This is a genomic window from Zhongshania guokunii (genome assembly GCF_040892635.1).
GTDB classification, from domain to species: Bacteria; Pseudomonadota; Gammaproteobacteria; order Pseudomonadales; family Spongiibacteraceae; genus Spongiibacter; species Spongiibacter guokunii.
This window is the reverse complement of record NZ_JBFRYA010000005.1, coordinates 1-57,671: the sequence shown is the minus strand read 5'-3', so window position 1 is coordinate 57,671 and position 57,671 is coordinate 1. Positions and strand designations below refer to the sequence as shown.

Annotated in this window: 50 protein-coding genes and 1 tRNA gene (1 of these 51 running past the window's edge); 12 read left to right on the top strand and 39 right to left on the bottom strand. The window is 51.3% G+C overall.

Features of this window, described 5'->3' with window-relative positions; translation table 11 throughout:
* Together ahpF and ahpC are read right to left on the bottom strand one after the other, a co-directional pair.
* Positions 1-361, bottom strand: the 5' end (the start) of a protein-coding gene (gene ahpF, locus AB4876_RS07030) for an alkyl hydroperoxide reductase subunit F (protein WP_368380947.1). It extends 1,235 nt beyond the left edge of the window; the window shows 361 of its 1,596 coding nt (coding positions 1-361); its start codon is at positions 359-361; its stop codon lies beyond the left edge, outside the window.
* Between the two features lie 79 nt (positions 362-440).
* Positions 441-1,010, bottom strand: a complete 570-nt coding sequence (gene ahpC, locus AB4876_RS07025) for an alkyl hydroperoxide reductase subunit C (RefSeq protein ID WP_008252550.1) — start codon at positions 1,008-1,010, stop codon at positions 441-443.
* Between the two features lie 148 nt (positions 1,011-1,158).
* Here ahpC and oxyR point away from each other — a divergent pair, with 148 nt between their 5' ends.
* Entirely contained in the window at positions 1,159-2,049 is an 891-nt protein-coding gene (oxyR, locus tag AB4876_RS07020; protein WP_368380946.1) for a DNA-binding transcriptional regulator OxyR, read from the top strand.
* 59 nt (positions 2,050-2,108) lie between these two features.
* Here the strand turns inward: oxyR and AB4876_RS07015 are convergent, their stop codons facing one another.
* The 3 genes from AB4876_RS07015 to AB4876_RS07005 all read right to left on the bottom strand — a co-directional run bounded on the left by AB4876_RS07015 (position 2,109) and on the right by AB4876_RS07005 (position 3,787).
* Positions 2,109-2,624: a DUF1993 domain-containing protein gene (locus AB4876_RS07015; protein WP_368380945.1), complete on the bottom strand. Its 516-nt coding sequence runs from the start codon at positions 2,622-2,624 to the stop codon at positions 2,109-2,111.
* A 115-nt stretch (positions 2,625-2,739) separates the two neighbouring features.
* Entirely contained in the window at positions 2,740-3,489 is a 750-nt protein-coding gene (locus tag AB4876_RS07010) for a pteridine reductase (RefSeq protein ID WP_368380944.1), read from the bottom strand.
* A 43-nt stretch (positions 3,490-3,532) separates the two neighbouring features.
* Positions 3,533-3,787: a hypothetical protein gene (locus tag AB4876_RS07005; RefSeq protein ID WP_368380943.1), complete on the bottom strand. Its 255-nt coding sequence runs from the start codon at positions 3,785-3,787 to the stop codon at positions 3,533-3,535.
* A gap of 227 nt (positions 3,788-4,014) precedes the next feature.
* On the opposite strand from AB4876_RS07005, the gene AB4876_RS07000 reads away from it, so the two are divergent.
* The 3 genes from AB4876_RS07000 to AB4876_RS06990 all read left to right on the top strand — a co-directional run bounded on the left by AB4876_RS07000 (position 4,015) and on the right by AB4876_RS06990 (position 8,947).
* Positions 4,015-5,610 carry an ABC-F family ATPase gene (locus tag AB4876_RS07000; protein WP_368380942.1) on the top strand — a complete coding sequence of 532 codons (1,596 nt, stop codon included), beginning with the start codon at positions 4,015-4,017 and terminating at the stop codon, positions 5,608-5,610.
* A 236-nt stretch (positions 5,611-5,846) separates the two neighbouring features.
* A complete protein-coding gene (locus AB4876_RS06995; RefSeq protein WP_368380941.1) occupies positions 5,847-7,895 on the top strand; it encodes an oxidoreductase in 2,049 nt (682 codons plus the stop codon).
* Between the two features lie 242 nt (positions 7,896-8,137).
* The gene (locus tag AB4876_RS06990; protein WP_368380939.1) at positions 8,138-8,947 is read left to right on the top strand and encodes an HDOD domain-containing protein; all 810 of its coding nucleotides are present in this window, start codon (positions 8,138-8,140) and stop codon (positions 8,945-8,947) included.
* Between the two features lie 55 nt (positions 8,948-9,002).
* Here AB4876_RS06990 and AB4876_RS06985 read toward each other — a convergent pair whose 3' ends face one another.
* The 4 genes from AB4876_RS06985 to AB4876_RS06970 form a co-directional block, all read right to left on the bottom strand.
* Positions 9,003-9,407: a DUF4332 domain-containing protein gene (locus tag AB4876_RS06985; RefSeq protein ID WP_368380937.1), complete on the bottom strand. Its 405-nt coding sequence runs from the start codon at positions 9,405-9,407 to the stop codon at positions 9,003-9,005.
* A 260-nt stretch (positions 9,408-9,667) separates the two neighbouring features.
* Positions 9,668-10,564, bottom strand: coding sequence for an FAD:protein FMN transferase (locus AB4876_RS06980; RefSeq protein ID WP_368380936.1), 897 nt, complete (start codon positions 10,562-10,564; stop codon positions 9,668-9,670).
* 409 nt (positions 10,565-10,973) lie between these two features.
* Positions 10,974-11,050 (bottom strand) — tRNA-Arg (locus AB4876_RS06975).
* A gap of 136 nt (positions 11,051-11,186) precedes the next feature.
* Positions 11,187-11,846, bottom strand: a complete 660-nt coding sequence (locus AB4876_RS06970) for an alpha/beta hydrolase (RefSeq protein WP_368380935.1) — start codon at positions 11,844-11,846, stop codon at positions 11,187-11,189.
* A 240-nt stretch (positions 11,847-12,086) separates the two neighbouring features.
* Between AB4876_RS06970 and ybiA the strand changes: the two genes are divergently transcribed.
* Complete coding sequence (gene ybiA, locus AB4876_RS06965) at positions 12,087-12,554, top strand: riboflavin biosynthesis intermediates N-glycosidase (RefSeq protein ID WP_368380933.1); 468 nt, start codon at positions 12,087-12,089, stop codon at positions 12,552-12,554.
* 56 nt (positions 12,555-12,610) lie between these two features.
* On the opposite strand, the gene AB4876_RS06960 is transcribed toward ybiA, so the two are convergent.
* Positions 12,611-13,669, bottom strand: a complete 1,059-nt coding sequence (locus tag AB4876_RS06960; protein WP_368380932.1) for an alpha/beta fold hydrolase — start codon at positions 13,667-13,669, stop codon at positions 12,611-12,613.
* A gap of 431 nt (positions 13,670-14,100) precedes the next feature.
* Here AB4876_RS06960 and AB4876_RS06955 point away from each other — a divergent pair, with 431 nt between their 5' ends.
* The 3 genes from AB4876_RS06955 (at position 14,101) to AB4876_RS06945 (ending at position 17,684) form a co-directional block, all read left to right on the top strand.
* Positions 14,101-15,630, top strand: a complete 1,530-nt coding sequence (locus AB4876_RS06955) for a WG repeat-containing protein (RefSeq protein WP_368380931.1) — start codon at positions 14,101-14,103, stop codon at positions 15,628-15,630.
* Positions 15,631-15,755: 125 nt separating this feature from the next.
* Positions 15,756-16,724 (top strand): tetratricopeptide repeat protein, encoded by a 969-nt coding sequence (locus tag AB4876_RS06950; RefSeq protein ID WP_368380930.1) that lies wholly within the window; start codon positions 15,756-15,758, stop codon positions 16,722-16,724.
* A gap of 63 nt (positions 16,725-16,787) precedes the next feature.
* A complete protein-coding gene (locus AB4876_RS06945) occupies positions 16,788-17,684 on the top strand; it encodes an MBL fold metallo-hydrolase (protein ID WP_368380929.1) in 897 nt (298 codons plus the stop codon).
* Between the two features lie 43 nt (positions 17,685-17,727).
* On the opposite strand, the gene AB4876_RS06940 is transcribed toward AB4876_RS06945, so the two are convergent.
* The gene (locus AB4876_RS06940; protein ID WP_368380928.1) at positions 17,728-18,714 is read right to left on the bottom strand and encodes a hypothetical protein; all 987 of its coding nucleotides are present in this window, start codon (positions 18,712-18,714) and stop codon (positions 17,728-17,730) included.
* A gap of 139 nt (positions 18,715-18,853) precedes the next feature.
* Complete coding sequence (locus AB4876_RS06935; RefSeq protein ID WP_368380927.1) at positions 18,854-19,867, bottom strand: AraC family transcriptional regulator; 1,014 nt, start codon at positions 19,865-19,867, stop codon at positions 18,854-18,856.
* Between the two features lie 214 nt (positions 19,868-20,081).
* Between AB4876_RS06935 and AB4876_RS06930 the strand changes: the two genes are divergently transcribed.
* Positions 20,082-21,107 carry a helix-turn-helix transcriptional regulator gene (locus AB4876_RS06930; protein ID WP_368380926.1) on the top strand — a complete coding sequence of 342 codons (1,026 nt, stop codon included), beginning with the start codon at positions 20,082-20,084 and terminating at the stop codon, positions 21,105-21,107.
* Positions 21,108-21,219: 112 nt separating this feature from the next.
* Here AB4876_RS06930 and AB4876_RS06925 read toward each other — a convergent pair whose 3' ends face one another.
* The 5 genes from AB4876_RS06925 to AB4876_RS06905 form a co-directional block, all read right to left on the bottom strand.
* Positions 21,220-22,452, bottom strand: a complete 1,233-nt coding sequence (locus AB4876_RS06925) for an iron-containing alcohol dehydrogenase (RefSeq protein WP_368380925.1) — start codon at positions 22,450-22,452, stop codon at positions 21,220-21,222.
* 81 nt (positions 22,453-22,533) lie between these two features.
* A complete protein-coding gene (locus AB4876_RS06920) occupies positions 22,534-24,087 on the bottom strand; it encodes a long-chain-fatty-acid--CoA ligase (RefSeq protein WP_368380924.1) in 1,554 nt (517 codons plus the stop codon).
* A gap of 76 nt (positions 24,088-24,163) precedes the next feature.
* A complete protein-coding gene (locus AB4876_RS06915) occupies positions 24,164-25,300 on the bottom strand; it encodes an acyl-CoA dehydrogenase family protein (RefSeq protein ID WP_368380923.1) in 1,137 nt (378 codons plus the stop codon).
* A gap of 9 nt (positions 25,301-25,309) precedes the next feature.
* Complete coding sequence (locus AB4876_RS06910) at positions 25,310-26,482, bottom strand: acyl-CoA dehydrogenase family protein (RefSeq protein WP_368380922.1); 1,173 nt, start codon at positions 26,480-26,482, stop codon at positions 25,310-25,312.
* Positions 26,483-26,686: 204 nt separating this feature from the next.
* On the bottom strand, positions 26,687-27,859 hold the full coding sequence (locus tag AB4876_RS06905) for an acyl-CoA dehydrogenase family protein (RefSeq protein WP_368380921.1): 1,173 nt from the start codon (positions 27,857-27,859) through the stop codon (positions 26,687-26,689).
* Positions 27,860-28,150: 291 nt separating this feature from the next.
* On the opposite strand from AB4876_RS06905, the gene AB4876_RS06900 reads away from it, so the two are divergent.
* A complete protein-coding gene (locus AB4876_RS06900) occupies positions 28,151-29,509 on the top strand; it encodes a cytochrome P450 (RefSeq protein WP_368380920.1) in 1,359 nt (452 codons plus the stop codon).
* Positions 29,510-30,019: 510 nt separating this feature from the next.
* Here the strand turns inward: AB4876_RS06900 and AB4876_RS06895 are convergent.
* The 6 genes from AB4876_RS06895 to AB4876_RS06870 form a co-directional block, all read right to left on the bottom strand.
* On the bottom strand, positions 30,020-32,392 hold the full coding sequence (locus AB4876_RS06895) for a TonB-dependent receptor (protein ID WP_368380919.1): 2,373 nt from the start codon (positions 32,390-32,392) through the stop codon (positions 30,020-30,022).
* Positions 32,393-32,527: 135 nt separating this feature from the next.
* Positions 32,528-33,199, bottom strand: coding sequence for a YoaK family protein (locus tag AB4876_RS06890; RefSeq protein WP_368380918.1), 672 nt, complete (start codon positions 33,197-33,199; stop codon positions 32,528-32,530).
* Positions 33,200-33,234: 35 nt separating this feature from the next.
* Positions 33,235-33,783 (bottom strand): glycoside hydrolase family 108 protein, encoded by a 549-nt coding sequence (locus AB4876_RS06885; protein WP_368380917.1) that lies wholly within the window; start codon positions 33,781-33,783, stop codon positions 33,235-33,237.
* A 45-nt stretch (positions 33,784-33,828) separates the two neighbouring features.
* Positions 33,829-34,143, bottom strand: coding sequence for a tetratricopeptide repeat protein (locus AB4876_RS06880; protein WP_368380916.1), 315 nt, complete (start codon positions 34,141-34,143; stop codon positions 33,829-33,831).
* Positions 34,144-34,186: 43 nt separating this feature from the next.
* Positions 34,187-35,413, bottom strand: coding sequence for a heme biosynthesis protein HemY (locus AB4876_RS06875; protein WP_368380915.1), 1,227 nt, complete (start codon positions 35,411-35,413; stop codon positions 34,187-34,189).
* Positions 35,410-36,405, bottom strand: coding sequence for a uroporphyrinogen-III C-methyltransferase (locus AB4876_RS06870; protein ID WP_368380914.1), 996 nt, complete (start codon positions 36,403-36,405; stop codon positions 35,410-35,412). Before AB4876_RS06870 ends, AB4876_RS06875 begins: the two co-directional genes overlap by 4 nt.
* Between AB4876_RS06870 and AB4876_RS06865 the strand changes: the two genes are divergently transcribed.
* Positions 36,398-36,601, top strand: a complete 204-nt coding sequence (locus AB4876_RS06865; protein ID WP_368380913.1) for a hypothetical protein — start codon at positions 36,398-36,400, stop codon at positions 36,599-36,601. The genes AB4876_RS06870 and AB4876_RS06865 overlap by 8 nt on opposite strands.
* A 27-nt stretch (positions 36,602-36,628) precedes the next feature.
* Here the strand turns inward: AB4876_RS06865 and AB4876_RS06860 are convergent, their stop codons facing one another.
* The 5 genes from AB4876_RS06860 to AB4876_RS06840 form a co-directional block, all read right to left on the bottom strand.
* Positions 36,629-37,420 (bottom strand): uroporphyrinogen-III synthase, encoded by a 792-nt coding sequence (locus AB4876_RS06860; protein ID WP_368380912.1) that lies wholly within the window; start codon positions 37,418-37,420, stop codon positions 36,629-36,631.
* The gene (gene hemC / locus AB4876_RS06855; RefSeq protein ID WP_368380911.1) at positions 37,398-38,348 is read right to left on the bottom strand and encodes a hydroxymethylbilane synthase; all 951 of its coding nucleotides are present in this window, start codon (positions 38,346-38,348) and stop codon (positions 37,398-37,400) included. Before hemC ends, AB4876_RS06860 begins: the two co-directional genes overlap by 23 nt.
* A gap of 189 nt (positions 38,349-38,537) precedes the next feature.
* The gene (locus AB4876_RS06850; RefSeq protein WP_368380910.1) at positions 38,538-39,284 is read right to left on the bottom strand and encodes a LytR/AlgR family response regulator transcription factor; all 747 of its coding nucleotides are present in this window, start codon (positions 39,282-39,284) and stop codon (positions 38,538-38,540) included.
* Positions 39,281-40,360: a sensor histidine kinase gene (locus AB4876_RS06845; protein ID WP_368380909.1), complete on the bottom strand. Its 1,080-nt coding sequence runs from the start codon at positions 40,358-40,360 to the stop codon at positions 39,281-39,283. Before AB4876_RS06845 ends, AB4876_RS06850 begins: the two co-directional genes overlap by 4 nt.
* Before the next feature lie 92 nt (positions 40,361-40,452).
* Entirely contained in the window at positions 40,453-42,087 is a 1,635-nt protein-coding gene (locus AB4876_RS06840; RefSeq protein ID WP_368380908.1) for a beta-helix domain-containing protein, read from the bottom strand.
* Positions 42,088-42,282: 195 nt separating this feature from the next.
* On the opposite strand from AB4876_RS06840, the gene argH reads away from it, so the two are divergent.
* Positions 42,283-43,683, top strand: a complete 1,401-nt coding sequence (argH, locus tag AB4876_RS06835; protein WP_368380907.1) for an argininosuccinate lyase — start codon at positions 42,283-42,285, stop codon at positions 43,681-43,683.
* A 992-nt stretch (positions 43,684-44,675) separates the two neighbouring features.
* Here argH and AB4876_RS06830 read toward each other — a convergent pair.
* The 11 genes from AB4876_RS06830 to rfbA form a co-directional block, all read right to left on the bottom strand.
* On the bottom strand, positions 44,676-44,972 hold the full coding sequence (locus AB4876_RS06830) for a GIY-YIG nuclease family protein (RefSeq protein ID WP_368381122.1): 297 nt from the start codon (positions 44,970-44,972) through the stop codon (positions 44,676-44,678).
* A gap of 637 nt (positions 44,973-45,609) precedes the next feature.
* Positions 45,610-46,947 (bottom strand): UDP-glucose dehydrogenase family protein, encoded by a 1,338-nt coding sequence (locus AB4876_RS06825; RefSeq protein ID WP_368380906.1) that lies wholly within the window; start codon positions 46,945-46,947, stop codon positions 45,610-45,612.
* A gap of 596 nt (positions 46,948-47,543) precedes the next feature.
* The gene (locus tag AB4876_RS06820) at positions 47,544-48,968 is read right to left on the bottom strand and encodes a mannose-1-phosphate guanylyltransferase/mannose-6-phosphate isomerase (protein WP_368380905.1); all 1,425 of its coding nucleotides are present in this window, start codon (positions 48,966-48,968) and stop codon (positions 47,544-47,546) included.
* A gap of 147 nt (positions 48,969-49,115) precedes the next feature.
* On the bottom strand, positions 49,116-50,297 hold the full coding sequence (locus tag AB4876_RS06815; protein WP_368380904.1) for a DUF1501 domain-containing protein: 1,182 nt from the start codon (positions 50,295-50,297) through the stop codon (positions 49,116-49,118).
* Positions 50,282-51,757 (bottom strand): DUF1800 domain-containing protein, encoded by a 1,476-nt coding sequence (locus AB4876_RS06810; RefSeq protein WP_368380903.1) that lies wholly within the window; start codon positions 51,755-51,757, stop codon positions 50,282-50,284. Before AB4876_RS06810 ends, AB4876_RS06815 begins: the two co-directional genes overlap by 16 nt.
* Positions 51,758-51,953: 196 nt before the next feature.
* Positions 51,954-52,148, bottom strand: a complete 195-nt coding sequence (locus AB4876_RS06805; protein ID WP_368380902.1) for a UDP binding domain-containing protein — start codon at positions 52,146-52,148, stop codon at positions 51,954-51,956.
* On the bottom strand, positions 52,135-53,370 hold the full coding sequence (locus tag AB4876_RS06800) for a glycosyltransferase WbuB (protein WP_368380901.1): 1,236 nt from the start codon (positions 53,368-53,370) through the stop codon (positions 52,135-52,137). The genes AB4876_RS06805 and AB4876_RS06800 overlap by 14 nt, the downstream gene beginning before the upstream one ends.
* A 6-nt stretch (positions 53,371-53,376) precedes the next feature.
* Positions 53,377-54,792 (bottom strand): mannose-1-phosphate guanylyltransferase/mannose-6-phosphate isomerase, encoded by a 1,416-nt coding sequence (locus AB4876_RS06795; protein WP_368380899.1) that lies wholly within the window; start codon positions 54,790-54,792, stop codon positions 53,377-53,379.
* Positions 54,793-54,845: 53 nt separating this feature from the next.
* Positions 54,846-55,760, bottom strand: a complete 915-nt coding sequence (gene rfbD, locus AB4876_RS06790) for a dTDP-4-dehydrorhamnose reductase (RefSeq protein ID WP_368380898.1) — start codon at positions 55,758-55,760, stop codon at positions 54,846-54,848.
* Entirely contained in the window at positions 55,757-56,296 is a 540-nt protein-coding gene (gene rfbC / locus AB4876_RS06785; RefSeq protein WP_368380897.1) for a dTDP-4-dehydrorhamnose 3,5-epimerase, read from the bottom strand. The genes rfbD and rfbC overlap by 4 nt, the downstream gene beginning before the upstream one ends.
* Before the next feature lie 18 nt (positions 56,297-56,314).
* Positions 56,315-57,199 (bottom strand): glucose-1-phosphate thymidylyltransferase RfbA, encoded by an 885-nt coding sequence (rfbA, locus tag AB4876_RS06780; protein ID WP_368380896.1) that lies wholly within the window; start codon positions 57,197-57,199, stop codon positions 56,315-56,317.
* Positions 57,200-57,671 lie beyond the last annotated feature (472 nt).

Here is a 57,671-nt window from a genome sequence, read left to right as displayed (position 1 = left end):
AACGGTATTCGCCGTCAAGATTGCGCACTTGTTCAATCAGCTCTTTATCTATCTTCATGGGGTGGCCGCCGCTGTGCAGCACCGCCAACACCAATGAGGTAAATTCATGACCAAGCGGCACGCCAGCAAACCGCATTTCGGTGCCACTGGCCACGGAACGCACGCCCATAGCGGGGCGACGCGCTTCCTTATCTTCACCCTGAGCCAGCGACACCAGCGGCGATAGCGCAGACACCTCGTTCATCAGGGTTTCAAGTTCCCGGGATTTATCTTGGCCATCGAGATACGCGACCAGCTCTACCGGTGTTTTTAGATTTTGGAGGTACGCCTCCAACTGGGTTTTCATTTTCGCGTCTAACATGGTGACTCCCGTGAACTTTAGAATTCGTTTTAAATTAAAAATTTAAATAAGGCCCCGCTAACGGGGCCAACATGGGGTATTAAATTTTGCCAACTAGGTCCAAAGAAGGAGACAGTGTCGCTTCGCCTGGCTGCCATGCGGCAGGGCAAACCTCGCCATCGTGCTCGGCAACATATTGAGCAGCTTGCACCTTACGCACTAGCTCTTTGGCTGAGCGGCCAATGCCAAGATCGTGAAGCTCGGCGACTTTAATTTCGCCCTCGGGGTTAATCACGAACGTACCGCGCAGTGCCAAACCATCTTCCTCGATCATTACGCCGAAATTGCGCGAGATCTTGCCCGTTGGGTCACCAATCATTGGGTATTGGATCTTGCCAATGGTGTCGGAGCTGTCGTGCCAAGCTTTGTGGGTAAAGTGGGTGTCGGTAGATACCGAGTAGACTTCTACGCCCATTTCTTGCAGCTGCGCGTAGTGGTCGGCCATGTCGCCCAGCTCGGTGGGGCAAACAAAGGTAAAGTCAGCGGGGTAAAACACCAGCACAGACCACTTGCCTAACAGATCAGCATCGCTAACGTCGACAAAATCGCCATTATGGTAGGCAGTGGCTTTAAAGGGCTGAACCTTGGTATTGATAATTGTTGGGAACATAGTGGCTATCCTTTGTGGTGGTAATCTTGAAAAGGCGGTGTGCCTTAAGCTCAGGACCCATACTAGGGAAGCGGAGATATAAGTTCTAATCGATGATTATTATGATTAAGATAGGTTTTACCAATCATAAAGTACGCAGGTATAGCCCATGGTCAAAATTAGAGACTTACAGTATTTAGATGCGCTGGCCCGCCATCAGCACTTTGGTCGCGCCGCAGAAGCCTGCTTTGTAAGCCAGCCCACCTTAAGCGGGCAAATAATGAAACTGGAGGAGCAGCTCGGACTCACGCTAATAGAGCGCCATCGCAAAAAGGTGATGCTCACCGCCGCCGGCGAAGAACTATTGCTTCGCGCCCGCCAAGTCTTGCGCGCCGCCAATGATTTTGAGGAGTCGGCCAAGGCGCTCTCTGACCCCCTTGCCGGCGACTTACATATCGGCCTAATCCCCACCGTAGCGCCCTATTTGCTTCCTCATATCATGGCGGACTTGAGTGCGAGCCTACCCAATATCAATTTTTACCTGCACGAAAATCAAACTGATGTTTTGCTCAAAAAACTCGACGACGGTGAACTAGACATACTGATTTTAAGTTGGCTAAACACCATGCAAGGCGTGGAGCGCTACGCGCTATTTGAAGAGCCGCTGGTGCTTGCGGTTCCCCACAAACATGCTCTCGCCAAAAAAGAGTCGGCCCTGCTCAGCGACCTTAACGGTCAGTGGGTACTCACACTGGAAGATGGGCACTGTTTGCGGGACGAGGCTCTAGACTACTGTTTTAGCGCCGGCGCCAAGGAAGACACCCGCTTTCAGGCTACCAGCCTAGAAACCTTGCGCTACATGGTCGCCAGCGGCATGGGCATTACCCTACTGCCCGCCCTAGCGGTGAAAGACAATGACAAAGACCTGCGCTATATCCACTTTACGGCGCCACTGCCAACTCGGGAGATATGCCTGCTAGTGCGGCCTAACTATTCACGAATGAGCTGCGTGCGTGCAGTGGTGGCCTCGATTCGACAATCCATGGCCGAGAGCTTTTAACAAGGCGGGCAGGCCTGCCTCAGCCCAGCCGCCCTGCGCTGAGCTAGGCACCGTAACGCTTACAAATCTTGAAAGGGAATCGCGCCGAGGTAATCCATCTTGCCCACTTCTACACCGTGATGGCGGAGAATCGCGTAAGCGGTACTAACGTGAAAATAAAAATTGGGAATCGCAAAGCGCTGGGCAAAATCCTTACCGAGCAAATACTTGCCTTCAAACCATGGCAATACTACTTTGCGCTCTGCCGCCCCTGCAAAATCTGCCTCGCTAAAGCCAGCCAAATAATCCTGCACCGACTTAATGCGCGCCTGTAGCTCGGCCATGGTGGTTTCAAAATCTTCGTGCTTAGGGGCGCTGTCGGCTTTGCCGGTTAGGCGCGCCACACTCAGCTTGGCCGCGTCGCAGCTAATTTGCACTTGGCGAATTAAATTAAATTGATCCAGCGCCAAACGCGAAGTTAGCAGTGCATCAACATCAATTTTTCTGCCCTCGGCGTATTCTGCACCCTTGTTCAAGATGGCGCTTAAATTAGACAACATTGTACTGAACTGCACGACAGTTAAATCGTAAAGCATGAACACACCTCGTTAGCATAATTGGGCAGCCCCCTAGGATGGCGGCTGGGTTTACAAATTCAATCCGGCTCTGCCGCTATTTTTGTTTTACCACACTCTTGTACGCGCTATACACCTAAATTGCTAGGCTGCGGCCGCCGTCAACGGCAATAATTTGACCGGTGATATAGGGCGCATCCGCCGCCAAAAACACCGCTGTTTTCGCAATATCACTGGCTTCGCCTTCGCGCTTTAGCGGCACCCGCTCAGTCAAAGCCTGCTTTTCTTGCTCCCAGTATGCCGAGGCGTGCTCTGGCCACAGAATATTACCAGGCGAGATCCCGTTCACCCGTATGTTTGGCGCCAACTCTAGCGCCAAAGACTGAGTCATCATCATCACCCCAGCCTTAGCCATGCAGTAAATACTGTGACTAGGCAGCGGATTTTTAGCGTAAATATCGACCAGATTAATGATGCAGCCAGCGCTATCGCGCAGCGCTGGTGCCAGAGCTTGAGAGAGAAAAAACGGCCCTTTGAGATTGCTGCCCATCAGCGCATCCCAATCCACCTCAGTCGCCTCGCCCATGGGCGTAGGGTAAAAGCCCGAGGCGTTATTCACTAATACGTCTACGCGCTGCCAAACCGCAAGCGCCGTGTCAGCAAGTGCCTGTACCTCGGCAAGCGAAGTCATGTCGGCGGCAATTGCCGTCGCCGAGTTTGCGCGCAGATCGTTTAAGCTGTCGCGCAGCCGTTCGGCCGCTGCGCTAGAGTGGCGGTAATGAATAATAATGCGATAACCGCGACTGTGAAGCTGGCGGCAAATTTCGGCGCCAATACGCTGGGCGCCACCCGTAATTAAGGCAACCGGCGCTGCTGTCACAGCCATTAGCGCATACTCCGCAGCCAAACATTGGCATGCTCAGCTGAAATCAAAATGCACCGCCATCAACGGGGCCAATCAGGCAGTCTATGCCCTCTTCCTTAATCGTGGCTTCTATTTCAAACAGGGCGTCGGCGTCTGATTCAAAGGCGTCTTCCCAAATTGTAGAATTATTGAATTGGTCAAAAACCTCTAGAATCCAGCTGCCATCGCCGTCTTCGTATATATCCACACGCACAGACTTGCCGTCTTTTTCAATCGTGCGGCACAGGGGGGACATTTTAATTTCGCTATTTTCGCTCATACTCACTCATCTCGGTTCGGCTAGCGCCACTTTTTGCACAACATACCGGATTTTTAAGACATTCTGAAATAATCAGTAAATATTCCACAATCTAGCCTTAAAATTGCGTACAACACGGCGCGCAGCGCCCCTTGCCCTCGACCTTTTAGGCCAAAACCCTTATAGTACGGCCCCCTTCTTTTCATGCTTCATCACAAATTACGTTTAACGCGTCCGGGAATAGCCTCTTGATCTCTACAGCAAATATCACCATGCAATTTGGTGCCAAGCCATTATTCGAAAACATCTCGGTTAAATTTGGCGGCGGCAACCGCTACGGCCTGATTGGCGCCAATGGCTGCGGCAAATCCACCTTCATGAAGATTCTCGACGGCAGCCTGAAACCCAGCTCCGGCAATGTCTCTATCGACCCCAATGAGCGCGTCGGTAAATTGCATCAGGACCAGTTCGCCTTTGAGCAATACTCGGTTATCGACACCGTGATCATGGGCCACACCGAGCTGTGGGAGATTAAACAAGAGCGCGATCGCATTTACTCGCTACCTGAGATGTCTGAAGAAGACGGTATGAAGGTAGCGGAGTTAGAAACCCAGTTCATGGAAATGGACGGCTACAGTGCCGAGAGCCGCGCTGGCGAATTTTTATTGGGCGCCGGTATCGAGCTCGATCTGCACTTTGGCCCCATGAGCGAAGTGGCGCCGGGCTGGAAATTGCGAGTACTGCTCGCCCAGGCCCTGTTCTCTGATCCAGATATCCTGCTGCTGGACGAGCCCACCAACAACCTCGACATCAATACCATTCGCTGGTTGGAAGACGTGCTGAACCAACGTAAAAGCACCATGGTGATTATTTCTCACGATCGCCATTTCTTAAACTCGGTATGCACCCACATGGCCGATATCGACTACGGCGAGCTGCGGGTTTATCCAGGCAACTACGACGACTTTATGACCGCCGCCACCGCTGCCCGCGAGCGCCTGCAGTCGCAAAATGCCAAAAAGTCTGCACAAATTGCTGACCTTCAGCAGTTTGTTAGCCGCTTCTCGGCCAACGCCTCTAAAGCCAAGCAGGCCACCTCGCGGGCCAAGCAGATCGACAAGATCCAGCTCGACGAGATCAAGGCCTCTAGCCGAACCTCGCCGTATATCCGCTTCAAGCAGGATAAGAAACTGCACCGCGCCGCACTGACCCTAGAAAACATTGGTCACGGCTTTGATGAGCCCTTGTTTGCCAAAGGCAGCATGATCTTAGATGCCGGCACTCGCCTTGCCGTTATCGGCGAAAACGGCGCGGGTAAAACCACCTTTCTACGTTGCCTAATGAAAGAGCTAGAAGCCAAAGAAGGCGTGGTCAAATGGGCCGAAAACGCCAGCCTCGGCTACTGCCCGCAGGACAGCACCGATGACTTTGACAATGATCTCAACTTGTTTGATTGGATGAGCCGGTGGCGCAAACCCCACCACGACGATCAGATTGTGCGCGCTACCTTGGGTCGTCTGCTGTTCTCTTCAGACGATTTTAACAAGAAGGCCAAAGTGTGTTCCGGTGGCGAGAAAAACCGTCTGTTGTTCGGCAAATTAATGATGATGGACACCAATGTCTTAATCATGGACGAGCCCACCAACCACTTGGACATGGAAGCGATTGAAGCCCTTAACTTGGCGCTGGAGCACTACGACGGCACCTTGATCTTCGCCAGCCACGACCGCGAGTTTGTATCCTCACTCGCAACCCGTGTGCTCGAAATCACCGACAAGAAGTTTAATGACTTCCAAGGCACTTACGACGAGTTCCTTGCACACGAATTAAGTAAAGCGAGCTAAGCTCCGCCCCCAGCAGTACGACTAAGAAGCGCAGCAACCGTCTCTTAGTCATACTGCTTAGCACTCCCCCCCCGCCCAGCACTGCCCAGATCTACACCCAACTTTGCATACCCGCCAGCAGCACCACACTTGGCACTGAAACCCAACACCACCTAGCTTATTGTAAGCTGCTCAAATATTGACACCGTCAACTTGAAGCGCTATCTTGACAACGTCTAGATAGCGAGAGCCCAGCCATGAGCACAGCAAACCAATATTACCCACACCTCCTTACCCCCCTCGACTTGGGCTTCACCACCTTAAAAAATCGGGTAGTGATGGGCTCTATGCACACTGGGCTCGAAGATCGCTTTTGGCAATTTCCTAAACTTGCTGCTTACTTCGCCGAGCGCGCCAAAGGCGGCGTTGGCCTAATGATTACCGGTGGCTACAGCCCCAACCGCAGCGGCTGGCTATACCCCGGCGCCAGTACCTTTAATTCGCGACTAGATATTCACAACCACCGCAAAGTCACCAAGGCAGTACACGCCGAAGGCGGCAAAATTTGCCTGCAAATTCTGCACGCCGGCCGTTACTCCTACCATCCGCTGTCGAAAACCGCATCGACCAGCAAGGCGCCAATCAATCCCTTTAAAGCCCGCGCCTTAAGCACCCGCGGCGTGGCCAGCACAGTTAAAGATTTTGCCCACACCGCATGGCTGGCCCAAAAAGCCGGTTACGACGGCGTCGAGATCATGGGCAGCGAAGGCTATTTAATTAATCAGTTTTTAGCGCCTGCCACCAATAAGCGCAAAGATCGCTACGGCGGCAGCCCAGAGAATCGCCGCCGCTTTGCGGTAGAAATTGTGGCGGCGGCCCGCAAAAAAGTCGGCCCCAATTTTATTATTATCTTCCGCTTGTCGATGATCGACTTAGTCCCCGACGGCTGCACCCGTGAAGAAGTATTAGACCTCGCCCGCGAGATTGAAGCCGCTGGCGCGACCTTGATCAACACCGGCATAGGCTGGCATGAAGCGCGAGTGCCCACTATTGTCACCTCGGTACCCCGCGCCGCGTTTAGCGAAGCCACTGCGGCAGTAACTCAGGCGGTCAACATTCCCGTCATTGCCTCTAACCGCATTAATATGCCGGATATTGCCGAGAATATTTTAGCCAGCGGCCAAGCTAATCTGGTGTCGATGGCCAGACCCATGCTCGCCGACTCTGAATGGGTAAACAAAGCCGCGGCCAATCGCAGCGACGAGATCAATACCTGTATCGCCTGCAACCAAGCCTGCTTAGACCACACCTTTCAAATGCAGCGCGCAAGCTGCTTGGTCAACCCCCGCGCCTGCCACGAGACCGAACTGATCTTTAAAACCGCGCCCAAGACCAAAAAAATTGCGGTGATTGGCGCCGGCCCGGCGGGCTTGTCCTGCGCTACGGCGGCGGCAGACTGCGGCCACGAAGTGCATTTATTTGATCAAGCAGACAAGATCGGCGGCCAATTCAACCTAGCCAAAACCATCCCCGGCAAGGAAGAGTTCGACGAAACCCTGCGCTATTTTGCCAAGAAGATTGAAACATCTGGAGTGAAGCTCACGCTCAATCACCGCGTTGAGAAATCCGAACTCAGCAGTGGCGGCTACGACAACGTTATCGTCGCCACCGGCGTCAGCCCTCGCGCACTCAATATTAAAGGTATCGACCACGCCAAAGTGGTTTCCTATATCGATGTATTGAAGGGTAATGTCACCATCGGTAAGCGAGTCGCGCTAATCGGCGCGGGCGGCATCGGTTTTGACGTGGCCGAATACCTCGCCCACGACCACAACACGGCGCTGCCACAAAGCATTGCGAGCTGGTCTGCCGAGTGGGGCATAGACCAAAACAGCAGCGCGCGCGGCGGCCTAGTCGCCGGCAACCCCGAGCCTTCGCAGCGAGAAATCTTTTTGCTGCAGCGCAAAACCACCGCACTCGGTAAAGATCTAGGCAAAACCTCTGGCTGGGTACACCGCGCCACGCTTAAAAACAAGGGCGTGAATATGCTAGCTGGCTGCAGCTACGACCTTATCGACGACCAAGGCCTGCACATCAGCCAAGACGGCGAGCAGCGCATACTAGAGGTCGACCACGTTGTTATCTGCGCGGGCCAAGAGCCACTACGTGAGCTTTACAATCCCGAAGCAGAGCAAGATGCTGATGCAAGCCAGCGCTACCACCTCATCGGCGGCGCCAATATCGCCTCCGAACTCGATGCCAAGCGTGCAATACGCGAAGGTGCCGAGCTAGCGGCGAGCCTCTAACGCCGGACGAGACCCGCACATCACAATCGGCGCGAACATGCGCCGATTGTGAACTCGCCCACAAGCTTGAAGAAAATCACTCATAACGATGCCCATTAGCGGCAAGCCCTTATTGTTGATTGCTCGCTAAGAAACCAAGCTCGGAACTCAATCTTTCGGTCGGGTTCGCTATGTCAGCAGCGCACCAAAGGGGATACACGGAAAGCAACCCTACAAACAAGCAAGATCTCCTTACCGGCATAATGACGGCGCTAAAATCTGGCACCTTAGAATTACCTAGCCTGCCCGATATCGCTATTGATGTTCGCGTCGCCGCCAACAATGAAAATTTAAATATTGCCGATCTTGTTCGCCTAGTACAGCAAGATCCAGGCTTAAGCGCCTACTTACTTAAAGTCAGTATCAGCAGCCATTACAAACGACGTCACGCCACAAGTAATCTCGACAGCGCGTTGCGTCGCCTCGGCCTAGATGCAACCCGCGACCTCACCGCAAGTTACGCACTTAAAACATTGTTCTATATCAACGACCCGCAAATAAAACGCCGCCTGCGCGACATTTGGCAACGCAGTGTATATACCGCCTCCTTAGCTCACGTCATGGCTCGTCACTGCGGCTTTGACCCAGATCGCGCCTTACTCGCCGGCCTAATGCAAGATATAGGCGCGCTACCGCTACTGGCCAATCTAAAGCTTTACCCCACACTGCTCGACGACCACCACGGCGTCGATGAACTAATTAACCAGTACACCGGAAAAATAAGTGCCCTAGTGTTAAATCATTGGAAGTTTGACCATGAACTCGTGACGGTCGGGCTGGAACGGGGCAATTGGTTACGCGACAAAGAAGGCGACGCCGACCTGGCAGACCTCATACTTATTGCCCGTTACCATAGCTATTTGAATGAACCAAGCCATAAAAAACTACCCCAGTTAAGCAGCCTTCCCGCCTTTCGAAAACTAAAACTCGGCGACATTGGTCCACAGCAAGGGCTCAAATTTTTACGTGAGGCAAGGGAGGAAATTGACGAGCTGCGAAACACGCTATCGTAAAACAGCGTGTTCTATCAACGCAGCTCAAAGGTAAGTATTGATAATCGCTCTAATATTAATGGGTGATTTTTCGGGGCAAATCCTTAGCCTGATCTATCCAACTTTGCACCTGCGACAGCGCAGGTACCTTGCGAACCAGATGAACCTCTTCATTGCACTCCGCCATTTTCTTATGCAAATTCTCGGCATTGCGCTGAGCCAATTCTGGCACGGTATCTACCCCCGCGCTCTCCAACAAATCGGCGTACTGAGTACTCACCCCGTTAATTCGCGCTAAATCTGCCCTATTCACCCAATTTAAAATTCGCTTCTCACTAATACCTGATTTTTCCGCCAAGTTTTTTCGCGCAGGCTTGGCGCAGCAGCTTTCCAATAATGCTTCTACCGACGAAATTCCAGCGCTAATAAGCTTACTTGAATACGCCTCACCAATACCTTCAATCTCAGATAGTTTTGTCATATCTCACCTGCCGTTATTATTAAATATGCAATGCGAACACCCACCCAAGCTAAGCCAGATAGTCCCGCGCGAATAACACAACACCAAACTTAATTGGCATGTTAGTCAATATAGGCAGCTTCGATTAATCAGGCAAGTACCCGGAAAAACCGTGAATTTTTGATTTTTTACTTTAATAACAAGAGCATAATCTTGGGAGCGAAAAGTCTATAAGTACTTTCCACGGGCACCACAAGCAGACAATCACAGCGACTAATTCACTAAGAAAGCAGGTCACCACCCACTCGCCCAGTTTGATCAATCCATAAATGCGGTAACCCTACATTCGCTAACCATGCGGGTGCGCCGTCCTCGCCCTGCAGCATCGCGTTTGTCGCAGATGTCCCGGCGAGCAAACAAAGCGGCGCTACAACCGTCACCCCTGTCATTGGTGTGTCTACCGGGCGCCCAGTGCGAGGGTTGAGAATATGACTATAGCGCTTGCCATCAATGACCATATAGCGCTCGTAATCGCCACTGCTCGCTAGTCCGCCAGATTTTAATGGTATAACCGCCAGCGCTTGCTCTGGATTCCGGGGATTGCGAATACCTACCTGCCAAGGGCTGTCGTCGGGATGAGCGCCAATAACGCGTATATCGCCGCCGAGCTCTACTAGCCCGTGCACTACACCCATCTCGGTACAGACTTGCGCAGCGCGGTCGGCGGCGTACTCCTTGCCAAAACCGCCAAAATCCAGCTGCATATTAGTCTGCAATGAAATATGCGGGGCTTGCCAACTTACCTTCCCCCAGCCCACCCGCTTTAAGCAAAATTCTACAGCCGCAGGACTAGGCAGCTGGCCAAGTTTAAAATTCCAAACCTCGCGTAGTACTCCCGAACTGATGTCGAACAAACCGTCACTCTCTGCATAGGCAGTAGCGGCATAGTTGAGTAATGCCTCAGTCTCCGCATCAACACTAACGGAATCGCCACCGGCAGCGCTATTAATTAGACCAACAATACTGTCGTCACGATATCGAGAAAAACGATGCTCAATACGCAATACCTCAGCAATGCCTGCGGCGGCCGCGGCCTTAGCCTGTGCTTCTGAACTGGCGTATAATCGTAACTCGCAGGGGCTCGCCATCGCGTTAAATGGGTAGTTGTATAGCTGCACGCGGTTCTCTCCAGTTAGTTTCAAAGAGTATTCAGGCGCGCAATATGAGGGATTTCAAAGCCGCCAGTTAAACCCCAGAGAGAGGATATCAAATTCCACCAGTGCGGGGTTTTAACTTGAATAAATTGCGCCGTGGCCACAATTTATCGAACCTAGAGAGGTTCTCACCGATCAAGCAAACCAAAACCCAAAAAAGCCGGCACAAGGCCGGCCTTAACTGGGTTATGCGCAAGCGGCCGGCGAGGATTAATCAAAACAGCCTTGGGGCTGTTTTTGACCCCTTCGGGGCTGCGTCGTTTCACTCCTTGTTTAAATTGCGCCATAGGCACAATTTATCGAACCTAGAGAGGCTCTCACCGATCTAACGCACCAAAACCAAAAAGCCGGCACAAGGCCGGCTTTTTGGTTTTGGTGCGCCCGAGAGGATTCGAACCTCTGACCTCTGCCTCCGGAGGGCAGCGCTCTATCCAGCTGAGCTACGGGCGCGAAATGGGTACTTCACGAAGCGCGACACTATAACAGAGAGGGTTTCCCGCCTCAATCTACCTCCGTCATTTACTTGCCAATATTGGCCTAAATTGGTTTTGAGACCAAATTGAGGCCATATTATCTAGCCATCTGCCTAAGCCAGCTTTAGCCACTCTTTGAGGCTGTTACCGATATCGACTATTTCCTCGCCACAGACTTCGTGCTGCATAGGGTAGCTACGGTATTTCGGTTTAAAGCCCATGCTTTGCAATATTTGATTGGCGGTATGGCCCATCGACTCCTGCACCATAGGGTCTTGGCTGCCGTGAAAAATATGGATTGGTAGCACTTTATTCGCTTCCGAGAGTTTCACTTCTTTGGCTGTGGCGAAATACGTCGACATGGTCATTAAACCCGCCAGGGGTTTGGGGTATGAAAGTGCCGCGTGATACACCACGGCGCCACCCTGACTAAAGCCCGCCAGTACGATGCGTTCGCTCGCTATGCCCGCATCCAATTCGCGCTGTATTAATTCGCCCACAGCGGCAGCCGATGACTCTATCTGCACTAGGTCTATTTCGCGCTCTATCGACATAGCCAGTATGTCGTACCACGCGGGCATTACCATACCGCCGTTGATCGTAACGGGTATCTCTGGCGCGTGAGGGAACACAAAACGAACACCGTGATTGCTAGGCAAGCCTAGGTGAGGCACTACAGGCACAAAATCGTGGCCGCTGGCGCCAAGCCCATGTAGCCAAATTACAGTCGCATCGTGTGCGCCTTTCGGTTCTATTACTTCACATTTGAGCACGGTCTCGCTCCATAGCATTGATAAGTTTGAAGTAGAATATCACGGTCAGCCTACTCAAGCCTCTCCCAACCAGATTCTGGGCAGATGCGACACCGCGAAAGTGCTGTACTGAATTAGACATGGATCTGATCCCGCTCGGAATTATGAACTGCCATTATAGAGGCCAGTAAAACAAGCACTCTTCCCCACAAGAAGCCTATATACTATTTACTCTTCTACTGCTGAATTTGGATAAAGCCGATGCTGTTTAACGAAAAAGAGAAGACCCTATTCACTCTCACACGAGACGATCCGAGCAACCCTTTAGCTTCTTACGCAAAAAGCGGATTTGAGCTGGATGGCTACGAGTGGCCCTCGGTAGAGCACTACTATCAGGCGATGAAATTTGACGACGCCGAGTATCGCGAGCAGATTCGTCTAGCCGCCCACCCAGCAGATGCAGCTAAACTCGGTAAAAGCCGTCGCCACCAAAAGCGCAAAGACTGGAAGAAAAACAGCGTAACCTATATGACCCGCGCCACGTATATCAAAGCGCGCAGCCATGCAGATGTTGCCCAAATGCTATTGAATTCCGGCGACATGGAAATCAAGGACCTAAGTCAGTACGACTACTTTTGGGGCAGCGGTCGCGACCTGCGTGGCGAGAACGCCTTTGGCAAGATGCTGATGGGGGTTAGACAGAAATTGCGTAAAGAACTAGAAAAATAGCATTTTACAGTATATTGCCGTAATCACGCATCGCCTGCCCGTTCTCGCGGTAATGACTATTTTTCATTCACCATAGCAATAATGCCCTCGGCAATTTCTTCGCCTTTGGTCTCTTCAATAAAATGACCAACCTCAGGGAATTCATGCGTGCGCTGCTTCATTTGCGGAAGCGCTTGCTGCCACTGCGCAATAACTTCATCTTTTCCGCAGGGATCCCATTTCCCAAAATAACCACAAATAGGGATATTGCGTCCGGCAGCGCCCCACTGCGCAAGAATTTCACGCTGAATAAACGTATAGAACCCATGATTGTCTTGTATTCCGTGCGTCGGATCATGGTACTGGTAACCGTGCCCCCACACCGGCGTTTGCAATACATTTCGTTTAGAACTTTTTACGTTGCTTGGGCTGCGTAAGACTTCTGACCAGACATACTCGGGACTCCCTTTAGCAAAACGTCGGAATCGGAATTTCAATATAGACCCAATGACGCCACAAAAAAACGTGGCATTACTCTGCGGCTCGGCATGCGACACCACGTAGCCGGCCACACCACCCCATAAAAAATTGGGAATAAAATGCGGGACGCGACACCATGGAAACCATGTAATCGGGTAGTTTTGATAAGTAAACCCCGACGACGACATTGGAAATACCGTGGTATTCATTACCACCAGATTTTTCACGCGCCAATGGTCATTTAATAATGCGCCAATACCAATAGGCCCGCCCCAGTCGTGGACAAGCAAGGTGATATCTTCAAGCTCAAGATGGCGCACCAGCTGCAGAACATTCGCAGCGTGGTGCATATCAACCATTTCAAAATCAGCCGCGTCAGACAAACCAAAACCGATATGGTCCATCGCAATAATGCGAAATGTGCCAGCTGATTTAATTAAGTGGTCACGGATATGACGATAGGTATAGGAGCACTCAGGGTTGCCGTGCACCATCAGAACAGTCGCGACTGGTTCGCCGGGACCTGAAACGTAGTCGTAGTAGAACAGTGTTTTTTCGGCGTCATAGCCGTCTTTCAACACAAACCAGCTATCACTTTTTGCGGGAAAGTAATCCGCTGGTGGGGAACGCATTAGCGTATTACTTTTTATTTCCATGAACAATTTTCCTTAAAATTTGCTATTCGAAAAGATTTGAGCGCTATATTCACAATTATAACGACTGGAACTCGCCGCAGAAACGCCGCTACTACCCAAGCGGTAATGGATTTTCATTTATCGTCATATTGGACTAATTTTTTTGTCATGTGCGGACATAAACATTCAGCTAAAGACATCTCTACGCTAAACCGCAATTCGCGCCGTCGCCCGCATATTGCCAAGTACCGTCGAATATTGCGTCGCCATTCACACGCTTTGCACCTTGATTCTGGACTCGGCATTCTCTATAGACAAGTGGTGTATATGCCACCAAATCGACTTACTTATGCCGCACAGCGTTTGATCACCCCTTCAGTATCCTCTAAGATTATTGGGCTTTCAGGACGGCAAACACACGCCTCCGTAACTCAAAGGAACGAACATCGATTATGCGTTTACGGATTTTTGCTGTATTTCTGTTGGTTTTGTCTTCTGCGCCAAGCTTCGCTGCAATTGAGCCGATTGTCATCGATGTTTACTCTTACAACAGCGACGATTACTTACGCGTTAAAATTGAGCCTGAGTTTGCCGCTGATATGCTAATGGGGGAGCCGCTTATCGCCTGTCGCGCCAAGTGGTCGATTCAATCCGCTCGCATTGACGGTGAAGGATACCCTCTCAGCTACTTCCCCAAAGACGCACTCAAAAAGACCCGCCTGTTTTCACTCCAGCTTATTTTCCAGATAGGCCAAGGCGGCCGGACGGCCATCTCCTGTGATCCCGGCTATCTCGACGCGCCGGGCAGTAATGAATGGAGCTTCACGGTCACCGGAAGCCCAGCTTGGCAGAAGTTAATCCGAAACGATATTAAGAATACATTTACAAACAGCCTGCAATCACAGTTCAATCTTCGCGATGTTCGCAGCCCCAGCTACTTAGACGCCGATTCCGCAAAAAAAACCTATCACCAAGCCGTTATACAAGCTTCAGCATTAGAGCGATCTTGGCTGAGATGGGCCGCCGTTGAAAAAGGCGAAGTTAACCTGTGGCCATTGAAGCGTTTTATATTAGAGCGACGCTTAGCTGATCGCGAAAAAATTGCCGAGAAACGCAGCGCGGCGGCAAAAGTCGTGGCGGTTAATGACATAGATTCCTTATTTAGCGATGCGGCATTTGATGCCCAGTTAAAACAAGTTAACAAGTCGATCGATGACCGGTCGGCTCTTACGGAAATCCGTCGCGACATAGAAAACGGCGACGAGCAATCTAAAAATAAAAATGGCCGTTTAGTCAGGCAATACCTACTCGCCACACGCAATAGCGAAGCCTGCATTGAAAAGATGCCTGCAAAGCTGAAAACCCTTTTAGTGCGGACTCAAGAATGTCATGCAAAATGGCAGGGGCTAGAGCGCTTTGAACAACATGGCCGCTACGGCTATAAACTAGACGGTGATGTCGTCATCGAGGCCCAATACTCGGAAGCGACTAGATTTAAAGATGGCTATGCGCTGGTTGAAAAAAATGATCGCCTTCTGTCAATTACCCCCACCGGCGACGAGCATAATCGACTCTATGGCATCAAGCTTGAGTCATCTCATTTCTCACCGCAAGGCTTAATACTGGCGAGCGAAGATGATCTCTATGGTTTTATTAATTCTAAGGGCGAAACGGTGATTGAGTTTCAATACAGCGCCGCAGAGCCTTTTGACGACCTAGATCGGGCGATCGTAAAAAAGTATAGGGGAGCCCAACTCATTGACGAAAATGGCACTGTCCTCGCGCGTAGTCCGATCAGCTTTAGCTTCAAAGATGGCCACTACATCAGTCGCGAATCCTACGATCACGAAGACGGAAACTGTGACGACGGTGACCTTATTAGTGGCTCTACGCAAGCCTACACCGCTGATGGAAAAAAAGTTGGTGGGCTAGAACACTTTAGCTATCGCCGAAAAAAATTATGCTTACTACGTAGTCGTTAAAACTAAAAATTGATCTTACTTATAACGTATTTATACGCGGCATTTGAAAACGTACGCTGTAAATGGAGACAAGACCAGTGCATAAGACCAGCTCAGCTACCAGCAAAATTACGATACCGAGGATTATGAATACATTTACAGCAAGAACTGCAAAAGCCCTACTCGCTATCGCATTACTAACGACCTTGCAGGCCTGCGCCAACCGGCAAGAATTTAGAACCGAGTATGCTGGGGTTCAGCAGCGCTGGGACAAAGATTATGACGCAAAGAAAGAAAATGTTCGCAATATCGAGCTGACCAACTTTAGTGTCCGCGAGGGATACTTGCATTTCGTCCCGCAGACTCATTACGTTCTGCAAGAGTATGATTTTGAGCGCTACAAAAGATACGATCGCATGTACTTCGCCCCAGAATGGCCAATGCTCATCATTCCTCTCTATGGCTGGATAGCCTGCCTCATGGATACCAAGAGCTGCTTTGGTTACACCACTAGTTGGACTAACTACCCCGAAAATATAGATCAAAATGAACGTCCAACTGGCAACATCGAGAACAAATCATATTCAGAACTACCCTACGGTGCCACTTTGAGCTTGGTACTCTCTGGGCAATTGCAATCGGGAGAAATCTACAGTCACCCTCCAGAGGGGCTTAACCCCAACGCCCAATCTATAAACATTAAACGAATCATACAAAGCTGGCCTAACAAACCGAACACTTTAAATGCAAAATTTAATATAGAACATCAAGGTAAGACCTATGAAACGGTCTATGATCTTAGCGGCACGCAAATAGCCTCACTCGCACTGGAATCCGATAGTTGGAATAGCCCACAAGAGAACAAGCATAAATATTTCTATAAATTAACCAGCGCACTGGAGGCGGGCAATCATTCCGCGGCCCTCGTTGCGTTTAAAAAACTAGAAGATATGGATTTCGAGAAACCAGAATCCTTTTGGTATCGCTATGCACTGAGCGCTCAAAGCGTGGGGAACCATGAACTCGCCGCAGCGAAAGCTAAGCGATATTTACAGGTCGCGGTAAAACGAACTTACGAGAACGAGGCACGCGCGTTGATCGCTAACACACAATAACAATGATCTTGGCCCTGTCATCAGGCTTCGATCAATAGCCCCACCTTTCACGGAGCCCGATTAATGCACTGTATTCAGACTTTGATCACAGCAGCGACGCTCACCGTTGCACTGCTCTCCTCCGCCTTTGCCCATGCGGAGGACGCTGGAGAGTCCGAGCAAACCGTGCGTTTCGCGGTTATCAACACCTCAGGGACAAACACCCTTGATGCGCTGTCGTACTCCGGCGGGAGCTGGTTTAGCAAAGTGCGAATGTCCTATGTCGCGTTTTTGGTGGATCACCCTAAAGGCCGCTTTCTGTTTGATACCGGTCTAGGCCGCAATATTAAACAGCAGTACCAAGCAGATATGCCTTTGTGGATGCGACCCGCGTTTAAATATGACTCTGTGAAGCCAGTTCGTGACCAGCTTGAAGCCAATCACCAAACACTACCAAATCAGATAATTCTCAGTCATACCCATTGGGACCACGCCAGTGGAGTGGCTGACTTTCCTAATGCAGAGGTGTGGGCACTGCCAGAAGAGCATGCCTATATTGCGGAAGGAAATGTTATGCCAAGCCAATTCGCCAACCCGGATTTACGCTGGCACGAGTACACCCTAACAGACACTCCGTGGCGAAATTACAAAAAAAGCTTAGACCTCTACGGCGATGGCTCGGTCGTGCTGGTCGACCAAGGCGGCCACACCCCTGGCTCAGTTGGCTTGTATTTACGCACCAGCAGCGGCAGTGAATACTTACTTTGTGGCGACACTTTATGGCGGGCGCGGGCTCTAGAACGTGCAGCGCCTAAATCCTGGGTCGCGCGATGGCTAGTGGATGACGATACAGTCGCCACCCAAGAGCGCGTAAATCAACTGGCTGAATTTTCGCGGCAGTATCCAGACGTTGTTATTGTACCCGCTCACGATACCGAGGTGCTTGACCAACTCGGCTACTTCCCCAGCTGGCTAGAATAAAAAGGGGCAGCCCCAGACCTGAAACTGCCAAACGATTAGCCACTTACTTTGCCGCAGCCAGTGCGCTCGTTAAACGCTGGTTTGCTTCGAGCAGTGCCTTCTTAGCGTTGGCGGCATAAACATCTGGGTCGGCTATGATATCAATATCTTTCGCCGACGACGCGCCTCCGCTCACCATGCCCATGACTGCCGAGAAGGTATTCGCTGCTTTCTGGAAACCACTGGTGGCATCGTTGCTACGACCGAACGGACCAGGAACGACCACTGGTGCGCCAATGCTTAATTTGGCATTGGGGTCATTGAAGGTACTAGTTACACCCATGATCAGATCTAAACCAGAACCCGGCACAACCTGAATACCCTGGCCAGCAGAGACTTCAGCAGAGTATTCGGCGCCTTTGATATCGGTATAGGCATTTGCCTTATAATCGGTTTCGCTGCCGAAATACACAAAATGAACCGTGTAGTTCACATTCAAAATTGGCATACCCACTTCATTGGCTGCCGAGTAAACTTGGTAGGGCATCATCTTAGCGACATTCAATTTAATCAACGACTTTCCGCTCGGTGCAAACGTCGAGCTCTCTTGATTGCCACCGGTTAGCGCCTTGAACGACGACGTGATCTTTTTGGGACTGGCTTCGGTATCAAGTTTCTGCCATTCACCATTAGCCGTCAGAACGCTGCCATTGGCCAAGGTATAGCCATTGGCCTTGAGTTTTTTGACAAAATCTTGATATGCCGCATCGGTAAGTTCCTGCATTACACTATCTGGCACACCTGCTAATTTAGCGCGCAGCGTACTACGTGCATAGCCGCTGTCTGAGCTGAACATCGAACTCTCCGCTTTAGCAGAGCTTTTATCAAAAGTGATAAAGCTCACTCTAAAATCACCGAGTAAAACTTGGTTTTTACCGGCAATAACTTTTGCATTGCTTAGCAGCACGGGGTCGGCCTGCTTTTTTGCGCCGACCCCAGCACAGCCAAACAAAAATAGAGAAATAAATGCCAAGGAGATAATGTTTTTCATTGGTGCAGACTCGCAATAAGAGTAATTGCAAGAGAATAACAATTAGCAAAGCCAATCTAACACCCCCTTAATAGGGGGGTAGGTTTGATTAAATAGCAGCCTAATATTATAAATATTTATTATTATGAAAGCTGTTGTACTAGCTCGCCTGCAACATCATTCGGTAGCGCCCCGGCGCCTGGCCATACCAGCGTTTAAAAGCCTTCTGAAATGCACTTTGGTCGCTAAAGCCAAGTTCTGCTGAGATATCCAACAAGGCTAGATCACCTTGGGCAATAAGGCCCAGTGAGCGCGCCTTGCGGGTTTCATCAACCAAACTTTTATAGCTAGTCTCGGTGTTGTTTAAACGGCGCTGCAATGTGCGCGCACCAATACCAAGTTGCGCAGAAATATCCTCTAAGCGCGGCACACCCTCGGCGAGTTGGCCGGCGATGCAATCGCGCACATCTTTAATCAGGCGGTCTTCAAACTGTAAATTCGACAATTCAATACGGGCTGCTTGCTCCAGTGATTTGTGAATACCTGGGTGAGGGTACAAAGTGGGCTGGTCGAGTAATTCGCGGCCAAAATGCACGGCATTTACTTTTTTCCCAAACTGCACCGGCGCTTCAAACAATTCCGTAAGCTGCTGTTCGCGGCCGTTAGCCGCGTGGGCAAAGTGCACCTCACGATGCGCATCACCACGGTCGAGCATTGGCTTATTCACGCGATACCAATTGGCAAAGAAAAACTCAACAACATGGGGCGCCGATTGCTGGCGCGATACCTGTTGCCAACTTAAACACGCTGTTTTGCTATTGATCTCCGTCAGCACCATATCGCCGTGGTCAATCAACAAGCGCGAGTAACGCTGTATGCCATCAAGCGCCTCGCGGGCATCTGCGGCGCTCATACCAAGGTAGTCAACGATTCCCCATGGCGTGCGTGAACAGTGGGTACCTGCATGGGCTCCCAAACAAGGGTCATTGAGCAAAGTCGCGCCAGCGTCGAGGGTCATTTCAAATAAGCGCAGGGGCACGCGCCCGTGCTCGGTAATATGAGACAAGGGATCCAAACGCAGTACCGACTGCAGTTTACGGGAATTTACCCCCTGCTCTGCGAGGTACTCCAAAAGATTTTCGAGATACTCTTTGCATACTGTAGGCGTTCGCATTTCGTCCTCCTTATTCGCTCGGCAGCGGCCGTGCGCGCACTTCACGCTCTATTATTATTTAGCGGCATTTTTGAGCGCCGCAATATCACATACGCAGACTAGCAATTTCAGACCAAATATTGTCCCCCTGTGCCCTCAAAAGTATTATCATTAGTGACCGTCAAGTTTTATCATTTATGGCCATAGTTGTTTATTCATTGTGCAATTAATCGAAATGGAACAGCTCGGAGCCCGTTTACTGCGGGTTCTGTGGCGCCTATTGCAACATCGCTATCCCGCTATTGACTGCGCCGAGCTCGGCCGTCGCTGCGACATTGGCGATGAGTGGTGGCAGGCACCAAGTAGCAATAGCCTCGTTAACGTCTTGGTATTATTGAATGCCCTGCGCAGCCAAGACGCGCCTGCGATTGCCTTGGAATTGGGCGACCTCGCCCAGCTTAGCGATCTTGGGCTACTCGGCTATGCCATGCTCACCGCCAGCAATTGCGAGCAAGCCACCCATATCAGCTGCCACGCCTTTAGCGAAGCTAGCTTTTTAGTGAAGGTCCATCTTGAGCGCGCAGAAAACCACGCCTTAATCCGCTTTCAGCTCACCAAGAATGCCCTCCCCATAGAACAGTTGATTATGGAACTGTGCAGTGTCGCGGCCTGGCGCTATGTGCAGGGCATACTGCCCGAGGGACGGGCGGCGGTGCCGGACTATGTTGAACTCAGTTGCAGTACCCCCGACCACGCTGCGCGCTATGGCGAACTACTGGGCTGTCCTGTGCATTTTGATTCGCCCTACAACACTATTGCATTGCCGCTAAACTGGCTGCAGCGGCCGATCCCCAGCGGCAATGAACAGGCAATGATCGCCTGCTCCCACCACGTGCAGCAGATCCTTAGCGAAAGCTATCGCAGCGGCGGAATTGTTCCCCAGGTAAAACGCCTACTTATGGCTCGCCCCCAAGATTGCAATTTTCAACTAGGCAATACCGCCAAATTACTGCGCATGAGCCCACGTAGTTTGCGGCGACACTTAGAGCAGGCCGGTAGTTGTTTTCGCCAAATCTGCCTGGAGGTGCGCATGGAGCTGGCGCGAGAGTATTTACTCAACACCCACATGAGTTTGAAGGAAATCGCCTATCAACTTGGCTATAAACATCCAAGCAACTTTAACCGCGCCTTCAGCGACTATTACGCCAGCTCACCTCAGCTTATGCGTCGCAGCCACTATGCGACCTTTCAGCAAAGCTAAATAACCTTAGCGCCCCCTTCGCGTTTATAGTCACTAAATTTAAGACATAAAAAACCCCAGTCGCTGCTGGGGTTTTTTATGCTGACGAACTTCGCCAATATTTACTGAAACATCAGGCCAGTGCCGCGGCGCCCTCAGTACTGCTTAGCAAACTGCGCAAAATTGTCTGACACTCATTGCGACTCATCAAAATGGGCACCGGATACAGCGAGCCCTCCTTCACCGCATCTGCTGCAATTGTTGCGATGTCGGCGTCGCGCAGCGCATCCAATTGCTCGGGTATGCCGAGACGACGATTTAAATCGGCCACCGCATCTATGAATTTGCCCGCAGCCACGCGATCGTCGTCGCGACTATCTGCCACTGCAATTAAACGCCCTAAATTCGCCAGTGGTTGCTGGGCCGCCACCGCCATAAAGCGCAGCACTTCCGGCATTACCAGGGCGTTGGCCAAACCGTGGGGCGTGCCGTAATGACGTCCCAATTGGTGGGCAATGGCGTGCACATTACCCACGCTGGCCTCGTTAATCGCCATACCCGCGTAATACGCAGCCAGCGCCACTTGCTCTCTGGCCACGGCGTCATCGCCCTTATGATAGGCGCGGGGCAAGTAGTCGAAAATCATTTTTACGGCGGCGTAGCCATAGCCATTGCTGGTGTCTGAGCCCCACAAACTAATATAGGTTTCGATAGCGTGAGTAAGTGCATCCATCCCCGTGGCCGCAGTGATCGCCGCGGGCATACCGAGCAGTAAATCGGCATCTAAAGCCACTGCCTTGGGCAGCATTTTAGGATCGGCTATAAAGCATTTTTCATGACTTTGCGGATCGGAAATAACCGCTGCAATAGTCGCTTCGGAACCCGTACCCGAGGTAGTTGGCAGCGCAAACAGCGGCAGCGGTGCAGTTTTTACTTTGAAATATCCAACTAATTTTTTAGCGTCGCGGCCATTGCTCGCCGCCGACGCAATCATTTTTGCACAATCAATTGAAGAGCCGCCGCCAATCGCAAGCACGGCATCACAGCTGTGCTGTGCCTGCAGAGCCAAACCGGCGTCGACCATGGCAAAGGTCGGATCGGGCAGAGTGCCGTCGTAAATAATGCAGCTAACGCCCTCTTCTTGCAGCACATCCACCGCCCGAGCAACAATACCCAGCGCAACCAAGGGTTTGTCACTCACCACCAAAACACGCTTAATACCCTGACGTGCTATATGGCGACACAGCTGCGCCGTGCTCCCTTGACCATTAAAAGCCATATAGGCCAGCGACGGCATTAACTTAAAGGGAATCGCAATCAACGCCAAATAACTGCGCTGCAATAGGGTTCTAAAAAACTTAATCATTCTGCACCTCCTTGATCATTTGCCAACAGCGCTATAATCGCTGTGCTAAGCGGTCAGTTAAAACTTGAGCATCACCAAGTTTTACACCACAGCTGTTTGAAATTTAGGAACAATGCTTTCGCGCAAGTTTTTCTTTAATATTTTGCCGCTAGGATTTCTCGGCAATACCGCGACATACTCAAGATGTTTGGGAATTTTAAAACTCGCCAACGAGCCGCGACAGTGACTAATTAAATCCTCAATACTAATTTCACCTTGATCACCCTGCACCAACACCGCCAAGGGCACTTCACCCCAAGTTTCGTCAGGCACGCCAATCACCGCAGCATCGGCAATTTTTGGATGGCTCATCAGTACGTTTTCAATTTCAGCGGGATAAATATTTTCGCCACCAGAAATAATCAAATCCTTTACGCGATCTTTTATAAACAAATAGCCGTCGGCATCGAGATAACCCGCATCGCCGGTGTGCAACCAACCGTCGACCACGGTCTTCGCGGTAGCGTCGTCGCGCTTCCAGTAGCCCTTCATTACCTGCGGGCCGCGACCGAGAATTTCACCCACTTCGCCGGTCGGCAAAGTATTACCCTGCTCGTCGACAATACGCAGCTCTGTGCCAAACACTGCTCGCCCACAAGAGCGCAGCAACTCAGGTTTGTCTTGCAGAGCGCGCAAATGATCTTCGTTATTTAAGAATGTTAAAACGCTGGTGGACTCGGTTTGCCCGTAGCCCTGATTAAATTTGCAGCCAAACACCTTTAGGCAAGTCTTAAGTAGATCGACTGAAATCGGTGATGCGCCGTAATTGATCCACTCTAAATTGGGGAATTTATATTTCTCAATATCGGGTATACAGGCTAATGAGAATTGCAGCATCACCGGTACCACCGACACAAAGCTGATATTGTCATTGGCCATGGTTTCGATCATGCCCACGGGATCGTAGTCGCGATGCAAGATGAGCTCACTACCGTAAAAAATTGATACCAGTGCGCCCATCAAACCCAGTGCGTGAAACGTCGGCGCAATAATAAGCCCACGGTCGCCCACCCGCGGCGTGAGACCAGTCGCCAGCGGCGCCTGAATACTATTGCTAATTAAATTGCGGTGGGTCAGCAACGTGCCCTTTGGCAAACCTGTAGTGCCGCTGGTATACATTTGAAAAACCACATCGTCACCCTTAAGTGCGACCGGCGTCGGTTCACCTGCGTCCCCCAACCACGTATCCAAGGGAGTCGCGCTGTCTAAACCACCAACAATAGACACCTGTTCAATGCCCGCTAAGTAAGTGCCTAGCAAGGGCGTAAACTCACCATCAACAAACAGTAAACGCGCATCGGCGTCTTCGGCAATAAAGCCCACTTCGTCGCGAGTAAGGCGATAATTTATGGCTACCGGCACCACCCCCACCCGCGCGCAGCCCAAGAACACCAGTAAATTGTCCACCGAGTTTTTACTGAGAATAACAACCCGATCACCTTTACCAATACCATTAGCCTGCAAACGCGCCGCAACGCGCCCTAAGCGCTGCCACGCTTGTCCGTAATTTAGGCTTTGATCAACATCGCTGGCAAACGGAGCCTCGGGGCGCGCTGTGGCTTGAAAAGCCACGTAATCCATAAAGTTTTCAAACATTTATTATTCCTTTTTATTTGTTAGGCGCAGCAATGCTATGCCGCGCTGAACTACTTAGGATGGCTTGGACAAAAACTTATTGGTAACGCAAGGTGGCAAAGCGACGACGCTGCCAATCTTGATCGCCAAACAAACTGTCGATTACCATCAAACGCTTTAAATAATCGCCAATATTTAATTCTTCGGTAACGCCCATACCACCGTGGATCTGCACCGCCTCTTCAGCCACCGCGCGGCCGAGCTTGCCCACCATGGCTTTGAGTGCGGCAATATCCATCTCGGCTTGCGCTTGCGTCTGAACGTCACCTTGCTCAATACTATTCGAACACAGCGCCCTCACCAGCAGCGAACGACACTGTTCAGTCGCGGTATACATATCCACCATGCGATGTTGCAGCGCCTGAAACTTGCCAATCGGCTGCCCAAATTGCTTGCGGGTATTGCTGTAATCCACGGTCGCTTTAAGCAAATACTCCATGGCACCAACGGCCTGCGCCGACACTGCAATAGTGGCCTCGTCTAGCACTCGACGGATCAGTGCCATACTACCCGCGCCTGCGCACACCAAGTTCTCGCGAGGGAGTTGCACAGCATCGAAACGCACATTCGCTACGCCTTGGCCATCCATCAAACGGAAAGCATCGCAATGCACACCCGCGCTATTTGCGGGCACCGCAAATAAGGCGATACTCTCATCCAACCACGCCGTCACTATTAGCACATCGGCAATCGCGCCGTTTAACACCAAAGTTTTATGGCCATTGAGGCTGTAACCGTCACCATTGCGTTCAAGCTGACAATCGATCGCGTCAAGCTGGTGGCGACTGCGCCGCTCTTGGTAGGCAAATGCCGCTTGGCAGTTGCCGCTCAAAATATCGGGTAAATAACGCTCTTTTAATGTCGCATTATCGCCATTGGCAATTAACTGCCCCGCCAGCAATACCGTAGCTAAATACGGTTCCACCGCAACCGAGCGTCCCATTGCCTCCATTAACACCGCGGTATCCACTACCGAGCCGCCAAAGCCACCTTCGCTTTCGGGCAGTGGCACCGTGAGCCAACCTAAATTACCAAAATCTTGCCACACTGCAGCGGAGAAGCCTTTGGGCGCCGCCAAGTAACTACGGCGCTGTTCGCTGTCGTAGCGTTCCGACATGTACTTATCGACGCTATCTTTGAGCAATTGCTGCTCAGCATTCAATGAAAAATCCATAGCGCCCTCCTACAAGCCCAAGCCAAACTTGGCGATGATGTTTTTTTGCACTTCATTACTACCGCCATAAATTGTGCAGGCGCGGCCAAACATATATTCACGCCGCGCGCGGTCGCCGTAATCGTGGCCCATGGCTAAGCCAGTACTAGGTAAAACACTGCCGTATAAACCGGCTACGTCAAACTGCAGACTTTGCACCGCCTGTTGCAGCTCGGTGCCTTTAAGTTTAAGTAGTGACGATTCCATACCCGGCGCGCCGCCCTTGGCAACCGCAGCCAATACCCTCAGCTCGGTGTATTCCAATGCCATCAGCTCCATTTCGATATCGGCCATGCGCGCTTGCAGGGTCGGACTCGCCAATAGTGCTTGGCCGTCATCATTTTCATCTGCGGCAAGGCGGCGAACCGTATTTAATACCTGTTTGCAGTAGGCAATACCCGACAGCGCGGTGCGCTCGTGGGTAAGCAGCGCCTTAGCGTAGGTCCAGCCCTTGTTCTCCTCGCCAATACGATTGGCCACTGGCACCCGAACATTGTCAAAACGCACCTCATTGAGATGATGCTCACCGTCTATCGAGGTAATAGGCGCTACGCTCACTCCGCTACTGCGCATATCGATTAGCAAAAAGCTGATGCCCTGCTGAGGCTTGGCAGTGGTGTCGGTGCGCACCAGCGCAAAAATCCAATCTGCGTGCTGAGCATAGGTCGTCCAGATTTTGGTGCCATTGATTATGTAGTCGTCGCCGTCGCGCTCCGCGCGAGTTTGCAAAGCAACCAAATCGCTGCCCGCACCCGGCTCGGAATAGCCCTGACACCACCAAGTGTCACCATTGAGAATACCCGGCAAGAAGCGCGCTTTTTGCTCTTCATTGCCAAAGGTATAAATCACTGGGCCCACCATTTTTAAACCGAAGGGCGGCACATCTGGCGCCTCGGCTTCAGCTAGGGCGCCGTCAAAAATATACTTTTGGGTATCCGTCCACGCGCAGCCGCCGTACTCTACTGGCCAGCCCGGTGCGACCCAGCCCTTAGCAAAGCGCTTTTTCTGCCACTCAATAGTGGCCGACTTAAAGGTCTCGGGCTCGCGAATTCGCGCGGCGAGCTCGGCGTTAAAATTATTACGAAGAAACGATCGAACTTGGTCTTGAAAAAGACGTTCTTCTGGGGAGTAGGTCGCGTGCATAGCTTTCTCTCTTCAGTCTTTACAGGCGGCAAGCCACCAATCAGCTCAGGCTATCAGTGTCCTTGAAAATGGGCTTAGTCCTCAGGTGCCTCTTGTTGGCAGTGGCCGACCAAAAAGTCGGTAACAGCGCCAAACTTGAGCTGGGAGTGCGAGGGACGCCGGCACGACGCCCCCAAAGGTTTTTATTTTTATGTGGGTATGCGCTTAAGCGCGGTCGACAAATTCAACAAAGTTTTCGGCAAAGACTTCCCGCGCAATAATCAATTTCATAATCTCTGAGGTGCCGGCAAAAATGCGAGTAATACGGGCGTCGCAGTACATGCGCGAAATCGGATACTCATCCATATAGCCAGCGCCGCCGTGCAACTGCACGCCCTCGTCAACCATCCGGCACAGCAGTTCGCTGGTGTAGAGCTTGGCCTTGGCAGCGTCTTCTGCAGTGAGGGCACCGCGATTATGAACCGCCACACATTGATCAACATAGGCCTGCGCCACATCAATTTCGGTGCGCAGTTCTGCCATTTTAAATTGCGTGTTTTGCATTTTAGACAACGGCTTGCCAAACACCTTGCGCTGCATACAGAATTCGCGAGTCACTTCAAAGGCCTTTTGCGCTCCCGACAAGAAGCCGCAGGCGCCAATCAAGCGCTCCTCGGCCAAGCCTTCCATCAAATACAAAAAGCCAAGGGTCGGATCACCCAAGACATTTTCTTTGGGTACTCGCACCTCATTAAAAAACAACTCGGCGGTGTCCTGCGCCTTCATGCCCATCTTTTTCAAATTGCGGCCGCGTTCAAAGCCCTCCATGCCGCGCTCAACAAGGAACAAGCCCATGGCGTGGGGATTGTTTTCAGGGTCGGTTTTGGCGGCAACAATCACTACGTCTGAGTTAATACCGTTAGTGATATAGGTTTTATTGCCGCTGAGCAGCCAGTGGTCGCCCATATCTTTAGCAACGGCGCGCATACCCGCTAAGTCGGAACCGGCATCGGGTTCGGTCATCGCCACCGCAAGAATAATCTCGCCGCTCACGCAGCGCGGTAAAAATCGGGCCTTTTGTTCGTCACTACCAAAGCGGTCGATATAGGGCGCAACTAAACGACTATGCAAGGTATTGGCCCAATCACCGCCATACACATTGGCCGTTTCTTCAATAATAATTTGTTCAAAGCGAAAGTCGCGATCCCCCATACCGCCGTACTGTTCATCTGGCCACACCATTAAAAAACCCTGATCGCCGGCTTTTTTAAACATCTCGCGATCCACAATGCCCTGCTCTCGCCAAGTATCTATATTTGGAACAACTTCTTGTTCTAGAAATTTTCGGTAGGCGGAACGGAACATTTGCTGTTCTTCAGTAAAATCTCTGGGAAGCATTTTTTTATCTCTTATTAGTGAATCAGCGCGAAACGCGATAATTGTTTGTGCTGCCAAACTAAAGCAGCGGCGACATTACAAACTCAAGCATCCCCTCTTAAGGCGCTAGCGGCAATGACTTAGCATGACATTATTTTGACATTTTCTTACAAAAAACCATGACCCACCGCGGCATTGGCACCTAACGACCACCACCGTCGCGCGCCGACTAGACCCCCTAGCGACGACTGCCCTAATGTGCCAGCAGTGATAGCCCGCACACTGCGACCAATGCCAGTAATGAGGAAGAAAATGAGCAGTTCGAGTATTGATTACCAAGAATATCCACGTCGCCCAAACCGCGATCTAGAGCATATTCCCGGCGACAACGGCATGCCCGTGTTTGGACAAACCTTTAGTTTTTTACGTAATTACAAGGCATTAACCGAACAGCGCTTTAATAAGTACGGGCCAATATCTCGTGGCAATACCTTGTTTCAACACAGCCTCACCCTACTCGGCCCCGAAGCCAATGAGATTGTGCTAAAAAATAGTGAGGGCGAATTCTCCAGCATGCTGGCGTGGAACCCATTACTCGATCGCTTATTCCCCAATGGTCTTATGCTAAAAGACGCCGAAGCCCATCGCTACGATCGCAAAATTTTACAGGGCGCATTTAAGAAAAATGCAATCGAAGGCTACTTAGACACCATGAATCCACACCTTGAACAAGGTGTTATAAATTGGCCTAAGGGAAAAGAATTTCATTTCCAATACGCGGTAAAGCAATTATTGCTGGAAGTGGCTGCCGAAGTTTTCCTTGGCGTTGAAATGGGCGAAGAAGCCAGCAGCGTTAACGAAGCGTTTGTGGACACCATGCTGGCATCAATGGCAGTGGTAAAGCTGCCTATTCCTGGCACGCTATGGTATCGCGGTTTGCGCGGCCGGCAGCATCTAGAAAACTTTATCATGGCGCATATCGATGCCAAGCGCCGCGGCGAGGGCCGCGATATTTTTTCGCAGATCTGCCACGCCACCGACGAAGACGGCAAACACTTTTCCGACGAAGCCGTCCGCGACCATATTATCTTTCTATTGTTTGCCGCCCACGACACCACCACCAGCACGCTCTGCTCTATTGTTTACGCCTTGGCGAAAAACCCCGAGTGGCAACAGCGGCTGCGCAATGAGTACAAGGCGCTTGGCAAACCCCAGCTAGACTACGACGACCTTGGTGAATTAGAAGACAGCAAACTGGTATTCAAAGAAGCCCTGCGCATGTACCCCGCGGTACCGGCGATTCCACGCCGCACCTTAAAAGACATGGATATACTGGGTTACCATATTCCTAAAAATACTGCCGTCGCGATCTCGCCACTTTTCACCCATTACATGGAAGAATATTGGACCGAGCCAAACCGCTTTGATCCAGAGCGCTTTTCTAAAAGCCGCGCCGAAGACAAAAAGCATTTTTACCAATGGGTGCCCTTCGGCGGCGGCGCGCACAAATGCCTTGGTCTTAATTTTGCAGAAATTCAAACCAAATTATTTTTATTTCACTTACTTAGCCATTACCAAATAAAAGTCAAAGAAGGATATGAAATGCCGCGCAGCTGGGTACCACTTATTTTCCCCGCCGACGGCTTACCGGTGACATTCGAAGCGCTTTAAGGCGCTTCGGAAACTAATGCCACTGAGCTAGTTTTCAATTACCCCACCAGATGCCGGATCAAGTCCGGCATGACGGCTTCTTTATTACTCTGCCGCATCGACGTACAAAGCCGTCACTCTGAGCGCCCTGGCCCGTCACTCTGAACGCCCTATCCCGTCATTCTGAACTTGATTCAGAATCCAATACCGCTGAGCTGGTTCACGGTTGCCCCACCAGATGCCGGATCCAAGTCCGGCATGACGTAATGTTAGAGCCGGCATGACGTACAAAGCCGTCACTCTGAACGCCCTATCCCGTCATTCTGAACTTGATTCAGAATCCAATACCACTGAACTGGTTCACTGTTTCCCCACCAGATGCCGGATCAAGTCCGGCATGACGTAATGTTAGAGCCAGTATGACGTAATGGCCGAGCGGTATGAGGTATTGTTGGATCCGGTATGACCTAATGTTAGAGCCGGCATAACGCAATGCTGGACCGTCACGACGGCTCTATCAAAGGCGCGCGGTTAAAAGCGCATCACGCCTTCCACGGCAATACTGCGTGGAGCGTCGGTGGCGGCGAAGTGGGCGCCTACAAACAAGGGTACGTCATTGCCGCTGGAGCGGGTCATTTCGTTTGTTAGGTTCTTGCCGATCAGTGCCAATTCCCAGCCTTGTCTAAAGTGCATCAAAGAAAGACGGCTATTAATTTTGTAATAGGCCTCTTGCACGTCGGCTTCGTCGCGGTCTTGGGTGTAAAAATAATCGTCGCTGTAGTTCAAATCTAATTGCAAACGCAGTTCCATCGCGTCGCCAATAGGCTGGGTGAACTGGCTGGTCAAGCTCGCCGATACTTCCGGCGCGTAGTCGGTGCCTTCGTTAGTAAGGTCTTGGCGACAATCGGGATTACCGGCGCGGTAGGCCGCATCGGTCTGCGCAGCATTACAGGGGCCATTAACGAATGAGGTGAAGTAAGAATCCAACCACGCCATCGACGCGCCAAGTGTAACGCGTTCATTTAAGGCCCAGCGCATATCCGCTTCAAAACCTTGGGTGATCGACTCTGCCGCGTTACCTGCCACATAGCCGGTTAAGGTGAAGTTGCTAACTTGGCGATTCATAAACTCGGTGTAAAAAATTGCCGCATTAAAGGTAGCCGAGCCGTCGAGCAAAGTGGTTTTTAAACCCAGTTCGAAGGTGTCTGCCTCTTCGTCTTCATAGGTGAAGGCATCCTGACTTGCGGTGGTGTCGCTAGCGTTAAAACCGCCGTCTTTAAAGCCCTTGGCGTAGCGAAAATAGGTCATCACATCTTGGTCGGCGTACCATTGTAAATTAAACGCTGGCGACACATTGTCGACCTTGCGCGCATTGCGAATATTGTGATTTTCAGAATTATTTAGCGCACCCGCAATAATCGCATAAAGTGGATTTACACTGCGCTCCCGCGAGCGAAACTCAGCAACATCTAAGTATTTAGTCGCGCGCTTCTCGTCCTGGCCCCAGCGCAGACCCAGCGTAGCACTCAGCGCCTCGGTGATATTCCACGTGGCTTGGCCAAATACCGCAACACTGTCGGTGGTCTGCTCAAACTCGGTATAGGTTGCCAACTGGGTTGGCAGCGACACCGCTTGACCTGGTAGCGGCAGCGAGCTCGGCACCCCTAAGGCGGCAAAGTCTAAGTTAAGCCAGAGCGTGCTGCTCAGCTCCTGGGTGTGGGCGTAAATACCAGTAATAAAATCGACGCTCTCACCGATGCTACCAGCAATCCGGAACTCCTGACTAAGTTGGGTAAAGTCTTCGGTATTTTCGGTGCCGATAAATTCTAAATCGGTAAAGTCGGCATCTAGATTAAAAATAAAATCAAAGGCCGAATAGCCAGTAATACTGGTTAAGCTAATCCCGTCAGACAGCTCGTACTCAAGAGTAAGCACCGCCGCTTCGCTGGTGTTTTGGGTTTTGGCCGGCTGCCAGGCAAACTGCTTATCTGACTTGCGGCGATCTAGGCGACCATCTTCACGGGGATCGATTTCATCCTCTAAGTTAAATGACAGCAGCGGCAATGGCAGGGAAATTGGCAAATCAATCGGGAGCGCTATATTCGACTGGTATAGATTAAAAGTACCAGTGTTATCCGTTAACTGAAAGGTGGTGCCCTGCAAACCAAAATCGGACTGTTCGAGCTTTAAATTCACATCGAGTTTGTCGCTGGCATCCCAACGCAAAGCCAAGCGCAGCGAGTCATCGGCGCGGCTCGCTTCTTCGCGGTCGAGAATAAAGTTTTCGAGGTAGCCGTCTTCTTCCAGTCGCTTATACGCGGCGCGCACCGCAAAACTGTCGCCCAGCGGTATGTTCAGCACGGCGGTCGTTTCCTTGGCGCCGACTTCGGCATTGTACTGATAACTCAGTTCACCACTAAATTCGTCATTGGCGCGGCTGGTGCTGATATTGACCGCGCCGGCGATGGTGTTCTTGCCAAACAGCGTTCCCTGGGGACCTTTCAACACTTCAACCAAGGCGATGTCGAGAAATGGCGATTGAAACTGCTGGCCACGCCCTGCATAGATACCGTCGATAAACATACCAACCGATTGCTCAAAGCCACGGTTGTCGCCCGAACCCACCCCACGAATATAAACCGCGTTGCCCTGCCCTGTTACCGCCATTTTAAAATTGGGTACATAGGCGGTGAGTTCTTCAATGCGCTGAATACCGGCGTCGCGTATTTTCGCGCCACTCACTGCGGCAACGGCTATTGGTACGTCCTGCAAGCTTTGCTGCTGCTTTTGGGCGGTAACGATCACTTCCTCTAGCAGCGTCCGTGATTGTGCTTCGGCGGCAAAGCCCGCGGCCGGTAGCGCCATCACCACCAGTGCTGGGCCCCATAATTTGAGGTTCACCATAGTCGTCCCTTATTAGAATTATCTAACAGCATAATGCCGCAACATATCGGCAAGAGATTGCCTAGGGATGCCAGCTGTGTCGCCGCGCGACACAAACTTAAAAAGAGAGCTGCTAGCCCTTCGTGGTCAACTAGTTCACCGCAACTTTCTACGCGCCGCGACTCGATACACACGGTAGCCCGAGGCCAGTAAAAAACAGATTCCAGCAGGTACCGCCAAGGCAAAAAACTGCATGGCATTAAACAAATACGCACCCAGACCGGCGCCGGAAATAAAGCCGCTAATAATGAGCACAAAGAGTATGGCCTTGCGCCGGTCGAAGTTTTCGCCGCGCAGTTTTGCGCCGATCATCAAACCGAGGTCGGTAAATATGCCGGTCACATGAGTGGTGCGCACCACCGCGCCGCTATAGGTAGAGGCGAGGCCATTTTGCAGGCCGCAGGCAGCCGATGCCGTGTAATGACCAAGCAGGGAGCCATCGTTTAAGAAGTAAATTGAAACCAGCAATAGGACGCCTTCTGCGAGGAGCAAGCTGTCGTAATGGCGACCAAGCTTTAGGGAGCGACTAGGCAGAACCGAACCAGTGATGGCCGCGCCCAGTAAAAAGCTAAACAATATTCCCAGTAAATGTAAGGTGTCGCTGAACCCGCCTTCTATTAGACCGGTGCCCACCAGTGTAGCCGTGCCCGACAAATGTGAAATCGACTGGTGCTTAAACCCTAGCAGGCCAATGGCATTGACGCTGCCTGCGACAAAAGCCAATACAAACGCGCCGTACTCTACCCATCTCGGTAGCTTAGAAAACATGTATCTATCCCGTGATGAATGTGGTTTTTTACTGCTTAGGCAAACCGTGTTTCGGCATCGTCAAACTCTGCCAAACGCTTGAGCCAGCCCTGTAAAAACACTTGCTGCGCGGGCTCGGCTTCGACAATTTTGAAATAAAAATGGCGGCGCTCGGCAATCAATATCTTGATAAAGCGCGCAGAGAATCGGCGAGCGGCGGTGCTGGCGGCGCGGCGGGTGTTGTCGCCCATTATGCCATCTTCTTTCAGCGGCGGCTTGGCCCCCAGTAAATTGCAGCTGCGCTGCACAAAGATAAGCGCTTGGCGCGGGCCGTGATTCACCCCGCTGTCGAACACAAATTCTTGAATAGTTTCTGGCAGCTGGTCTATGCCTGGGCCGTAATAAAAATTTTTTAAATAGATTAGGCTGGCCAGTGGGGCCTTTAAATTTTCGACTTCACTGAGACTGGCTTCGCGGCCAAGGTAAGTCGACAAGGTGGCTTGAGTTATCCCAAAGTGAGTGGGGCCGCCGCGGTCTGCGGGGTGATTAACGTAGCCACCCTCGCGACGCATAAGTGCCGCGATCATATCCGCTACATCTGACATTAGCTTACTCCCTGTAAACAAATACCGATTAGACGGATGCTGCTCCTATTCCGTCTTGTTAAGTTTTTTCAAAAACACCGTAATTTCTTTTTCAGTTTGCTTATCGCCGGAGCTTTGTGCCGCTAGCAAGCCGCGCTGCCAAGCGGAGGCCGCAGCGATGGGCGCACCGGCTTGCAGCTGTGACTTACCAAGCAACTTCCACGCCGCCGAGTAACTTGGGTCGAGCTCAACACAGTGTTGAAATTGCGCAATGGCATCGCTAAAACGGTCGGCATCAAAATAGGCTTTGCCCAAGCCAAAACGAAGCATTGGGCTGTCCATACCTTTGGCCAACATTTTTTCCAAGGCGTCTATATTCAAAATATCTCCTGTGTTTTGTGGCTCGCAAAGCAAATCGCAGGCTTTAAGCGCTGCGATTGCTTAATGATGGCTGGGGCAAACTCGGTAGCGACTGGCTTTGCAGCTGCAATGCCTCTTGAGTAAAGCGCTCTGCCGCCGCTGGCTCGTCCAAATTGCTCATTAGGCGACCCAGCTCAAAACACACCTCCGCATTGGGGCTGCGCTGATACGCCTGCTCAAAGTACTCCCGCGCCTTGCCCCACAGCTCGTTGCGCAACGATAAGCGGCCTAAGGTGAGCAATAACACCGGATCGTCACTGTGGTCTTTCTGCCACGCCTCAGCGGCACTCAATTGCTTAGCCACATCGCTGCCCGCGATCAAACCATAGAATTTAAGTAAGTCGCTGTGCCATTGTAGTTTTAAAGACTGGCGCAGTAATTTTTCTGCGCCACTAGAATCCCCAGCGGCAACCAATACTCGGCTATAAGCCAGCAGCAAGCCGGCATCTTTGTGCCAGCTGCGCGGCACATGCTTCCACCACTGCTGCAATCCCGTTACGTCGCCCTGCTGAGCGAGATGTTCAAGCTGGCCCATTAAGGCCTCGCGCTCTAACTCGGCGAGGCGCTCTTCACTTAAGCCGCTGTGTTTGCGCAAATCGGGAATCAAGGCTAACAGCGAACCCCAGTCGCGCAGTCCGATATACACTTTCTTTAACAAGGTCAGCACCGAGGGATGGCGCTCAGCATTGCGTCGCGCCCGCGTTAAGGTGGCCAGCGCCTCTTCCAGCTGACCATTTTCGACCTGCATCTCGGCTTGGGTCAGAGCCACCGCAATACTGGCCTTATTGCTGGTCTCTTCGGCTAAACCCAAATAGTGGCGGCTGCCAGAGGCATCGCCCAGTTGATTGCTGGCCCGCGCCGCCAATAGGTAATTGATCAGTGGCGTCTCGGTGTCTTTGGCGGAATCGGTAAGTAATTTACGCGATTTTGCCCAGTTTCCCTCGATAAACGCAATCATGCCCAAGGTGGTGTGGCTGCGACCGCGCGCAGCTCTGCGCACACTCCAAAATGAACCAATGCTGTCGCCCACTTTGGCGCCGCGGCGCAAGCTTGCAAAGATAAACATCACCAGCAGCAAAAATACCGTGAGCACGGCCAGACCAACCCAGATGGTCATTTCAACCGTGGTTTGGCCGTAGGCAATAAGAATATAACCCGAGTCTTGCTGAATGGCCGCGGCCAAACCCGCCGCGAGCGCTAAGGCCAACAGTACCGCAATGAAAATTTTCATTTACGTACCTCTTGCTGCCAGCGGTGATTTTTTAAATACACTTTTAAGCTGCGCAGCGACCCAGAAATATCGGCCATTTCTGCGCTTACCGGCATCTCGCGCACGGCCTTGATCTGCTTTAGCAAACCGGCGCGGTGGTCGTCGAGCTGGTAGTACTCCTCCAGCCACGCGGCGGCTTTGTCTAAGGCCCGCCCGTACAATACTGGGCGATTGGCCAGCAGTGCCAACTGCGCCTGCTCAAACATAAGCCGCAAACTCGCCCGCAGTGCCGCTTCCTGCTCCGGCGCTAACTGCGCTTTAAAGTTTTGCTCGTGGTGGCGGATACGAATATAGCTGCGCAATTTATCCCAAGCGCGGCCCAAACCGCTCTCGAGACGCTGCTGCCATTCATCGCCGGTCTCTTCAACTTCTTCCTTGGTATAAGTTGGCGCCTGATAGAGCTGCAGTTTGCCAGCTTCGGTCGCCAAACCCTGGAGCGCCAAATAAATACCCTCTACATCAATATCGGCATTGTTGTGCAGGGCGCTAATTTCTTTGGCCAGCTCGGCCCGCACAGCGTGCAGAGCGGTATCGTCTAGCTCACGCAAAATCGCATCGGCGCTACTTAATAATTGGGCAGCGGCGCGCGGGTCGTGACTGAGTTGAGCGCGCTGATTCGCCAAACGCAGAAGGTATTCAACTTCGGCCAGCAACCAGTCGCGACGATCGACGGTGGTCAACGACTGCAGCTTGCTCTCTAGCTCTTGGCTGCGACTGTTTAGCGCATTGAGCTGCCCCAGGCTGTCGGTGCGCAGCTGCGCCAGTGCTTCGCGCTGGGCGGCGATGGCCGCCGTCATGTCTTGTTGCGAGGTGGTTAAGGTATTTATAGCCGATTGCAGTTCGGCCGTTGCCGAGGCCTCATTGTTCGCCAGCATATACTCTTGCTGGTATAGCCAAGCCGACAGGGCCAGCGCCAACAGCGCGACAAGCAGGGCGAGCAACGCAATGAGCACGCCCGACCGCTTAGGTTTTTCAGTTTTAACTTTGCTGGGCTTAGCATCTGGCGTTTTTGGCGGACTGCTCGCCGCCGGTGGAGGTGTCGCAGGTTTTCCGGCGGCAGCCGCTGCAGCCGCGCTCAATTCTTTATTATCTTCCGGTTTATCACCGCTCATCATTATCTCTCTGCTCAAACTCAAGTTAAAAGCTTAGCGCGCAGGGTTAGCGCCGCTGATGTATTTACTTAATTACATAAGCCTGTAAAGCCGCGAGTGTTGCTGGCGTACCAGCGTTTTCAGCCTGAATAACACAACTAAAGCCTAATTCTAGCGCCATTTCTGCAACCCGCTCACTAGGCACTATAACAGGGTACTCCGCTGCCATATTGCCCAGTAGGGTCTTAAAATGTAATAGCGTTTCACCACTATTTACACAGACCATGTTTATTTGCTGGAGGCGCAGTAGCGCCCGAAATTGAACACCGTCTATTTCGGGGCTGCTGCGCTGATAACACTCAGCATAGTCTACTTGGGCGCCGCGCGCAGTCAGCTGTTCAGCTAAATACTCACGCCCCCCCACCCCTCTAACGATCAGTATTTTCTGCTTGGCCAGCTGTTGCAAGCCTTCTTTTGCCAGCAGGCTTTCGCTGTTCATGGCGGCGCCATCGACATCTTCCACATCGAGGTCGCGAGCCCGCAACGCCGCTGCCGTCGCGGCGCCAATGGCATGCACTTTTACATCCATCGGCCACTGGGGCCAAAATTGCTCAATCAGCTCCATGCCATAGTGCACCGCGTTCACACTGATGAAAACAAGATGCTGATAATTATCAAGATTCATCAACAGCTGGCGGCTGCGCTGCAGCTCTGCGGCATGGGTGTCTGCCGCTAAGGGCGAGATGGTGAGCAGCGGCTGCACAAGTACCGAGGCCCCGGCCGCCGTTAACGCGGCCTGAAGTTCGGCACTGCGATCTGCCGGGCGGGTGATTAACACCCGCAAATCAGCAAGATTATGCAGGTTTGCTGTCGCCATACACCGCCTTCAAAATTGCGCCTGCGCCCTGGGCCAACAAATCTTCGGCTACGGCAACACCGAGCGCCTCTGGCTCGCTGCGCGGGCCCCGCGCTTCGGCGGTGAGAATAGTGGCGCCGCTGGGTTCACCCACCAAGGCCCGCAACCACAGCTGCTCGGGATTGCTTGGATCGGCAATTGCATAGCCGGCAATCGGCACTTGGCAGCCACCTTCTAGACGGCGATTCATGGCCCGCTCGGCCATGACTTGGGTGGCGCTAACGCTATTGTGCAAGGGCTGCAGCAGGGCGTTAACCCGATCATCGTCAGTGCGAGTCTCTACGCCAACCGCACCTTGGCCACAGGCTGGCAGGCTGGTCTCTACCGACATAAATGAGGCAATGCGCGCTTGCAGCTCGAGGCGAATCAGCCCTGCCGAAGCCAGCACAATCGCGTCGAACTCGCCCTCGTCGAGTTTGCGCAAACGGGTTTGCACATTGCCGCGCAAGCTTGAGATGTGTAAATCGGGACGCTGGGCGCGCAGCTGGCACTCGCGGCGCAGGCTAGAGGTGCCCACTCTGGCGCCCTGCGGCAGGGCGTCTACATTGGCGAAGTGATTACTTACAAAGGCGTCGCGGGGGTCTTCTCGCTCGCAAATAATCGCCAAGCCCAAGCCTTCGGGAAATTCCATGGGCACGTCTTTCATCGAGTGCACGGCAATATCGGCGCGGCCATCGAGCAGCGCTTGCTCTAGCTCTTTTACAAACAGGGCTTTGCCGCCAATTTTAGACAGCGGCGAATCCAGCAACTGATCACCACGGGTGGTCATACCCAGCAATTCAACTTGGAGACCGGGGTGGGCGGTTTGTAATTCTGCTTTGATGAACTCCGCCTGCCAGAGCGCCAGCAAACTTTCGCGGGTGGCGATGCGGATTATGTTATCAGACATGAGCTATTCCGTAAGACAAGGTGGGCCACCATGATACGTCAGCGGTGGCCCCGACAAAACCTTAAAAGCAGGCTGGCGAATAGCGTAATGAGCAAATTAAGCCGTGAGCTGCTTCACCCTATTGCTATGCACCTATTTAGCGCCAACGCACCACTGCGGGCAGTCGCACTCGCACTTGGTGCTTAACAATTAAGCCCGCGCGCTTAATCTGGCCCGCACTGCCGGCAAATGCCGGCGGCTAATATGCGGGCCATCGCTCATACCCTGTAAGCGCACCCGATAGCCGCCCACCCCAACCCGCTCAATGCCCTGCAAGTAAACCAAGGCCACCAGCGCATTGCGGTGCACCCGTATAAATTGATCGGCAAACTCGTCTTCTAGTTCTTTTAAACTTTCATCCAAGAGCAACTCGCCCTCGGGGTGCACCGCGCTTACGTATTTATTGTCGGCATAAAAATAACGCACCGCCGACACCGGCAGTAACGTCATACCCTGGGCGCTACTAATACACAGCTGTTGGCGGGGGCCGCTGCTCGTGGTGTCTTCACTTAGCGCGGCCAAGGCCGAGAGCTGGGCCTGATTGAGCCGCGACAAACGCGAGAACACTGCCGCGAGCTTGTCGCGCTGAATGGGCTTGAGCAAATAGCCCAAAGCGTGGGTATCAAATGCAGCCACCGCGTATTCATCGTAGGCAGTGCAAAACACCACGGCGGGTGCCGGATCGTATTCGCCAAGGCGTTTAGCCAGCTCGATGCCGTTCATGCCCGGCATCGATATATCGAGTAGCAAGGCGTCTGGCCGGCAGCGTTCAAACTCGCTAATGGCCTGCTCGGCATTGCTCGCTTCGCCGACCACCGTAATATTGTCTAACTCGGCCAATAAGCGCGCCGCGCGCTGGCGCGCCAAAGGCTCATCATCAACCAGCAACACTCTCACCGCGCGTTCGCCCTGCGCTCATAAGCCAAGGGGAAAGAAGCATGGGCGCGATAGTGACCGTCTTGACGGCTGGCGCCAAAGCCCGCGCGGTCGCCAAACAGGGTTTGCAGACGCAGCCGAATATTCTCATTGGCCATGCCGTTACCCGCTGGCGCAGCCGCGCCACTGGGTAGCGGATTACTAATCGCAATTTCGACCATATCGCCCTTGAGACGCGCTTCGACCACCACCGTGCCACCATCGGGCAATTGTTGGATGCCGTGCAAAATGGCGTTCTCTAATAGCGGCTGTAACAGCAGAGAGGGCACCAAGACTTTGTCGCCCAGCTCCGCCTGCTGCCAATCTACTTTTAAACGATCGCCAAGCCGCGCGTTTTCAATGCGCAAATAGCGCTCACACAAATCCCGCTCTTCCACCCAGGGCACCATGCTCATACCGCCCTGCAGGTTGGCGCGAAACAGCGCGGCGAGGTCTTCCACCGCCTGCTCGGCTTTTACCGGCTCAATGCTAATTAAACTGCTGATGCTATTAAGGGTGTTAAACAAAAAATGCGGGCGAATACGCGAGTGCAGCGCGTCGAGGCGGGCGTGCAAAATACTTTGCTCGCGCAGCCGAAATTGCAGGCTTAAATAAGCGTAGCGCATGCCCACGCCCAAGATCAGGCTCGCCACCGTGAGGGTGTCGGCAATATGCCAAAAATCAATATTCCAAGCCTCGCCCTGAATCACGCCGCTAGCCAACCACTGCGACGCCACGGTAACCACGGCAACCCACAACAGGCCAATCACAAAACTGATGCCCGCGGTGTAGGCGGTGCTCACCCGTTCAAACAGAGGTTTGCACCAGGTTAAGATCGTTGCCGCGCCCAGCAAACACCAAATAATGTACATGCCCGACATGCCCAGCAGATACCAATCAAAGTTTTGTAAACCCGATTTTAAGATGGTCAGCGACAGCGACAACAACACCGCCAACAAAACGATCAGCAGCAGTGATTGGGGGCTAAGAAGATCGCCAACAAATGAAATTCGGCGAATGCGGTAATCCAGTGGTTTATCAGTTTCGCGACGTTGCACAATGCCTGCCTATATCAAAGTTTACCAAGGTAGACATTGAGCATAGCAGGCAATCGGCGAGTCGCATATTCAAAAAAAGAGTGGTTATACAATCAGTTAACTGGGTAGCTCGTCCAGCCGTCGGTCCACATCGCCGCCACCCCCGGCCGAAATGCGCCGCAGTAGTTCGCCGCTTCATCCCAAAACTCGCCCTGGGGAACCGCCTGGGCCTTGTTTCTGGCCGGTGAGCTGGCGGCAAGGCGATAATCGTGATCGGCCTCACTTTGCAGGCGCTGCACAAATTGCGGGCTATTACCCAGCTCTGCCGTTTTAGCAAAGTACGCGGCCTCGTCAAAACCGCCGTCGTCGTTTTGCTCGCCGGCTTCATCGGCAAAGTATGCGCGGCCGCCGCTGCCAATATCGCTAATCAACAGACCGCCAAAACTCAGCAAACCCTGATCGATACGCGCCACCGTGCTGGGGTCTTTAATGTCGATGGCCTCGCCAGAAAAACCGTCAATCACCATATTATAAAAGTGACCGCCCGTACCGCGGCGCAGGGTCATGGCGCGCTGATGGCGCTCGCTGCTCTGCATACTTTGCAAGGTAACATTGTAAAACGTGGGCTCCGACACTGGCCCTGCATTGTGGTTAAACTCATCGTTATCGGCCTCAAAGGCGTTATCGCCAATACTGGGGTATTGCTGAACCTGTAAAAACTGCACCCGGCCGCTCCAGCCCATATCCCAGTCTAGGGAGTCGTCAGCCGCGCCGGTAATCAAGATATGACGCAGATCAACACTGCCACCAAAAATCTCGATGCCGTCGTCTAAGGCGCGGTGTACCTGCACATTGCGAACTATCGTTTTGCTGCCGCAGCCGCCCAAGGTCAGGCCATTTAATTCGTTATTGGCGTATACCTCGTAGCCGGCAAACTCGATGCGGGCGTATTCGAGTACCCCGCAATTATCACTGGCATCAACACCACCAAACATGCCCCGAGTATCACCGGCTGTTAAACCTTCAATCTGGGCGTCGGCGGTATTTACCGGCGCGTTGCCCAACAGCACCAAGCCACCCCAGTCGCCGGCCTTGCGCTTGCCCGCTGCCACGGCGCTGGTAAAGACAATCGGTTGGCTCGCCGTGCCCCGCGCCTGAATCGTAGCATCGCGGGTTATCAATAAAGCACTGCCCTCACGGCCTTGCACCACGGTGCCGGCTTCAATAATCAGCCGCGCACCGGCCTCGGCATACACAATACCGTCGAGCACCCAGGTCTTGTCGCTGGTCCACAGCTGATCGCCATGCAGCGAGCCACTCACCAATTTTGTACTGCTATACAAGCCTTTTACGTCATCGCTAAACAAGGCCGCGCCTATTAAGCCGCCCAATAACAATACCCCAATGCCCAACAGAGATTTGCGCATAGGCTTGCTTTCGGCCTTGGCCGCCTGTTTATAACCCACGGTCTCGGCAATATCGGGGTTCACCCCTAGGGCGCGGTCGTGGCGGCCTTGAGTTAGTGCAGAGTGAACATTAATACTGCGCAGGCCGACGCCCAATTCGCGAATTTCAGCGTTGCTGCTCACCGCCGCCTGCTCTATCAACTCTTTGCGGTAGTCGGGATCATTTAACAAGGTATTAAAATGGATGTAACGCACGCCCTTATCGCCCTGCTTGTCGTAGCTCAGCTTTAGCTGCCACAGCATTTCTACTAATTTTGCGCGGGGGGAACTGACGTCGGTCATTGCTCTTCCTTGGGTGAGGGCTCTATTTTAAGGAAAAACAGTATGGCCACGAGGTATGACAATTTTATTACGCATCGCTGCGCAGGCGAGCAGACGCAAAACTGCTATAATGGCGCCTTTTAGGCGTCTGAGGGCCACCTGCACCAGTCAGCGGGAGCAAGCCCTACAGCCAAGCAATACAGGAACAACAGCGCAATGAGTGACAAAGATCCGAGCATTAAACCCTGGGGCGGCCGCTTTACCGAGCCAACTGACCAGTTCGTAGAGCGTTTTACGGCCTCAGTCAGCTTTGATCAGCGCCTTTACCACCACGACATTAACGGCTCGCTAGCCCACGCCGCCATGCTCGCCAAAGTCGGCGTACTCACCACCGACGAACTCAGCAAAATTCAAGAAGGCTTAGAAGAGATTCGCGCCGAAATCCTCAGCGGTCGCTTCGAGTGGTCAGTAAGTCTTGAAGACGTGCACATGAATATTGAAGCGCGGCTCACCGACAAAATCGGTATTACCGGCAAAAAATTGCACACCGGCCGCTCGCGCAACGACCAAGTTGCCACCGATATTCGCCTGTATTTGCGCGACGAATTAGCCTTAATCGTTATCGAATTAAGCCGCCTCCAGCAGGGTTTAATCACCCTAGCGACCCGCGAAGCCCACACTATTATGCCCGGTTTCACCCACCTGCAAACCGCCCAGCCCGTTACCTTTGGCCACCACATGCTGGCTTGGAATGAAATGCTAGAGCGCGACTACAGCCGCTTCCAAGACTGCGCAGCGCGCCTCAACCAATGCCCACTGGGCGCCGCAGCACTGGCCGGCACCACCTACCCCATCGACCGCCACTACAGCGCCGAGTTGCTGGGTTTTGACCGCCCCACCGAAAACTCACTAGACTCAGTAAGCGACCGCGACTTTGCCATCGAATTCGCCGCCGCCGCCAGCCTGCTAATGACCCATATGTCGCGCTTCAGCGAAGAACTCGTGCTATGGACCTCGGCGCAATTCAAATTTATCGAACTGCCCGACCGTTTCTGCACCGGCTCTTCAATAATGCCCCAGAAGAAAAACCCCGACGTGCCAGAACTTATTCGCGGCAAAGTCGGCCGCGTGAATGGCCATCTAGTGAGCTTATTAACCCTAATGAAGTCGCAACCGCTGGCCTATAACAAAGACAACCAAGAAGACAAAGAACCGCTGTTCGACATCATCGACACCGTAAAAGACTGCCTAAAAGCCTACGCAGATATGGTGCCTGCCATTACCGTCAACGCCGACGTAACCCGCGAAGCAGCCATGCGCGGCTTCTCCACCGCCACCGACCTTGCCGACTACCTAGTGCGCAAAGGCCTACCCTTCCGCGACGCCCACGAAGTGGTTGGTAAATCCGTTGCCTACGGCATCGCCGAAAACAAAGACCTCTCAGAAATGAGCCTTGCAGAATTGCAGACCTTTAGCACCGATATTGAACAAGACGTGTTTGATGTACTGACCTTAGAAGGCTCCGTGAACGCCAGAGACCACATCGGCGGCACTGCGCCCAAGCAAGTACTGGCTGCCGCAGAAAGAGCCTTGGCGCGACTGAATTTGAGAAGCTAAAGCCACCTCATTTCCGTCATGCCGGACTTCTTATAACCGTCATGGCGGACTTATTAACACCGTCATACCGGCCCCCGAGCCGGTATCTCACCGGGCGGCACCCAATACACCTCGCAACACCAGATTCTGAATCAAGTTCAGAATGACAAAAGGCGGCGCGTCATATCCGCCTTGTTAAAATCGCCATACCGGACTCTTTATAATCGTCATATCGGACTTATAAACACCGTCATACCGGACTTGATCCGGTATCTCACCGGGCGGCACCCAATACACTTCGCAACACCAGATTCTGAATCAAGTTCAGAATGACAAAAGGCGGTGCGTCATATCCGCCTTGTTCAAATCGTCATACCAGACTTATTAACACCGTCATACCGGACTTGATCCGGTATCTCACTGGGCGGCACCCAATGCACCTCGCAACACCAGATTCTGAATCAAGTTCAGAATGACAGAAGACGGCGCGTCATACCCGCCTTGTTAACCTCGTATCGGACTATTTATAATCGTCGTACCGGCCCCCGAGCCGGTATCTCACCGGGCGGCACCCAATTCACTTCGCCGCACCAGATTCTGAATCAAGTTCAGAATGACAAAAGGCGGTGCGTCATACCCGCCATGTTAAAATCGTCATGCCGGACTCTATAACACCGTCATACCGGACTTGATCCGGTATCTCACCGGGCGGCACCCAATACACCTCGCCGCACCAGATTCTGAATCAAGTTCAGAATGACAAAAGCCGGCGCGTCATACCCGCCTTGTTAAAATCGTCATACCAGACTTATTAACACCGTCATACCGGCCCCCGAGCCGGTATCTCACTGGGCGGCACCCAATACACCTCGCAACACCAGATTCTGAATCAAGTTCAGAATGACAAAAGGCGGTGCGTCATACCGGCTTTGTTAACATCGTCATGCCGGACTCTATAACACCGTCATACCGGACTTGATCCGGTATCTCCCCCCAACCGCAGAGCACCCAAACTAAGCCAGCATCCCCGCATACAAATCCACCCACCCCGGATTTGCCGCTTCAATCAGCTCAATTTTCCACTTCCGCCGCCATCGTTTTAACTGCTTCTCGCGACTTATCGCGGCATACATATCATCAAACTGCTCAAAATAGACCAATAAATCAACGCCGTATTTTTTACTAAAACCAGCCACGACATGCCCTTTATGCTGCGCAACACGTACTAGGAGATCACTCGTCACCCCAATATACAAAACACCACGTGGCTTATTTGCCAGAATATAAACAGCAGGAGATTTCACACTCATCCATCCTTGGAATATTAGTGAATTAATATTGCCCTCATATCGGGCTACAAAGCACTTCATTCCGACCTACAAAGTACGTCGTACCCGGCTCTTTATAATCGTCATATCGGACTTATAAACACCGTCATACCGGCCTCCGAGCCGGTATCTCACCGAGCGGCACCCAATTCACTTCGCAGCACCAGATTCTGAATCAAGTTCAGAATGACAAAAGGCGGTGCGTCATACCCGCCTTGTTAAATTCGTCATACCGGACTTATTAACACCGTCATACCGGACTTGATCCGGTATCTCATCCCGCCGGCAGAGCCTCAAAAAGTACGCCACACCTCACCAGCATCTCACTGAGCTCCACCCAAAAACTACGAAACACCAGATTCTGAATCAAGTTTAGAATGACAAAAGGCGGTGCGTCATATCGGACTTATTAACACCGTCATACCGGCCCCCGAGCCGGTATCTCACCGGGCGGCACCCAATGCACTTCGCAACACCAGATTCTGAATCAAGTTCAGAATGACAACAGGCGGCGCGTCATATCGGACTTATTAACACCGTCATACCGGCCCCCGAGCCGGTATCTCCTCCCGATGGCAGAGCCTCCAACAACACCCCACACCAAGCGCTATACAAGCCTCTACCCCAAAACACTCCGCCCACGCCCTATACCGTAATACCCAATCCCTCGCGACTCTAACAAGTCTGGATCATATAAATTACGGCCATCAAATATCACTGGGTGCTTAAGACTCTCTTGTACCAAATCAAAATCCGGTGCTTTAAACGCATTCCATTCCGTGCACACCACCAAGGCATCGGCGCCATTCAATGCGGCTTCTTTAGTGCCCATTAAATTCAAATCACTGCGGGTGCCATATATACGCTGCGCTTCGTTCATGGCCTCTGGGTCATATGCTTGCACCACCGCGCCAGCCGCCCACAGTTTCTCCATCAATACTCGACTCGATGCATCGCGCATATCATCGGTATTAGGTTTAAACGACAAGCCCCACACGGCAATGCGCTTACCCTGCAAATCACCGCCAAAATAGGCTTCAACGTGGCTAAACAATTTCTCTTTCTGGCGACTATTAACCGCCTCAACCGACTTTAACAGCTCCGGCACATAGCCCACTTTCTCGGCAGTACGCACCAAAGCCTGAACATCTTTAGGAAAGCAGGAGCCGCCATAACCACAACCAGGGTATATAAAGTGGTAACCAATACGCGGATCAGAACCAATCCCCTGCCTAACCTTCTCAATATCTGCGCCCAATAACTCCGCCAAATTAGCCATTTCATTCATAAAGCTAATTTTAGTCGCCAACATACAGTTAGCCGCATATTTGGTTAGCTCTGCAGAGCGCACATCCATCACAATCAATTTTTCATGATTACGGTTAAACGGCGCATACAGCTCGCGCATTTTCTCTTCTACAGCAGCGCTATCGGTACCAATCACAATCCGGTCTGGTCGCTGGCAATCGGCCACGGCCGCGCCTTCTTTCAAAAACTCAGGATTCGATACCACATCAAAACCAAGCTCCACCCCGCGCTCAGCCAACACCGCTGCAACACAGGCGCTCACCTTATCTGCCGTACCCACCGGCACAGTCGATTTATCCACAATAATCTTGGACGATTCCATATACGTGGCAATGGTCTTTGCCACCGCCAACACATACTGCAAATCAGCAGAACCATCTTCATCTGGCGGCGTACCCACCGCAATAAACTGAATACGGCCATGCTTAACACCGTGCGCGGCATCGGTCGTAAACTGCAAACGACCCGCCTCGTAATTGCGCTGCACCAAGGGCGTCAGCCCAGGCTCATAAATAGGAATAATGCCTTTCTTAAGACTCTCTACCCGCTCAACATTAACATCTACGCACACCACCTCATGGCCAACCTCAGCCAAAACCGCAGCCTGCACAAGACCCACATAACCAATACCAAAAACAGTAACTTTCATCGAATCAGACCAAATTAAGCTGGAATATTGCAGAAGTGTATCACAGGGAAAGGAAGGCTAAATGACGCGGGGATGTAAGGGGGTTTTATACAATTATATTCAGTTATATCAAGCTTATTAAAACTTCTACGGGATCTATTAAAACGCCATACCCGACTCTATATTACCGTCATACCGGACTTGATCCGGTATCTCACTGGGCGGCACCCAATGCACTTCGTAGTGCCAGATTCTGAATCAAGTTCAGAATGACAAAAGGCGGCGCGTCATACCCGCCTTATTAAAATCGTCATACCGGCCTTGTCAACATCGTCATACCGGACTCTTTATAATCGTCATACCGGACTTGATCCGGTATCTCATCCCGCCAGCAGAGCCTCAAAAAGTACACCACACCCCACCTAATCCAGTATCTCACTGAACTCCACCCAAAAACTACGAAACACCAGATTCTGAATCAAGTTCAGAATGACAGCAGGCGGTGCGTCATACCCCCCTTATTAATAATCGTCATACCGGACTCTATAACACCGTCATACCGGACTTGATCCGGTATCTCACCCCGCCAGCAGAGCCTCAAAAAGTACACCACACCTTCAACCCTTAGGCACCCTTCCATACCTATCCTCAAAGCGCACAATATCGTCTTCACCCAAATACGAGCCCGACTGCACTTCAATTAACTCCAGCGGAATCACCCCAGGGTTTTCCAAGGCATGCACAACCCCAACCGGAATATACGTCGATTGGTTTTCAGTCAGCATTATTTCTTTATCGCCATTGGTCACTTTGGCGGTACCCGACACCACAATCCAGTGCTCTGCGCGGTGGTGATGCATTTGCACCGACAATTTTGCACCTGGCTTTACGGTAATCCGCTTAACCTGATAACGCTCACCATTGTCGATAGAATCGTAAACACCCCAAGGCCGATAAACATGACGGTGCTGCGAAACCTCACTGCGATTCTGAGCCTTTAAAGCCTCTACAATCTTCTTAACATCCTGCACCTGATCTTTAGCTGCCACCAAAACCGCATCATTAGTCTCAACCACTACCACATTGTCTAAACCAACGGTCGCAACCAAACGGTGCTCTGCGCGAATATACGAGTTAACCGTATTGTGGTTCAAAACATCACCACTGATTACATTGCCATATGCGTCTTTTTCGCCAATTTCCCACAACGAAGACCAAGCACCAACATCACTCCAACCCGCAGAGAGCGGCACTACCACTGCTTTGTCGGTTTTTTCCATCACCGCATAATCAATCGACTCATCGGGGCAGGCCTTAAATGCTTCAGCGTCAATGCGTAAAAAGTCCTTATCGCGCTGACGATTCGCAAACGCCTTCTCGCAAGCTGAATAAATATCTGGCCTAAACGCCTTCAACTCATTCAAATACACATCAGCGGCAAACAAGAACATACCGCTATTCCAATAATAGCCGCCGGCATCAATATAACTTTGCGCGGTTCCTGCATCGGGCTTCTCTACAAAACGCGAAACCCCGTACGCCCCGCCCTGACCAACTACCTCAGCGCCGCGCTGAATATAGCCATAACCGGTATGCGCAGACTCGGGAACAATCCCAAAGGTCACTAAACTTCCCGCCTCAGCCTGCACCTGCGCAACGGCAACCGCCGCGTGAAAGGCCCGCACATCATTAATCACATGATCTGCCGCCATAACCAGCAACAAAGGCGCTTTATCGCCAGCGGACTCAAGCGCATCAAACGCTGCCAAGGCAATAGCTGGTGCGGTATTGCGGCCAGCTGGCTCTAAAATAATAGAACTTAAAGCGGCGCCAAAATCCTGCGCCTGCTGAGCCACCACAAAGCGGTGTTCTTCGTTGCAAATAACCGACGTATTGCCACTACTCAAACCGTCGACCCGCGCAAGCGTGGCTTGCAACATGGTGTCTTCACCCGCTATTGATAAAAACTGCTTGGGGAAAGAACTTCGGCTAGACGGCCATAAGCGGCTGCCGCTGCCACCGGCCATAATGACTACGTGCATAAAGTAATCTCTATTGAATACTTATTACGTTGTACTCGCGCAAAACCGCCGCAGGCACACTTAGAGAGCAAAATGATACCAGCTTAAATAAGCCAAGTGCATGAATCTCGCATCAAAATCATCGTTATGCCTCAGCATAGGGAGTACTTAAGACAGCTTATCAAACAAGGGCAGCTTACCCTCAACGCCGTCAGCCAAACGGACATCTGGTTGCTCAAACCATTGATCTATTATCGTTTGGTAGAGCATCCTAAAATCGGTAGTAAATTGCATATTGGCATTATCTTTCACTGGCAGCAAAGGATGCTCACCAATATGCCCACTCTTAACCTTGCCCCCCATTACCAAATGCGTAGCGGCCGTGCCATGGTCTGTGCCACCAGAACCATTCATCTTTGGGCGCCGGCCAAATTCGGAATACGTCATCAATACAACATCGTCCCATTTACCCGCTCTTATCATTTCTTGTCGAAACGCACTGACTGCCGCACCCATTACTCCCAACAGCCGCTGATGGACCGCCTTTTGATTTCGATGAGTATCAAAGCCAGACAGGGCGACTTTGTACACAGGGATATCAACACCTGAATTAATGAGTAACGCCACCTCAGCAAGTTGTTTACCGAGCTGAGTATCTGGAAAGGGTGTTTTCACAGCAGAGGTATTACGCAATATCGGCAACAAATCTTTTGCTACTGCAGACAAAGTATTTTGAGTAGCCAACAAATGAGCGTAAGCAGCATTGTGCGGCGCGCTATTTTTTTTGAATTCTAGTTGACGCCCTTTCGCAACAAAGCCTTTAAGCAAGCCTTGTGCCTGCAACACGGTATTACCCAGCCCCGTTACAGGGCCTGCATTACGGCCCAGCACCAAAGCATCAATACCATACTTCGTTTTTTTAGTGGCGCCCGACGCCAACCAACCGTGTTCACCATACTCATCGCTTTTAGAGGCGGTATCCCATATTTCAATACTGCGAAAATGCGATAAATTGGGCTGTTCGTAACCCAAACCATGAACCAAAGCCATATCCTGATCTTGCCACGCAGGCATTAGCCCAGAAAGTGCGTTATGCAAAGCGAACTCATCATCCAGCTTTACACGCTCATCAGCCTGCAAATGCAGCTTTGGCCTTAAGACCTTGTATTGATCAAACTGTGTTAATGGTACAAAGGTATTCAAACTGTCGTTACCACCATTTAATTCCAGCAGAACCAGCACTTTATTGCGAGCCGCAGTTACACCGCCCCAACTCATTGGCACAACACCAAAAGCGCCAATCATAGACATCAACCGCAGTAATTCACGGCGCTTCATTTCAGCTGCCATACGGGGTTTTCCAAAAGATTGGAAAGAGCATCAACGCATTCAGACAAATCACGGTAATCCGCACGACTCGCTTCGTCGCCATCGACAACCGCCGCCTCCTTGTTAGCCATACTGAGCACCATAGTCTCCGCAGGCACAACACCCGCTGTATCATCTTGCACTCCCAACGAGGGAGTAGTTGCAGACGCTAACTCCACCGGCAAAGCCGCTAACTTAGCAGGCCCGCCGTCTGCACAGATAAATGCCAATTCTTTTTCATACCGTTGTGGCTGCAAGCCGCGAGTCAGCAATTCTCCAAATTTAATACGCTCTATGTAGGTTTGCCCGGTAATCCAATCATTTCCGCTAGGCCAGCCCTTCACATTAGGCGGGTCAAATAAGTCTTGTTCCATACGCCTCAACAATGCCGGTACAGACTCTGACGGCACCATACCCGGCAATAGACGGCTACCACCAACAACCAACTCCAAGGGCGACTTGGTCATTTTTCCAGCGTCATTCCAAAACGCCTTACTCATTAAAATACCCCGCACTAATCGCCGAATATTCCAATCCTTATAAAATCGTTCAGACAAACGCTCGATTTCCGCGTCATCTTCGGTACTAACAAATTCTAACCATAGCTTGCGAGTAATATGTTTCGCTGTTTGCTTTTGCTTAAGCAAAATCTCCACAACCGCATCTACGCCAAACACCCCACTTTCACCAAGAATTGTTTTCTCACCGTAATCATGCCGCTCAGGATAAAAGCGCGGTGTATAGTAGCGAGGATCAATCGACATTCCGGTTAAAGCACGAGCTACTTCTTTTACATCTTTTTCAGAATACTCACCAACACCAAGGGTAAATAATTCTAGCAATTCACGCGCAAGATTTTCGTTTGGCCTGGCCTTAAAGTTTTTATTATTATCTAAATACATAAGCATGGCAGGGTCTAAAAGCATACTATGCAATAAAACTCTAAAGTTACCCAAGGAAAATTTATGGATAGTACTATGCTGATTATAAATTAAAGCAGCATGAGGAACTTTAGTTAAACTGGAAGTAAAATGATTGTGCCAAAACAGTTCCATTCTATGCATTAATGCCGCGCCAGCACTCGACTCAACTAAATGCTGTGCATAAGCTTGTTTCAAGCTCTGTTTACATCGGTTTTGGTTTTTACGAAATGTTTGCCGCTCAATATCAGTAAAAGACTTTATTTCAGAATAAGGCCGAAGTAAATTTTGAGCGCACTCAGGTATTAAAAAATCAGGATCATTGTCATTGTCATTTAAATAATTACTTATAGCCTGCTTTTTAGACAGCGGTAACAGTACCTGCAACTCATTCAGCCCTGCCCCAGAGCCTACTCGCAAACTTAGTTGCACGGCACCAGATTCCGTTAAAGAATAAGCCCTAACCGGAAAAAGATTACAAGTAATAAGCAAGAAAAAAGCAGCGCGTCGAACAATTAACATGTCAGCACCTTCAGACCTATTGCGACGGGCAACGTTAAGAAGCCCGACCATAGGTATTGAGTATCATTTACCCCTAAGGTTCCGCCCCCAATCCCGAACTAACGAACACAATACGCATTACACCGAGTCATATGTGATTTCAAAATGGGCTATAAAGCCCTAAGTAACTTGATTTTCCGCCTACTGCAGACCTACCTTAAAATGCTCCGCCCCAGCCGATTCCGTAATAAGCTATGCCATAAGCCTCAAGGGTATCCGGCTCATGCAAGTTACGGCCATCAACAATAGCTGGGTGTTTCAAATGTTCTTTAACCACCTCAAAATCCGGCGCTTTAAAAGCATTCCACTCGGTACACACCACTAGGGCATCGGCACCATCACACCACGTCAACGCTACTCGTCAACCCTTCCAAGGTGGCCTCAAAGCTGCGCAAAACCTTATCTTTATCAATATGTTCAAGCGCATAAGCTGATGCAATATCATTTGGGCTGCTAAGATTTAAAGCCTTTTCAATACCAAGCACCAATGCAGCGACATCCTCTGGCTCAACCAGCTCTGCTATACCAGCATAATTTTTACACAAGAGCCCCAGCTCTGTATCTGCTTCTGCGGTTATTACAGAATTACCGCCAACGGCCATGATATTTGTCAGCTTTGAGGGTAACACAGCATCTGCAACACCCTTTTTCTGAATCACTAAATGGCAATCAGCACTAGCGAGTAGAGTAGGCAGCTGCTCTAAAGCCAGCAAAGGTGAGAAGCTTATATTTTGTAAACCACGCTCCAGTACTAAAGATTTTAATTTCTCCTTTCCGGAGCCATCACCGACTATAACAAAGTAATAGGGCTTATCTTTGAAGTATTCTGCCGCGTCAACAACTTGCTCTAAACCTTGCTTATCTCCAACATTTCCAGAGTACAAGATCATCTTGTTACCCGCCGGCACAGCCAAGCTATTTCGCAACTCCTCAGAGCAAACTGCACCCTTAAAAAAGGAGGTATCTGACCAGTTTGGAAAGAAAATCAGCTTATCTTCATCCACCGATTTTTGCCGAGCTTTATTCATCATTGACCGAGATATAGTAGACACTCGATCAAAACTTCGTAAAACTAAACGCTCGAAAACTCTTGCGAACTTTCCTACAAACCCTTCGTTAGCCATACCCAAGCCAAACATGGCATCAATCTCATAATCCTGAATATGCAATATACTTTTTGCGCCACATAACCGAGAGACCAGCGCACACATTGGCGATGAAAACAAAGAAGGAACCGGGTTAATAACAATATCTGGCCGCCAAAATAATTGGCGTAGCAGTAAGGGAAAGGAAGACAAAGCAAAACTAATTAAGTGTATAAGACGAGTCAAAGTAGTGATATTTTTTGGGACAAAAATTGGGCACCTATAAACAACAACGCCGTTTATTAGCTCCATTTTGTACACATAGCTTTTATAAGGTTTTTGCACTACCCATTGAGGATAATACGGAGGAGCGGTAACCACCCGAACTTCGTGCCCTTGTGTAGCAAACCACTCAGTCATTTCCCCCGTATATTTTCCAATACCCGTTAACTCTGGAGAATAATTCAAACCAACAACAAGTATTTTCACTAAGGTTTACGCCCGCCCATATCGGTCTTCAAAGCGAACTATATCGTCTTCACCCAAATACGAGCCAGACTGCACTTCAATCAATTCCAGCGGAATTACCCCGGGGTTTTCCAAGGCATGCACAACACCAACAGGAATATAGGTAGACTGGTTTTCAGTTAGCATTATTTCTTTATCGCCATTGGTCACTTTGGCTGTACCCGACACCACAATCCAGTGCTCTGCGCGGTGGTGATGCATTTGCACCGACAATTTCGCCCCCGGCTTTACCGTAATCCGCTTAACCTGATAACGCTCACCATTGTCGATAGAATCGTAAACACCCCATGGCCGATAAACATGACGGTGCTGCGAAACCTCACTGCGATTCTGAGCCTTTAACGCCTCAACAATCTTTTTAACATCCTGCACCTGATCTTTAGCTGCCACCAACACCGCATCGTTAGTCTCAACCACTACCACGTTGTCTAAACCAACGGTCGTAACCAAGCGGTGCTCAGCGCGAATATAAGAATTAGCGGTATTGTGGCTCAAAACATCACCACTGATTACATTGCCAGAAGCATCTTGATCGCCAATTTCCCACAAAGAAGACCAAGCACCAACATCACTCCAACCCGCAGCAAGCGGCACCACCACCGCTTTGTCGGTTTTTTCCATCACCGCGTAATCAATCGACTCATCGGGACAAGCCTTAAAGGCGTCAGCATCAATGCGCAAAAAATCCACGTCGCGCTGACGATTCGCAAACGCCTTCTCGCAGGCTGAATAAATATCTGGTCTAAACGCCTTCAACTCATTCAAATACACATCCGCGGCAAATAAGAACATACCGCTATTCCAATAATAGCCGCCGGCATCAATATAACCTTGCGCGGTTCCTGCATCCGGCTTCTCTACAAAACGAGAAACCCCGTAAGCCCCGCCCTGACCAACTACCTCAGCGCCGCGCTGAATATAGCCATAACCGGTATGCGCAGACTCGGGAACAATCCCAAAGGTCACTAAACTTCCCGCCTCAGCCTGCACCTGCGCAACGGCAACCGCTGCGTGAAACGCCGCCACATTATTTATAACGTGATCTGCCGCCATAACCAGTAACAAAGGCGCTTTATCGCCAGCGGACTCAAGTGCGTCAAAAGCCGCCAAGGCAATAGCGGGTGCCGTATTACGGCCTACAGGCTCTAAAATAATAGAACTTAATTCAGCGCCAAACTCCTGCGCCTGCTGCGCCACCACAAAGCGGTGTTCTTCGTTGCAAATAACCGAGGTATTGCCACTACTCAAACCGTCGACCCGCGCAAGCGTGGCTTGCAGCATGGTGTCTTTTCCCACTACCGATAAAAACTGTTTGGGGAACAAACTACGACTAGAAGGCCATAATCGACTTCCACTGCCACCAGCCATAATTATCGTATTCATATAATCGTCCCGTTAATCCATTTCATGGTGCAATCTAATTTCGTTCTTTACCGCTATGTCGCTAACGCTAGCAAAACACTCTCAACAGCAACCCGCCAATCGCTCGCATCTACACGGTGATCATGGCTAAGTTTAACTGTACTCAACACCGAGTACGCAGGCCGCTTCGCTGGGGTTGGGTAATCTTGCGTTGCAATGGCATTCACCACCGGTATGTTGGTTAAGACACCCTGTCGATGAGCTTCCGCAAAAATCGCCATGGCAAAACCGTGCCAGCTCACCGCCTCGTCGCCAGCATAGTGATAAATACCGTAGCGCGCTTCTGGTAGATTTTGCTCTTCACGCTCGTGCAATTGCCGAGCAACACTGATTAATGCCTGCGCGATATCCCCAGCATAGGTCGGGCAACCCACTTGGTCGGCAACCACACCGAGCGTGTCCCGCTCCTTTGCCAGTCGCAGCATGGTCTTTAAGAAGTTATTGCCATATTCACTAAACACCCAAGCGGTACGCATAATAATGTATTTTGTCGCATGGCGCTGTATGGCCAACTCGCCATCGAGTTTGGTTTGGCCATAGACCCCCGTTGGGCCGGTTGCATCCGTTTCGACGTAAGGCGTTTGCTGATTACCGTCGAACACGTAGTCCGTAGAAACATGCAATAAGGGGATATCAAATCGCGCACTGAGTTTGGCCAGCGCAGTGGGGCCGTCAACATTCACTCGCCTCGCCAAGTCTGGCTCAGACTCGGCTTTATCGACTGCGGTATAGGCCGCCGCGTTGATAATGGCGGTAACGCCTTTATCCGCGATGATTTTTTCCAGTACCACGGTGTCGTTAATATCGGCGTCTTGACGACTCAGCAGGGTGTGGGCAATGTTCTGCGCCTTGAGCTGGTCCGCCAAGCATTGGCCTAGCTGGCCATTGGCGCCAGTTACCAGCAGGTGCATTGCGATCTGCGCACTCATTGCTGGAACAGCTCGGCAAAGGTGGGGGCCTTACTGTCTTTATCCGACAGAGTTGGATTTTTTAGCGGCCAGGTGATCGCCATCGCCGGGTCATTCCAAATCAGGCTGCCTTCGTCACTGGGGTCGTAATAGTCGGTGCATTTGTATTCAAAGTCAGCGGTGTCACTGAGCACCACAAAGCCGTGGGCAAAACCCGGCGGCACCCAGAACTGGCGTTTATTTTCTTCGGAGAGGATTACCCCTTCCCACAATCCAAAGCTCGGCGAGTCTTGGCGAATATCCACCGCCACATCAAACACCTCGCCGCTGACCACCCGCACCAACTTTCCTTGCGGCTTGGTCTTTTGAAAGTGCAGGCCGCGCAACACGCCCTTGGCAGAGCGCGAGTGATTGTCTTGCACAAAAGGCAGACTAATGCCGGCCATCTCTCGGTAGCGATCTGCCTGAAAGGTTTCTAAGAAAAAGCCCCGATGATCGCCAAACACTTTGGGCTCGATAATCACGCAATCTTTTAACTTGGTTTTTATAACGTTCATTGCTGCCTCAAATTCCGTTTATTTATAGCCGTCGGCGACCCGCAGCAGATATTGGCCATAGCCCGTTTTCTTTAAGGCCTCACCTTGCCGCAACAATTGCTCTGTATTGATCCAGCCCTGTCGGTAGGCGATCTCTTCTAGGCAGGCAACTTTGAGGCCTTGGCGATGTTCAACAGTCTGCACAAATTGCCCCGCATCAATTAAAGAATCGTGGGTGCCGGTGTCCAACCAGGCAAAACCGCGACCCAGCACTTCAACACTGAGATCGCCGCGCTGGAGGTAGGCAAGATTCACATCGGTAATCTCTAGTTCGCCTCGCGGCGAGGGTTTGATATTGCGCGCAATCTCGATCACGTCGTTGTCGTAAAAATACAGGCCTGTTACTGCATAGGGCGATTTCGGCTTGGCGGGCTTTTCTTCAATGCTGATCGCCTTACCATCCTCGCCAAACTCCACCACCCCAAAGCGCTCTGGGTCGGTGACGTGGTAGCCAAAGACTGTTGCACCGGACTCTTTGGCAACGGCACTTTTAAGATTGTCTGAGAATCGCTGGCCATAGAAAATATTGTCGCCCAACACTAAACTAACATTGTCATTGCCGATGAACTCAGCGCCAATGGTGAAGGCCTGCGCCAAGCCGTCGGGGCTGGGCTGCTCGGCATAAGAAATACTAGCACCAAACTGACTACCATCACCTAATAAACGCTGAAAACCAGGCAGATCAGTAGGTGTGGATATCACCAAAATATCACGAATTCCCGATAGCATAAGCACTGACAAGGGGTAGTAAATCATCGGCTTATCGTAGATCGGCAATAATTGTTTGGAAATACCCATAGTAATCGGGTGTAAACGGGTGCCAGAGCCGCCCGCCAAGATAATGCCTTTGTATTTCTTGGTCATTGACTTTCCTTAAGCGGCTCGCCACTGCAAGCCGAATATAAAATAAAATTTTCGAATCATGCCGATACCGAAGTAAATTACAGCCACACTAAAGACTTATTAACGCCGTCATACCGGCGGCTACAAAACCGTCATACCGGACTTGATCCGGTATCTCATCGGGCAGCACCCAACCAGCTCTGTAGCACCAGATTCTGAATCAAGTTCAGAATGACTTCAAAAACATCGCCGCCATACCAAACTTAAAAATTGCGTCATACCGGACTTGATCCGGTATCTCATCGGGCGGCACCCAGCCAGCTCCGTAGCATCAGATTCTGAATCAAGTTCAGAATGACTACGTTGCAAATTCAGAATGACTAAAAAATTAGCCATCACCAATCCGGTCCAATTTATAATCCCCCGACAACACCCGCTGCCACCACTGGGGATTATCCAAATACCACTGCACGGTTTTGCGAATACCCGATTC

Bases quoted from the DNA above. Each gene is read 5' to 3' on its own strand.
- ahpC (WP_008252550.1), bottom strand. From the start codon at position 1,010: ATGTTCCCAACAATTATCAATACCAAGGTTCAGCCCTTTAAAGCCACT.
- oxyR (WP_368380946.1), top strand. From the start codon at position 1,159: ATGGTCAAAATTAGAGACTTACAGTATTTAGATGCGCTGGCCCGCCAT.
- AB4876_RS07015 (WP_368380945.1), bottom strand. From the start codon at position 2,624: ATGCTTTACGATTTAACTGTCGTGCAGTTCAGTACAATGTTGTCTAAT.
- AB4876_RS07010 (WP_368380944.1), bottom strand. From the start codon at position 3,489: ATGGCTGTGACAGCAGCGCCGGTTGCCTTAATTACGGGTGGCGCCCAG.
- AB4876_RS07005 (WP_368380943.1), bottom strand. From the start codon at position 3,787: ATGAGCGAAAATAGCGAAATTAAAATGTCCCCCCTGTGCCGCACGATT.
- AB4876_RS06995 (WP_368380941.1), top strand. From the start codon at position 5,847: ATGAGCACAGCAAACCAATATTACCCACACCTCCTTACCCCCCTCGAC.
- AB4876_RS06990 (WP_368380939.1), top strand. From the start codon at position 8,138: ATGACGGCGCTAAAATCTGGCACCTTAGAATTACCTAGCCTGCCCGAT.
- AB4876_RS06985 (WP_368380937.1), bottom strand. From the start codon at position 9,407: ATGACAAAACTATCTGAGATTGAAGGTATTGGTGAGGCGTATTCAAGT.
- ybiA (WP_368380933.1), top strand. From the start codon at position 12,087: ATGCTGTTTAACGAAAAAGAGAAGACCCTATTCACTCTCACACGAGAC.
- AB4876_RS06960 (WP_368380932.1), bottom strand. From the start codon at position 13,669: ATGGAAATAAAAAGTAATACGCTAATGCGTTCCCCACCAGCGGATTAC.
- AB4876_RS06955 (WP_368380931.1), top strand. From the start codon at position 14,101: ATGCGTTTACGGATTTTTGCTGTATTTCTGTTGGTTTTGTCTTCTGCG.
- AB4876_RS06950 (WP_368380930.1), top strand. From the start codon at position 15,756: ATGAATACATTTACAGCAAGAACTGCAAAAGCCCTACTCGCTATCGCA.
- AB4876_RS06945 (WP_368380929.1), top strand. From the start codon at position 16,788: ATGCACTGTATTCAGACTTTGATCACAGCAGCGACGCTCACCGTTGCA.
- AB4876_RS06940 (WP_368380928.1), bottom strand. From the start codon at position 18,714: ATGAAAAACATTATCTCCTTGGCATTTATTTCTCTATTTTTGTTTGGC.
- AB4876_RS06935 (WP_368380927.1), bottom strand. From the start codon at position 19,867: ATGCGAACGCCTACAGTATGCAAAGAGTATCTCGAAAATCTTTTGGAG.
- AB4876_RS06930 (WP_368380926.1), top strand. From the start codon at position 20,082: ATGGAACAGCTCGGAGCCCGTTTACTGCGGGTTCTGTGGCGCCTATTG.
- AB4876_RS06925 (WP_368380925.1), bottom strand. From the start codon at position 22,452: ATGATTAAGTTTTTTAGAACCCTATTGCAGCGCAGTTATTTGGCGTTG.
- AB4876_RS06920 (WP_368380924.1), bottom strand. From the start codon at position 24,087: ATGTTTGAAAACTTTATGGATTACGTGGCTTTTCAAGCCACAGCGCGC.
- AB4876_RS06915 (WP_368380923.1), bottom strand. From the start codon at position 25,300: ATGGATTTTTCATTGAATGCTGAGCAGCAATTGCTCAAAGATAGCGTC.
- AB4876_RS06910 (WP_368380922.1), bottom strand. From the start codon at position 26,482: ATGCACGCGACCTACTCCCCAGAAGAACGTCTTTTTCAAGACCAAGTT.
- AB4876_RS06905 (WP_368380921.1), bottom strand. From the start codon at position 27,859: ATGCTTCCCAGAGATTTTACTGAAGAACAGCAAATGTTCCGTTCCGCC.
- AB4876_RS06900 (WP_368380920.1), top strand. From the start codon at position 28,151: ATGAGCAGTTCGAGTATTGATTACCAAGAATATCCACGTCGCCCAAAC.
- AB4876_RS06895 (WP_368380919.1), bottom strand. From the start codon at position 32,392: ATGGTGAACCTCAAATTATGGGGCCCAGCACTGGTGGTGATGGCGCTA.
- AB4876_RS06890 (WP_368380918.1), bottom strand. From the start codon at position 33,199: ATGTTTTCTAAGCTACCGAGATGGGTAGAGTACGGCGCGTTTGTATTG.
- AB4876_RS06885 (WP_368380917.1), bottom strand. From the start codon at position 33,783: ATGTCAGATGTAGCGGATATGATCGCGGCACTTATGCGTCGCGAGGGT.
- AB4876_RS06875 (WP_368380915.1), bottom strand. From the start codon at position 35,413: ATGAAAATTTTCATTGCGGTACTGTTGGCCTTAGCGCTCGCGGCGGGT.
- AB4876_RS06865 (WP_368380913.1), top strand. From the start codon at position 36,398: ATGAGCACGCCCGACCGCTTAGGTTTTTCAGTTTTAACTTTGCTGGGC.
- AB4876_RS06860 (WP_368380912.1), bottom strand. From the start codon at position 37,420: ATGGCGACAGCAAACCTGCATAATCTTGCTGATTTGCGGGTGTTAATC.
- hemC (WP_368380911.1), bottom strand. From the start codon at position 38,348: ATGTCTGATAACATAATCCGCATCGCCACCCGCGAAAGTTTGCTGGCG.
- AB4876_RS06840 (WP_368380908.1), bottom strand. From the start codon at position 42,087: ATGACCGACGTCAGTTCCCCCCGCGCAAAATTAGTAGAAATGCTGTGG.
- argH (WP_368380907.1), top strand. From the start codon at position 42,283: ATGAGTGACAAAGATCCGAGCATTAAACCCTGGGGCGGCCGCTTTACC.
- AB4876_RS06830 (WP_368381122.1), bottom strand. From the start codon at position 44,972: ATGAGTGTGAAATCTCCTGCTGTTTATATTCTGGCAAATAAGCCACGT.
- AB4876_RS06825 (WP_368380906.1), bottom strand. From the start codon at position 46,947: ATGAAAGTTACTGTTTTTGGTATTGGTTATGTGGGTCTTGTGCAGGCT.
- AB4876_RS06820 (WP_368380905.1), bottom strand. From the start codon at position 48,968: ATGCACGTAGTCATTATGGCCGGTGGCAGCGGCAGCCGCTTATGGCCG.
- AB4876_RS06815 (WP_368380904.1), bottom strand. From the start codon at position 50,297: ATGGCAGCTGAAATGAAGCGCCGTGAATTACTGCGGTTGATGTCTATG.
- AB4876_RS06810 (WP_368380903.1), bottom strand. From the start codon at position 51,757: ATGTTAATTGTTCGACGCGCTGCTTTTTTCTTGCTTATTACTTGTAAT.
- AB4876_RS06795 (WP_368380899.1), bottom strand. From the start codon at position 54,792: ATGAATACGATAATTATGGCTGGTGGCAGTGGAAGTCGATTATGGCCT.
- rfbD (WP_368380898.1), bottom strand. From the start codon at position 55,760: ATGAGTGCGCAGATCGCAATGCACCTGCTGGTAACTGGCGCCAATGGC.
- rfbC (WP_368380897.1), bottom strand. From the start codon at position 56,296: ATGAACGTTATAAAAACCAAGTTAAAAGATTGCGTGATTATCGAGCCC.
- rfbA (WP_368380896.1), bottom strand. From the start codon at position 57,199: ATGACCAAGAAATACAAAGGCATTATCTTGGCGGGCGGCTCTGGCACC.